This is a genomic window from Curtobacterium sp. MCJR17_020, assembly GCF_003234365.2.
In the GTDB taxonomy this organism is placed as follows: Bacteria; Actinomycetota; Actinomycetes; order Actinomycetales; family Microbacteriaceae; genus Curtobacterium.
Genome location: NZ_CP126260.1, coordinates 3,072,180 through 3,127,409, shown reverse-complemented (window position 1 = coordinate 3,127,409; position 55,230 = coordinate 3,072,180). Strand labels below are relative to the sequence as shown.

61 protein-coding genes and 1 tRNA gene (2 of these 62 running past the window's edge) are annotated in these 55,230 nt (G+C 70.7%); 44 read left to right on the top strand and 18 right to left on the bottom strand.

The genetic code is table 11. The features are described 5' to 3' along the window. The 7 genes from metG to DEJ14_RS14820 all read left to right on the top strand — a co-directional run. Positions 1–107 carry the final stretch of a methionine--tRNA ligase gene (metG, locus tag DEJ14_RS14850; RefSeq protein WP_111084708.1) on the top strand. The gene continues 1,471 nt to the left of window position 1, outside the view, so the window shows 107 of its 1,578 coding nt (coding positions 1,472–1,578); its start codon lies beyond the left edge, outside the window; its stop codon occupies positions 105–107. Continuing rightward, complete coding sequence (locus DEJ14_RS14845; RefSeq protein ID WP_111084707.1) at positions 104–1,012, top strand: TatD family hydrolase; 909 nt, start codon at positions 104–106, stop codon at positions 1,010–1,012. Before metG ends, DEJ14_RS14845 begins: the two co-directional genes overlap by 4 nt. After that, complete coding sequence (gene rsmA / locus DEJ14_RS14840; protein WP_111084706.1) at positions 1,012–1,863, top strand: 16S rRNA (adenine(1518)-N(6)/adenine(1519)-N(6))-dimethyltransferase RsmA; 852 nt, start codon at positions 1,012–1,014, stop codon at positions 1,861–1,863. Before DEJ14_RS14845 ends, rsmA begins: the two co-directional genes overlap by 1 nt. A 91-nt stretch (positions 1,864–1,954) precedes the next feature. Further along, positions 1,955–2,227 (top strand): hypothetical protein, encoded by a 273-nt coding sequence (locus DEJ14_RS14835; protein WP_111084705.1) that lies wholly within the window; start codon positions 1,955–1,957, stop codon positions 2,225–2,227. Between the two features lie 2 nt (positions 2,228–2,229). Beyond that, positions 2,230–2,763: a type II toxin-antitoxin system VapC family toxin gene (locus tag DEJ14_RS14830; protein ID WP_181437457.1), complete on the top strand. Its 534-nt coding sequence runs from the start codon at positions 2,230–2,232 to the stop codon at positions 2,761–2,763. A 37-nt stretch (positions 2,764–2,800) separates the two neighbouring features. Then, the gene (locus tag DEJ14_RS14825) at positions 2,801–3,340 is read left to right on the top strand and encodes a hypothetical protein (protein WP_111084703.1); all 540 of its coding nucleotides are present in this window, start codon (positions 2,801–2,803) and stop codon (positions 3,338–3,340) included. Between the two features lie 52 nt (positions 3,341–3,392). Next, entirely contained in the window at positions 3,393–3,821 is a 429-nt protein-coding gene (locus tag DEJ14_RS14820; protein ID WP_111084702.1) for a hypothetical protein, read from the top strand. 117 nt (positions 3,822–3,938) lie between these two features. On the opposite strand, the gene DEJ14_RS14815 is transcribed toward DEJ14_RS14820, so the two are convergent. Then, positions 3,939–4,679, bottom strand: a complete 741-nt coding sequence (locus tag DEJ14_RS14815) for an SDR family oxidoreductase (protein ID WP_111084776.1) — start codon at positions 4,677–4,679, stop codon at positions 3,939–3,941. 102 nt (positions 4,680–4,781) lie between these two features. Here DEJ14_RS14815 and DEJ14_RS14810 point away from each other — a divergent pair, with 102 nt between their 5' ends. The 5 genes from DEJ14_RS14810 (at position 4,782) to DEJ14_RS14790 (ending at position 10,216) form a co-directional block, all read left to right on the top strand. Beyond that, a complete protein-coding gene (locus tag DEJ14_RS14810) occupies positions 4,782–5,624 on the top strand; it encodes a helix-turn-helix transcriptional regulator (protein ID WP_111084701.1) in 843 nt (280 codons plus the stop codon). 192 nt (positions 5,625–5,816) lie between these two features. After that, a complete protein-coding gene (locus DEJ14_RS14805; RefSeq protein ID WP_111084700.1) occupies positions 5,817–6,806 on the top strand; it encodes an ATP-grasp domain-containing protein in 990 nt (329 codons plus the stop codon). 108 nt (positions 6,807–6,914) lie between these two features. Beyond that, complete coding sequence (locus DEJ14_RS14800; RefSeq protein ID WP_111084699.1) at positions 6,915–7,967, top strand: LLM class flavin-dependent oxidoreductase; 1,053 nt, start codon at positions 6,915–6,917, stop codon at positions 7,965–7,967. Next, positions 7,967–9,274 carry an O-acetylhomoserine aminocarboxypropyltransferase/cysteine synthase family protein gene (locus DEJ14_RS14795; RefSeq protein WP_111084698.1) on the top strand — a complete coding sequence of 436 codons (1,308 nt, stop codon included), beginning with the start codon at positions 7,967–7,969 and terminating at the stop codon, positions 9,272–9,274. Before DEJ14_RS14800 ends, DEJ14_RS14795 begins: the two co-directional genes overlap by 1 nt. A gap of 9 nt (positions 9,275–9,283) precedes the next feature. Then, complete coding sequence (locus DEJ14_RS14790) at positions 9,284–10,216, top strand: 4-(cytidine 5'-diphospho)-2-C-methyl-D-erythritol kinase (protein ID WP_111084697.1); 933 nt, start codon at positions 9,284–9,286, stop codon at positions 10,214–10,216. A gap of 48 nt (positions 10,217–10,264) precedes the next feature. Here the strand turns inward: DEJ14_RS14790 and DEJ14_RS14785 are convergent, their stop codons facing one another. Then, positions 10,265–11,917: a glycosyltransferase family 39 protein gene (locus tag DEJ14_RS14785; RefSeq protein WP_181437456.1), complete on the bottom strand. Its 1,653-nt coding sequence runs from the start codon at positions 11,915–11,917 to the stop codon at positions 10,265–10,267. Between the two features lie 95 nt (positions 11,918–12,012). On the opposite strand from DEJ14_RS14785, the gene DEJ14_RS14780 reads away from it, so the two are divergent. Genes DEJ14_RS14780 through DEJ14_RS14755 form a run of 6 tightly spaced genes read left to right on the top strand, consistent with a single transcriptional unit; the run spans position 12,013 to position 17,283 of the window. Next, complete coding sequence (locus DEJ14_RS14780; RefSeq protein WP_181437455.1) at positions 12,013–13,068, top strand: HesA/MoeB/ThiF family protein; 1,056 nt, start codon at positions 12,013–12,015, stop codon at positions 13,066–13,068. A gap of 53 nt (positions 13,069–13,121) precedes the next feature. Then, entirely contained in the window at positions 13,122–13,538 is a 417-nt protein-coding gene (locus DEJ14_RS14775) for a TOBE domain-containing protein (protein WP_111084694.1), read from the top strand. Next, a complete protein-coding gene (gene modA / locus DEJ14_RS14770) occupies positions 13,535–14,344 on the top strand; it encodes a molybdate ABC transporter substrate-binding protein (protein WP_111084693.1) in 810 nt (269 codons plus the stop codon). The genes DEJ14_RS14775 and modA overlap by 4 nt, the downstream gene beginning before the upstream one ends. 3 nt (positions 14,345–14,347) lie before the next feature. Continuing rightward, on the top strand, positions 14,348–15,148 hold the full coding sequence (locus tag DEJ14_RS14765) for an ABC transporter permease (protein ID WP_111084692.1): 801 nt from the start codon (positions 14,348–14,350) through the stop codon (positions 15,146–15,148). Then, a complete protein-coding gene (locus DEJ14_RS14760; RefSeq protein WP_111084691.1) occupies positions 15,145–16,170 on the top strand; it encodes an ABC transporter ATP-binding protein in 1,026 nt (341 codons plus the stop codon). Before DEJ14_RS14765 ends, DEJ14_RS14760 begins: the two co-directional genes overlap by 4 nt. A 12-nt stretch (positions 16,171–16,182) precedes the next feature. Beyond that, positions 16,183–17,283 carry a calcium:cation antiporter gene (locus DEJ14_RS14755; protein ID WP_111084690.1) on the top strand — a complete coding sequence of 367 codons (1,101 nt, stop codon included), beginning with the start codon at positions 16,183–16,185 and terminating at the stop codon, positions 17,281–17,283. 147 nt (positions 17,284–17,430) lie between these two features. Here the strand turns inward: DEJ14_RS14755 and DEJ14_RS14750 are convergent, their stop codons facing one another. The 3 genes from DEJ14_RS14750 to DEJ14_RS14740 are packed head-to-tail and all read right to left on the bottom strand — an operon-like array spanning position 17,431 to position 20,183. Beyond that, positions 17,431–17,670: a MoaD/ThiS family protein gene (locus DEJ14_RS14750; RefSeq protein WP_111084689.1), complete on the bottom strand. Its 240-nt coding sequence runs from the start codon at positions 17,668–17,670 to the stop codon at positions 17,431–17,433. Between the two features lie 3 nt (positions 17,671–17,673). After that, positions 17,674–18,738 (bottom strand): GTP 3',8-cyclase MoaA, encoded by a 1,065-nt coding sequence (moaA, locus tag DEJ14_RS14745; protein WP_111084688.1) that lies wholly within the window; start codon positions 18,736–18,738, stop codon positions 17,674–17,676. A gap of 5 nt (positions 18,739–18,743) precedes the next feature. Continuing rightward, complete coding sequence (locus DEJ14_RS14740; RefSeq protein ID WP_111084687.1) at positions 18,744–20,183, bottom strand: glycosyltransferase 87 family protein; 1,440 nt, start codon at positions 20,181–20,183, stop codon at positions 18,744–18,746. Positions 20,184–20,204: 21 nt separating this feature from the next. Here DEJ14_RS14740 and DEJ14_RS14735 point away from each other — a divergent pair, with 21 nt between their 5' ends. The 4 genes from DEJ14_RS14735 to pheA are packed head-to-tail and all read left to right on the top strand — an operon-like array spanning position 20,205 to position 23,632. Continuing rightward, positions 20,205–21,587, top strand: a complete 1,383-nt coding sequence (locus DEJ14_RS14735; RefSeq protein ID WP_181437454.1) for a molybdopterin-dependent oxidoreductase — start codon at positions 20,205–20,207, stop codon at positions 21,585–21,587. Beyond that, a complete protein-coding gene (locus DEJ14_RS14730; protein WP_111084686.1) occupies positions 21,584–22,048 on the top strand; it encodes a hypothetical protein in 465 nt (154 codons plus the stop codon). The genes DEJ14_RS14735 and DEJ14_RS14730 overlap by 4 nt, the downstream gene beginning before the upstream one ends. Before the next feature lie 28 nt (positions 22,049–22,076). Then, positions 22,077–22,622, top strand: coding sequence for a MarR family winged helix-turn-helix transcriptional regulator (locus DEJ14_RS14725; RefSeq protein ID WP_111084685.1), 546 nt, complete (start codon positions 22,077–22,079; stop codon positions 22,620–22,622). Between the two features lie 53 nt (positions 22,623–22,675). After that, complete coding sequence (gene pheA, locus DEJ14_RS14720) at positions 22,676–23,632, top strand: prephenate dehydratase (RefSeq protein WP_111084684.1); 957 nt, start codon at positions 22,676–22,678, stop codon at positions 23,630–23,632. Positions 23,633–23,772: 140 nt separating this feature from the next. On the opposite strand, the gene DEJ14_RS14715 is transcribed toward pheA, so the two are convergent. Beyond that, positions 23,773–24,849, bottom strand: a complete 1,077-nt coding sequence (locus DEJ14_RS14715; protein WP_111084683.1) for a diacylglycerol/lipid kinase family protein — start codon at positions 24,847–24,849, stop codon at positions 23,773–23,775. Between the two features lie 72 nt (positions 24,850–24,921). Here DEJ14_RS14715 and serS point away from each other — a divergent pair, with 72 nt between their 5' ends. The 3 genes from serS (at position 24,922) to DEJ14_RS14700 (ending at position 27,365) form a co-directional block, all read left to right on the top strand. After that, complete coding sequence (serS, locus tag DEJ14_RS14710; protein WP_111084682.1) at positions 24,922–26,184, top strand: serine--tRNA ligase; 1,263 nt, start codon at positions 24,922–24,924, stop codon at positions 26,182–26,184. Then, the gene (locus DEJ14_RS14705) at positions 26,181–27,044 is read left to right on the top strand and encodes an HAD-IIB family hydrolase (protein ID WP_111084681.1); all 864 of its coding nucleotides are present in this window, start codon (positions 26,181–26,183) and stop codon (positions 27,042–27,044) included. Before serS ends, DEJ14_RS14705 begins: the two co-directional genes overlap by 4 nt. Positions 27,045–27,277: 233 nt before the next feature. Next, a tRNA-Ser gene (locus DEJ14_RS14700) sits at positions 27,278–27,365 on the top strand. 169 nt (positions 27,366–27,534) lie between these two features. On the opposite strand, the gene DEJ14_RS14695 is transcribed toward DEJ14_RS14700, so the two are convergent. Then, positions 27,535–27,864, bottom strand: a complete 330-nt coding sequence (locus DEJ14_RS14695; RefSeq protein WP_146249709.1) for a hypothetical protein — start codon at positions 27,862–27,864, stop codon at positions 27,535–27,537. Positions 27,865–28,528: 664 nt separating this feature from the next. On the opposite strand from DEJ14_RS14695, the gene DEJ14_RS14690 reads away from it, so the two are divergent. From DEJ14_RS14690 to DEJ14_RS14665, 6 genes are all read left to right on the top strand, one after another. After that, the gene (locus DEJ14_RS14690) at positions 28,529–29,044 is read left to right on the top strand and encodes a hypothetical protein (protein WP_111084678.1); all 516 of its coding nucleotides are present in this window, start codon (positions 28,529–28,531) and stop codon (positions 29,042–29,044) included. A gap of 124 nt (positions 29,045–29,168) precedes the next feature. Continuing rightward, positions 29,169–29,429: a TM2 domain-containing protein gene (locus DEJ14_RS14685; protein WP_220036397.1), complete on the top strand. Its 261-nt coding sequence runs from the start codon at positions 29,169–29,171 to the stop codon at positions 29,427–29,429. 42 nt (positions 29,430–29,471) lie between these two features. Further along, a complete protein-coding gene (locus DEJ14_RS14680) occupies positions 29,472–29,903 on the top strand; it encodes a hypothetical protein (RefSeq protein WP_111084676.1) in 432 nt (143 codons plus the stop codon). Positions 29,904–29,937: 34 nt separating this feature from the next. Further along, positions 29,938–30,786, top strand: coding sequence for a hypothetical protein (locus DEJ14_RS14675; RefSeq protein ID WP_111084675.1), 849 nt, complete (start codon positions 29,938–29,940; stop codon positions 30,784–30,786). A 157-nt stretch (positions 30,787–30,943) separates the two neighbouring features. Beyond that, positions 30,944–31,486 carry a GNAT family N-acetyltransferase gene (locus tag DEJ14_RS14670; protein ID WP_111084674.1) on the top strand — a complete coding sequence of 181 codons (543 nt, stop codon included), beginning with the start codon at positions 30,944–30,946 and terminating at the stop codon, positions 31,484–31,486. Then, positions 31,483–32,046: a GrpB family protein gene (locus DEJ14_RS14665; protein WP_111084673.1), complete on the top strand. Its 564-nt coding sequence runs from the start codon at positions 31,483–31,485 to the stop codon at positions 32,044–32,046. The genes DEJ14_RS14670 and DEJ14_RS14665 overlap by 4 nt, the downstream gene beginning before the upstream one ends. A 42-nt stretch (positions 32,047–32,088) precedes the next feature. Here DEJ14_RS14665 and DEJ14_RS14660 read toward each other — a convergent pair whose 3' ends face one another. Continuing rightward, positions 32,089–32,343, bottom strand: coding sequence for a hypothetical protein (locus tag DEJ14_RS14660; protein ID WP_146249708.1), 255 nt, complete (start codon positions 32,341–32,343; stop codon positions 32,089–32,091). Positions 32,344–32,383: 40 nt separating this feature from the next. Further along, positions 32,384–33,079: an SDR family oxidoreductase gene (locus tag DEJ14_RS14655; RefSeq protein ID WP_111084671.1), complete on the bottom strand. Its 696-nt coding sequence runs from the start codon at positions 33,077–33,079 to the stop codon at positions 32,384–32,386. Between the two features lie 85 nt (positions 33,080–33,164). On the opposite strand from DEJ14_RS14655, the gene DEJ14_RS14650 reads away from it, so the two are divergent. Further along, a complete protein-coding gene (locus DEJ14_RS14650) occupies positions 33,165–33,626 on the top strand; it encodes a winged helix-turn-helix transcriptional regulator (RefSeq protein WP_111084670.1) in 462 nt (153 codons plus the stop codon). Further along, positions 33,623–34,150 (top strand): hypothetical protein, encoded by a 528-nt coding sequence (locus DEJ14_RS14645; RefSeq protein ID WP_181437453.1) that lies wholly within the window; start codon positions 33,623–33,625, stop codon positions 34,148–34,150. Before DEJ14_RS14650 ends, DEJ14_RS14645 begins: the two co-directional genes overlap by 4 nt. Positions 34,151–34,207: 57 nt before the next feature. Here the strand turns inward: DEJ14_RS14645 and DEJ14_RS14640 are convergent, their stop codons facing one another. Together DEJ14_RS14640 and DEJ14_RS14635 are read right to left on the bottom strand one after the other, a co-directional pair. Next, positions 34,208–35,221: a LacI family DNA-binding transcriptional regulator gene (locus DEJ14_RS14640; protein WP_258373211.1), complete on the bottom strand. Its 1,014-nt coding sequence runs from the start codon at positions 35,219–35,221 to the stop codon at positions 34,208–34,210. A gap of 74 nt (positions 35,222–35,295) precedes the next feature. Next, a complete protein-coding gene (locus DEJ14_RS14635) occupies positions 35,296–36,528 on the bottom strand; it encodes a Gfo/Idh/MocA family protein (protein ID WP_502868764.1) in 1,233 nt (410 codons plus the stop codon). 200 nt (positions 36,529–36,728) lie between these two features. Between DEJ14_RS14635 and DEJ14_RS14630 the strand changes: the two genes are divergently transcribed. From DEJ14_RS14630 to DEJ14_RS14615, 4 genes are all read left to right on the top strand, one after another. After that, positions 36,729–37,706 carry a carbohydrate ABC transporter permease gene (locus DEJ14_RS14630; protein ID WP_258373210.1) on the top strand — a complete coding sequence of 326 codons (978 nt, stop codon included), beginning with the start codon at positions 36,729–36,731 and terminating at the stop codon, positions 37,704–37,706. A 15-nt stretch (positions 37,707–37,721) separates the two neighbouring features. Continuing rightward, positions 37,722–38,663, top strand: coding sequence for a carbohydrate ABC transporter permease (locus DEJ14_RS14625; protein WP_111084668.1), 942 nt, complete (start codon positions 37,722–37,724; stop codon positions 38,661–38,663). 25 nt (positions 38,664–38,688) lie between these two features. Beyond that, positions 38,689–40,062, top strand: coding sequence for an ABC transporter substrate-binding protein (locus DEJ14_RS14620; RefSeq protein WP_111084667.1), 1,374 nt, complete (start codon positions 38,689–38,691; stop codon positions 40,060–40,062). Positions 40,063–40,158: 96 nt separating this feature from the next. Then, positions 40,159–40,791 (top strand): ScbR family autoregulator-binding transcription factor, encoded by a 633-nt coding sequence (locus DEJ14_RS14615; protein WP_181437452.1) that lies wholly within the window; start codon positions 40,159–40,161, stop codon positions 40,789–40,791. Here DEJ14_RS14615 and DEJ14_RS14610 read toward each other — a convergent pair. The 5 genes from DEJ14_RS14610 to DEJ14_RS14590 all read right to left on the bottom strand — a co-directional run bounded on the left by DEJ14_RS14610 (position 40,754) and on the right by DEJ14_RS14590 (position 45,489). After that, on the bottom strand, positions 40,754–41,182 hold the full coding sequence (locus DEJ14_RS14610; RefSeq protein WP_111084665.1) for a BLUF domain-containing protein: 429 nt from the start codon (positions 41,180–41,182) through the stop codon (positions 40,754–40,756). The two genes, DEJ14_RS14615 and DEJ14_RS14610, sit on opposite strands and share 38 nt — an antisense overlap. Positions 41,183–41,245: 63 nt before the next feature. After that, entirely contained in the window at positions 41,246–42,391 is a 1,146-nt protein-coding gene (locus DEJ14_RS14605; RefSeq protein ID WP_111084664.1) for an AI-2E family transporter, read from the bottom strand. A 59-nt stretch (positions 42,392–42,450) separates the two neighbouring features. Then, on the bottom strand, positions 42,451–43,656 hold the full coding sequence (locus tag DEJ14_RS14600; RefSeq protein ID WP_111084663.1) for an MFS transporter: 1,206 nt from the start codon (positions 43,654–43,656) through the stop codon (positions 42,451–42,453). Positions 43,657–43,702: 46 nt separating this feature from the next. Then, positions 43,703–44,323 carry a response regulator gene (locus DEJ14_RS14595; RefSeq protein ID WP_111084662.1) on the bottom strand — a complete coding sequence of 207 codons (621 nt, stop codon included), beginning with the start codon at positions 44,321–44,323 and terminating at the stop codon, positions 43,703–43,705. Then, positions 44,320–45,489: a sensor histidine kinase gene (locus tag DEJ14_RS14590; RefSeq protein WP_111084661.1), complete on the bottom strand. Its 1,170-nt coding sequence runs from the start codon at positions 45,487–45,489 to the stop codon at positions 44,320–44,322. The genes DEJ14_RS14595 and DEJ14_RS14590 overlap by 4 nt, the downstream gene beginning before the upstream one ends. Before the next feature lie 150 nt (positions 45,490–45,639). Here DEJ14_RS14590 and DEJ14_RS14585 point away from each other — a divergent pair, with 150 nt between their 5' ends. From DEJ14_RS14585 to DEJ14_RS14565, 5 genes are read left to right on the top strand one after another with little or no spacing between them, the layout of a single operon-like run. Next, positions 45,640–46,758, top strand: coding sequence for an ABC transporter permease (locus DEJ14_RS14585; RefSeq protein WP_111084660.1), 1,119 nt, complete (start codon positions 45,640–45,642; stop codon positions 46,756–46,758). After that, positions 46,755–47,456 (top strand): ABC transporter ATP-binding protein, encoded by a 702-nt coding sequence (locus DEJ14_RS14580; protein ID WP_111084659.1) that lies wholly within the window; start codon positions 46,755–46,757, stop codon positions 47,454–47,456. Before DEJ14_RS14585 ends, DEJ14_RS14580 begins: the two co-directional genes overlap by 4 nt. A 10-nt stretch (positions 47,457–47,466) precedes the next feature. Beyond that, complete coding sequence (locus tag DEJ14_RS14575; protein WP_111084658.1) at positions 47,467–48,189, top strand: MSMEG_4193 family putative phosphomutase; 723 nt, start codon at positions 47,467–47,469, stop codon at positions 48,187–48,189. A 33-nt stretch (positions 48,190–48,222) separates the two neighbouring features. Further along, a complete protein-coding gene (locus DEJ14_RS14570; RefSeq protein WP_111084657.1) occupies positions 48,223–48,750 on the top strand; it encodes a DUF3090 domain-containing protein in 528 nt (175 codons plus the stop codon). Then, a complete protein-coding gene (locus DEJ14_RS14565; RefSeq protein WP_111084656.1) occupies positions 48,747–49,505 on the top strand; it encodes an SCO1664 family protein in 759 nt (252 codons plus the stop codon). Before DEJ14_RS14570 ends, DEJ14_RS14565 begins: the two co-directional genes overlap by 4 nt. Before the next feature lie 339 nt (positions 49,506–49,844). Here DEJ14_RS14565 and DEJ14_RS14560 read toward each other — a convergent pair whose 3' ends face one another. Next, on the bottom strand, positions 49,845–51,845 hold the full coding sequence (locus DEJ14_RS14560) for a vWA domain-containing protein (RefSeq protein WP_111084655.1): 2,001 nt from the start codon (positions 51,843–51,845) through the stop codon (positions 49,845–49,847). Then, on the bottom strand, positions 51,838–53,223 hold the full coding sequence (locus DEJ14_RS14555) for a MoxR family ATPase (protein WP_111084654.1): 1,386 nt from the start codon (positions 53,221–53,223) through the stop codon (positions 51,838–51,840). The genes DEJ14_RS14560 and DEJ14_RS14555 overlap by 8 nt, the downstream gene beginning before the upstream one ends. Positions 53,224–53,426: 203 nt before the next feature. On the opposite strand from DEJ14_RS14555, the gene DEJ14_RS14550 reads away from it, so the two are divergent. Next, positions 53,427–54,881, top strand: coding sequence for an MFS transporter (locus tag DEJ14_RS14550; RefSeq protein ID WP_349775258.1), 1,455 nt, complete (start codon positions 53,427–53,429; stop codon positions 54,879–54,881). Positions 54,882–55,051: 170 nt separating this feature from the next. Continuing rightward, positions 55,052–55,230, top strand: partial view of a GntR family transcriptional regulator gene (locus tag DEJ14_RS14545; RefSeq protein ID WP_146249707.1) — the 5' end (the start) only. It continues 502 nt past the right edge of the window; 179 of the gene's 681 nt are visible here — the first part of the coding sequence; the start codon lies at positions 55,052–55,054; its stop codon lies beyond the right edge, outside the window.

The following is a 55,230-nucleotide window of genomic DNA, read 5'->3' as shown; positions in this document are numbered from 1 at the left end:
AGCAGCGCGTCGATCGTGCTTTCGAGTGGCAGGGTGCTTCGCACGTCGTGGCGCTCGAGAGCGGGCTGTTCCCGCGCATCGAGCAGTCGGAGCAGGTCTCCGCGTGACCGACGCCCACCTCCGCTCCCGCGGCGACGGGGACGGCTCCAAGCGCGACCTGACCTACCCGCCGCTGCCCGAGGCGCTCGTGGTCCCGGTCTACGACAACCACACGCACATGGAGATCGCCGACGGTGGCGACGGGGCGCTCGACTACCGCGAGCACCTCGGCCGTGCCTCCAGCGTCGGCGTCCGCGGTGTCGTGCAGGTCGGTACCGACCTCGCGACCTCGCAGTGGTCCGCGTCGATCGCCGCCCGTGAACCCCGCGTGCTCGCAGCGGTCGCGCTGCACCCGAACGAGGCGCCGTCGCTGCAGGAGCAGGGGCTGCTCGACGAGCACCTCGCCGGCATCGAGCGGCTGGCGGCACTGCCCCGCGTCCGGGCGATCGGTGAGACCGGGCTCGACTTCTTCCGCACCGGTGAGGACGGGCGCGACGCCCAGATCCACTCGTTCGAGGAGCACATCCGCATCGCGAAGGAGCACGGCCTCGCGCTGACCATCCACGACCGCGACGCGCACGACGCCGTGGTCGAGGTGCTCGACCGCGTCGGGGCTCCGGAGCGCACCGTGTTCCACTGCTTCTCCGGCGGACCCGACCTGGCTCGGCTCTGTGCCGAGCGCGGTTGGTACATGTCGTTCGCCGGCACCGTGACGTTCAAGAACGCAGCACTGCTCCGCGAAGCGCTGGTCGTCGCGCCGCGGCACCTGATCATGGTCGAGACGGACGCGCCGTTCCTGACCCCGACGCCGTACCGCGGCCGGCCGAACGCCCCGTACCTGATCCCGATCACCCTACGGTCGATGGCGGAGACCCTCGGCACCGATGCCTCGATGCTCGCCGCGCAGATCGCGTCGAACACCGAGCTCGTCTACGGTGCGTGGGACGCCGAGCCCGTGACGGTGGACGAGTAGTGGGCGCGCTGCTCGGCCCGGCCGAGATCCGGGAGCTCGCCGCCGAACTCGACGTGACCCCGACGAAGAAGCTCGGGCAGAACTTCGTGCACGACGCCAACACCGTCCGGCGCATCGTGTCGGTCGCCGGCGTGACGCCCTCGTCCCGGGTGCTCGAGATCGGGCCGGGCCTCGGCTCCCTGACGCTCGGGCTCACCGAGACCGGGGCGCCCGTCACCGCCGTCGAGATCGACAAGCGGCTCGCGGCGAAGCTGCCGTCGACGGTCAGCGCGCTGCAGCCGACGGCGACGTTGACGGTCGTGCAGCAGGACGCGATGACCGTCGCCGCATCGGACCTCGACACCGAACCGACGCACCTCGTCGCGAACCTGCCCTACAACATCTCGGTACCCGTGCTGCTGCACCTGCTCGCGACCTTCCCGTCGATCGAGCGGTCGCTGGTGATGGTGCAGGCCGAGGTCGGGTACCGTCTCGCGGCGGGCCCGGGCAGCAAGGTCTACGGGTCGCCGAGCGTCAAGGCCGCCTGGTACGGCTCGTGGAGCACGGCCGGGCTCGTCAGCCGCCAGGTGTTCTGGCCCGTCCCGAACGTCGACAGCGTGCTGGTGGCGTTCGACCGGCACGATCCCCCGGGGGACGAGCGGCTGCGGTCGCGGGTCTTCACCCTGGTCGATGCGGCGTTCCAGCAGCGGCGGAAGATGCTGCGGCAGAGCCTGTCCGGTGTGCTCGGTGGCAGCGCCCACGCCTCCGAGGTCCTGACGGCGGCGGGCATCGACCCGACGGCTCGGGGCGAGGCGATCGGTGTCGACGACTTCGTGCGGCTCGGTCGGACGGTCCTGGCGGCTGCGGGGTAATCACCTCACGCCTCGGATCGGCGAAATACGAAATGTTCGGTGCCGTCCGTTCGGTGCTCCTACGGTTGATCACATCGACCAAGGAGACACCATGCAGCCGACCGAACCACGCCGACCGAACCGCCGCGGCCTGACCGAGGAACAGCTCACAGCGGGACGTCGTCGCGCCCTGCTCAGCGCGGATCCCGGTCGGCAGCGGGGGTCGAAGATCTTCACCGACGCCGAGCGGCAAGCGCTGTTCGCTCGGACGCCGCGACCTGAAGGCACGTTCGAAGAACGCCGCGAGCGCCGACGGCGCGCGATCGAGTCGATCGATCCGGACTTCTGGGTCGAGCCGACCGTCTCATTCCACACGCATCCCTGACCGTGTTCGAGCGACTCACGCCCGAGCATTTCGACGAGCACCGGGTCCTCGAGTTCAACGACTGCGCCGCCCGCCCGGACGCGGTCCTCGTCGAGTCGAGCTTCATCCGGAGCGCGCTGCGCCGGACCGATCGTCACAAGGTCGAGGCGGTCGCGTTCCTCGACCACCTCGACCTCGCGGGTACAGAGATGATGTACAGCGCCTACACGGAGTTCGAGGTTCTGCGAGCTGCTCACGGCATGGCCACGGAAGCCGCTCGTCGCCATGTCACAGCATGGCGAGAGTTGTTGCGGTCGACGCAACTGCACTGGGTCGGGGTCGATGCCGTCAGCGATGAGGTCCCAGACCTCATGGAAGAGTTCGGCCTGACCGTCTCGGGTGCATTGCACGTCGCAACAGCTCGGCATTGGGAAGTCGACGGCTTCGTGACGGTCGATCCCGCGTTCGGCGTCGTCGACAAGGAGCGCCTCCCGCTGATCATCGACGCCGAGGGTGCGCAGCTGGCGCGTCGCCTGCGGACCGGTTCCCAGCGCTGATCCGCGACGGCGGTGTCCTCCGGCCTACGATGACGGCATGACCGACGGAACGGTTCGCTCGCACGCGCAGGGGATGGCGCCGGACCGTGTCCTCGCGGCGACGGGCAAGTCACCGGACGAGTGGCACGCGCTGATCGACACGGCGGGCGGAGCCACGATCGGGCACGCTGCGATCGCGTCGTGGATCGTTGGTCAGGGTGTCGAGCCATGGTGGGCGCACGGCATCACCATCGGGTACGAACAGGCTCACGGGCTCCGCATCCCCGGTCAGCGCTCGGATGGCACCTTCGCGGTGTCGGCGTCACGGCAGGTCCCCGGTGAGCGCGAGGCGGTGCTCGATCGGATCGTCCCGGTGTTCACGGCCGCACTCGGGTCCACGCCGACGTCCGAGCGCCGCGGCGGCAAGCGCCCGTCGGCCCGGTGGACCTTCGCCAGCCGCGAATCCGTGCTGCTGAACACCGAGGACGGTCCCAAGCCCGACACCGTCCGCATCTCGGTGCAGCGGGAACGGCTCACCGGCCCCGAGCGGATGCCCGACGCCAAGGCCGAACTGCAGCAACTGCTCGCCGGCCTCTGACGCCGCGAACGGGGGAGCGCGCGCAGGACCCGCGGACCCCTACGATCGGCGGGTGCGTCGCATCACCGTCTCCCAGTGGCTCGCGATCGTCGCCGTGCTCGGCGGGATCGTCATCGAGTGCTTCGCCGTGCCCGCTGTCGTGCGGAACCTGCAGAACGACGCGGCATGGGCGGGAGCGCTGCTCGGGGTTGCGCTTCCCGTGTTCGGGATCACGGTCTGGGCCTTCCGAGACGATCCGAACGATGACGATGACGACGACTTCCGGCCGCCGCCGCGCCTCGATCGTTCGGGTCGGGTGGCCGAGGGAGCGCTGGCCGTGACCGCGTTCACCGCAGCCTGGGCGGTGACACGTCTGCACCACAAACCCCTCGACTCGGCGTTGTACAGCGCGGTGGTCGCATCGGCGCTCCCGCTCGCGAGCCGCGCCCTCGATCGGTTCGCGCGTCGCCGCGGAGAGCAGGCCGACGGCGCCGAAGACTGACGCGCCCCTCGCACCGTGCGAGACACGCCGAGCGTGGTGCGAGGTTCCGTGGTCCGTGCGAGCCAACGTGCCTCGCACCGAATACGGAACCTCGCACCGTTCGAGGCGCCCCGCGTGTCAGTGCGCGCGCGACGCCATCGCCTCGAAGATCTGCTGGTGGGTGCCGTCGCGCTCGGCGAACCGGAGCGGCAGCACGTTCTGCACCAGGATCTCGGGCGAATCGCCCGCGGACAGCAGCTCGATGACCTCGTCGGCGAAGGCGTCGAGCGGCATGCCACCGAAGTCCGCTCCGCCCATCAGGTCGGTCGACACCGCCGGGGGAGCGAGCTCGAGCACCGAAACCGGGGTACCGAGCAGCTGCTGACGGAGTGACTGCGTGTAGGAGTGGATGCCGGCCTTGGTGGCGTTGTACGTCGGCGTCGCGGTGAGCGGGACGAACGCGAGTCCGGACGACACCGTGACGATGGTCGAGGCGGGCTGCGCCAGCAGGTGCGGCAGGAACGCGTCGATGAGGCGGATCGTGCCGACCAGGTTGGTCTGGATGATCTCGAGCGCGTCGTGGATGTGGTCGGAGGAGCGCAGATCCTCGTTGCGCATGATCCCCGACATGGTGACGAGGGTGTCGAGCGACGGGTACGCCTCGAGGACGGAGGCGGCAGCCATCTCGATGGATGCGGCGTCGCTCACGTCGATCTGCACGGTGCCGAAGCCGTGCTCGGCGGCGAGCGAGTCGAGGAGCAACTGGCGACGCCCGCCGATGACGACTGTGCTACCCGCGGCCTGCAGGCGCTGGGCCAGGGCGAGGCCGATGCCGGAGGTTGCGCCGGGGATGAAGACGGTGGAGTTCGTGATGTCCATGTCCACCACCATGCGCCTTCGTCGGCGACCCATCCAGACCTCGGTCATCGGGGGATCGGCGATCCCTGGCACGGCGGCGGGAACCGGACGACAATCGGGACCATGGACCGCGCTGCACTCGCCGACTTCCTCCGCCGTCGCCGCGAACTGCTGCGCCCCGAGGACGTCGGCCTCGGCCAGGGACCACGACGCCGGACCCCTGGTCTCCGGCGCGAAGAAGTCGCCGCGCTCGCGGGCATGTCGGTCGACTACTACACGCGCCTGGAACAGCAGCGTGGGCCGCAGCCGTCGGAGCAGATGATCGCCGCGATCGCCCGGGCGCTCCGGTGCAGCCTCGACGAACGCGACCACCTGTTCCACCTCGCCGGGCAGAACGCCCCGACCCGGTTGCACCGCGCCGACCACGTCGACCCCGCGATCCTGCGGGTGCTCGACCGGCTCGAGGACACCCCCGCGATCGTGGTCAGCCACCTGGGCGAGACGCTGGTCGAGAACCGGCTCGCGGCGGCGCTGCTCGGGTCGTCCGTCAGCCTGCCCGGCAACGAGCGGTACCAGGCGTGGCGGTGGTTCGTGACCGGGGACGAGCTCGCGAAGTACGCGCCGGAGCAACACGAGCGACTGGCCCGGGTCGTGGTGGCGTCGCTGCGGGCGGCGGTGGGGCTGGCCGGACCGGGGGACCGTCGGGCCACCGAGCTGATCGCCGAGCTCGAGACCCGCAGCCCCGAGTTCCGCGAGCTCTGGGCACTGCACGAGGTGACGAGTCGCTGGTCCGACAACAAGACGATCGTGCAGCCGCAGCTCGGCCGGATCACCGTCGACTGCCAGGTCCTGCACACCGACGACCAGGCACAGGCACTGCTGCTCTTCACCGCGCCCCCAGGATCCGAGGACGCGCAGAAGCTCGAGCTCCTCGGCGTCGTCGGCCAGCAGGCATTCGCGGGCTGACGCCCTCGCACGGTGCGAGGGCCGCCGACCGCTGGCGCTGAACGGTGCGAGGTTCCGTACTCGGTGCGATCCTCGACACCTCGCACCGAGTACGGAACCTCGCACCGAACGCCGAACCCACCGACGACCACACGAAGCAACCGCGCGTCACACACTTGGCCGCGTGCGGTATACCGTGCCTAGGGTGGGCGGGTGAGCACTCCCCGCGTGTACGTCATCCACGAGAACCCCGAGTGGTTCCCGCCGCTCGCCGCAGCATTCGAGGCCGAGGGCGTCCCGGTGCAGGAGATCCTGCTGACCGAGGGACAGATCGACCTCGGTGCCGAGCCGGAGCCCGGTGTGTACTGGTCGCGCATGTCGGCGTCGAGCCACACCCGCGGCCACGAGCACAGCAAGGAGTACACCCGCGCGGTCCTCGGCTGGCTCGAACGAGCGGGTCGCCAGGTCGTCGGCGGCAGCCACGTGCTCGAACTCGAGGTCTCCAAGGTCGCCCAGCACGGGCTGCTGCAGAACGCCGGGTTCGACGTGCCGCGCACGACCGCCGTGTTCGGCGCGACGACGCTCAAGCAGGCCGCACGGGACTTCACGAACGGCCAGGACGTCCCGTTCATCACGAAGCACAACCAGGGCGGCAAGGGCCTGGGCGTCCGTCGGTTCGACTCGCTCGCCGAGTTCGACGCCTACGTCGACTCGCCGGAGTTCGAGGCTCCGGTCGACGGCATCACGCTGCTGCAGGAGTTCCTGACCGCCCGTGAGCCCTTCATCACCCGCGTCGAGTTCGTCGGCGGCGAGTTCGTCTACGCCGTCCGCGTCGACACCAGCGCCGGCAGCTTCGAGCTCTGCCCCGCCGACGCGTGCGAGGTCCCGCAGGTCATCGCCGGAGCGGTCTGCGACGTACCGGGCGCCGACCAGCCGAGCGCGTTCAGCGTCCGGACCGAGATCACCGGCGAGCACCCGCTGGTCCAGCAGCTCCGCACGTTCCTCGCCGACCAGCGCGTCACCATCGCGGGCGTCGAGTTCATGGAGACCACGGACGGCCGCACGGTCGTCTACGACATCAACACGAACACGAACTACAACCCCGCGGTCGAGGAGTCCGCGCCGGCCTCCGGCCCGCGCTCCATCGCGCGGTACCTCGGCGGCCTGCTGGAGACGCAGTACGCAGCGCAACTGACCGCCTGAGAGCGCAAGAACCACCGGACTGGAGGCCCGTGGCGGGCCCGCCACGCGCCTCCCGTCCGCTCCGCGCCCCTTGCAGGGCACTCCCCACCTCCCCAAGGAACTCACCCCGTGCGATTCGGATACTGGACCCCGCTCTTCGGCGGCTGGCTGCGCAACGTCGACAACGAGAACATGCCGGTCACCTTCGACTACGTGAAGCGCTTGGCGCAGCGCGCCGAGCGGATCGGCTTCGACCTGACGCTCGTGCCGGAGCTCAACCTCAACGACATCAAGGGCACGGCGGCGCCGTCGCTCGAGGCCTGGTCGCTCGCGGCGGCCATCGCGGCGACGACCGAGCGCCTCGAGATCATGGCGGCGATGCGTCCCGGCTACCACCTGCCCGCGGTGACGGCGAAGCAGGCGGCGACGATCGACGACATCTCGTGCGGCCGCTTCACGTTCAACGTGGTGAGCGCGTGGTGGGCGGAGGAAGCCAAGCAGTACGGCGGCATCTTCTCGGAGCACGACGACCGGTACAAGCGGACGGCGGAGTTCGTCGAGGTCATGAAGGGGATGTGGCGGGAGACGCCGTACTCGTTCTCGGGCGAGTACTACGACATCGAGAACGCGCACCTCGAGCCGAAGCCCCGCGTGACCCCACGCATCTACGCCGGCGGCGAGAGCGAGGCGGGCAAGGCCGCGATCACCGGGTACGCCGACGCCTACGTGACCCACGGCGGTACGGTCGAGGAACTCCGCACGAAGATCGCCGAGATGAAGCAGCGCCGGGTCGACGCCGGACTGCCGCCGTTCGAGGCGTTCGGCATGGCCGCGTACGTCATCGTCCGCGAGACCGAGGAAGAGGCGCAGGCCGAGCTCGCGCGGATCACCGACGTGCAGCACGGCAACGCGTACGAGTCGTACCAGGACTTCATCTCGAAGTCGCAGCTCGAGCACGTCCCCTCGCTCGAGGACTACTCGGTGTCGAACCGCGGCCTGCGCCCCGGGTTCGTCGGCACGCCGGCGCAGGTCGCGGCCCGGATCAAGGAGTTCGAGGACGCCGGGGTGGACACGCTGCTGCTGCAGTTCTCGCCGCAGCTCGAGGAGATGGACCGCTTCGGCGAACAGGTCATCCCGCTCGTCCGCCCGTCGGTGGTCGCGGCGTCCGAGGCGGTCGTCTGATGGGCACGACCGAGGAGGAGTGGGCGTTCGAGACCCGGCAGATCCGCGCGGGCTTCAAGGCCGACCCGGGGTTCGGTGGCAACGTCCCGCCGATCGCCCAGACCGCGGCCTTCGTGTACCCGTCCGGTGAGGACGCGGCGGACCGTTTCATGCTCAACGCCCCGGGGCACACGTACTCGCGCGTGAACAACCCGTCGGCGGCGGCGCTCGAGCGCCGCATCGCGGACCTCGAGGGCGGCGTCGGCGCGCTCGCGCTGGCGTCCGGCCAGGCGGCCACCTTGTTGGCCGTCCTCGGCGTCGCCCGGGCCGGTGACCACGTCGTGTCGAGTGCCTCGCTGTACGGCGCGACGTACACGCTGTTCGCGTCGACGCTGCACGACCTCGGCATCGCGTTCACCTTCGTGCAGGACCCCACGGACCTGGACGAGTGGGCTGCTGCGGTGCGTCCGGAGACGAAGGCGTTCTTCGGCGAGTCGATCCCGAACCCGCGGGGCGACGTCCTGGACTTCGCGGGGGTGGCCGGGGTCGCGCACGACGCCGGCGTCCCGCTCATCGTCGACAACACCATCGCGACGCCGTACCTGGTCCGGCCGATCGAGCACGGCGCCGACATCGTCGTGCACTCGGCGACGAAGTACCTGGCCGGTCACGGTAGCGCCATCGCCGGGCTCATCGTCGACAGCGGCAACTTCGACTGGGCGGCCCACGCCGACAAGTTCCCGCAGCTCGCGACCACCGAGCAGTCCGGGTTCGCGAACACGGACTTCGCGTCGAAGTTCGGGCGGCGCGCGTTCATCCAGCGCACCCGGTCGAAGCTCTCCGCCGACCTCGGTCCGGCGATCGCCCCCTTCAACGCCTTCCTGGTGCTGCAGGGCATCCAGACGCTCTCCCTGCGGATGGAGCGGCACGTGTCGAACGCGGCCGCCGTCGCGTCGTGGCTGGACGCGCACGACCAGGTGCTCGGCGTGCACTACGCGGGACTGCCGTCGTCGCCGTGGCACCACCTGCAGCAGCGGTACGTGCCGAAGGGGCCGTCGGCGGTCCTGGCGTTCGACCTGGACGGCGGGGTCGAGGCCGGACGGCGGTTCGTGGCCGCCCTCGAGCTGTTCGACCACGTGTCGAACATCGGTGACGTCCGGTCGCTCGTCGTGCACCCGGCGTCGACGACCCACGTGCAGATGACGTCGTCGGAACGGGCAGCGGCGGGCGTGGGCGACGGGCTCATCCGGCTGTCGATCGGCCTCGAGCACATCGACGACGTCCTCGCCGACCTGGCGCGGGGCTTCGCGGCAGCCGCAGCGGGATAGGTTGGGGGCATGACCACGTTGGCCGCCCCGACCCGCGTGCGGACGCGCGCCCCCGGCAAGATCAACGTGTTCCTGTCCGTCGGTGCGCTGCAGGACGACGGCTACCACGACGTGGCGACCGCGTACCAGGCCGTGTCGCTGTACGAGGACGTCACGGCCGAGCACGCCGACGACTTCTCGGTGACCTTCACCGGTCCGATCGACACGTCGAACGTGCCGGTCGACGAGTCGAACCTGGCGATCCGTGCGGCCCGGCTGGTGGCCGACGCCGCTGGTCACCGGGGCGGAGTCCGGTTGACGATCGACAAGCAGGTGCCGGTGGCCGGCGGCATGGGCGGGGGCTCTGCGGACGCCGCGGCCACGCTGCTCGCCGTCGACACGCTCTGGGGCACCGCCCTCGGGCGTGAGGAACTGCTCCGGCTCGCCGCGCAGCTCGGCGCGGACGTGCCGTTCGCCTTCGCCGGCGGGACGGCCGTGGGCACCGGGCGCGGCGACGAACTCAGCCCCGCGCTGGCGAAGGGCGAGTTCCACTGGGTCCTCGCGCTGAGCGACGACGGGCTGTCGACCCCCGCGGTGTACCGTGCGCTCGACGAGCACCGGGAGCGCTACCGCGCCGACATCGCACCGGCACCGTCCCACCCCGTGGTGGAGTCGAACGTGCTGCAGGCGCTGCGTGCCGGCGACCCCGACCTGCTCGCCGACTGCGTCCACAACGACCTGCAGGCCCCGGCCATGCGGCTGCAGCCCGGACTCGCGTCGACCCTCGAACTCGGCGAGAAGGCCGGAGCGCTCGCGGGTCTGGTGTCGGGCAGCGGCCCGACGGTGGCGTTCCTGGTCGGTGACCGTGACGCCGCGCTCGAACTGCAGGTCGAGCTCAGCGCCGCCGGCCTGGTCGCGCTCCGCGCCACCGGTCCGGTACACGGCGCCCGCCTCGTGCACTGACCGTACGACAGACGCTGACCGTACGACAGATGCCGACCGTACTGACGGTCAGCGGCTGTACTTCCACAGGATGACCGTGTCCGTGTGCCAGTACCGCACGACGTGGAAGCCCTGGTCCTTGAGCGTCTCGGAGACCTCGGGGCGGATGTTCCGCGACTTGGCGCCGACGAACCAGACGGTGTCGATGTCGGCCAGGCGGGCCGGCACGGTCGTGGCGATGTCGCCGTTCACGTTCCAGAGCTGACCGCGCTGCGCACCCGTGCTCGCCACCGCCAGGTCCCGCATGCCGCTGAAGGCCTCGGGGTAGGCATCGGCGATGACCTGCGCCGACGCGGTCGGGTGCTCCCACACGCTGCCGTAGATCACTCCTTCGTCCGAGTCGGTGGTCACGTTCCGCTCGCGTTCGATGATCGCCGCCGCGTTCGCCCAGTGCGAGGACTGCTTGGCGTGCGGCAGTCGCACGATCGTCGAGGTCGGCACGGACACCAGGAGCATCGCGACGACCGCGCCGGCGATCCAGCGCCGCGAACGGAGGGCCGTGATCGCGAGTCCGATCAGGAGCGCGACGAACGGCAGGCTCAGGCTGGCGTACTTGGGGGAGTACAGGTGCTCACCGGCGGCGGTCGCGGCGACCAGCAGCGCGGTGGGCACGATCGTCAGGGGCACGGCGACCCGGACGGCCTGCATGCGGAGGACGTCGCGGGCGGCCCGCGACGGGCGTCGGGCCGCGCGCACCGCCAGCACGACGGCGACGATCATGAGCAGCCACCCGAGGGCGGCGTACGGGTAGACGACCCCGAACCACGCGGTCGCGAACACCTGGCGCAGGGTGGCCCACCCGATGCCGGTGATCCAGCCGACCTGCTTGGCCTGCCCGGCGGCGAGTCCGATGAACGGCAGGACGACCACAGCTGCGGCGGAGGCGGCGACGGCCCAGCGGACGACGACGGCGCGGTCCACCATCGCCGAGGGCACCGTGCCGCTGCGATCGGTCACCGTGGCCTGCCGTCGGGCCGCCCGGTCGGCGACGCCGGTCCACACGAGCACGACGCCGTGCGCCACGACGGCGAGGGACAGGTACACGTTGAACAGGACGGCCACGGCCGCCAGCACGCCGTAGGCGACCCACCACCGCGTCGCGTGGTGCCGCACCCGGGTGCGACGGACCGCGGTCAGGCCGACGAGTGTGAGCAGCGCGGCGAGGGTGGTGACCGTCGCGTACGGGCGGCCCTCGGTGCCGGCCCAGGCGACGCGGGGCAGCAGCAGGAAGACCAGACCGGAGACGACCCCGAGCCGGACACCGCCGAGCCGCCGACCGAGCGCCACCACGAGCGCGGCGGCGATCCCGATCGCCAGGGCACTCGGGAAGCGGAGTGTGAACGGCGAGTAGCCGACCAGCGCGAGCCAGACGTGCAAGAGCGCGTAGTACAGGCCGTGCACGGCGTCGACGTTCTGCAGTTCCGCCCAGAGCGCGGGCCAACTGCGCTGCGCGCTCGTCAGGGTGGCGGCTTCGTCGTACCAGACCGACGGCACCCAGGTGAAGGCGGCAGCGACGACCACACCGACCACACCGACGGTGATCTCCGGCGCACGCACCAGGGTCCGCACGGTCGACAGGGCGAGTGCCCGGAGCCGTGCGCGCGTCGACGTGTCCGACGTCGTGCGTCGGACCGTGACGGTGCCGGTGCGGGGAGAACTCACGCCCGCGACCGTACCGAGCGGCACTGAGCATCCGCCGCGTCCACCCGCTGAGCATTCACATGCAGGGATTCGGCGCGACCGGCCAGAATGACGGGATGGACCCCCTCGTCGCCCCCGTCGCAGCGCTCTCCCCGTGGCGGACACGGCTCGGCTCGCGGACCGCTGCCCTGTCCGACGTCGGCGCCGTCGGGCTCCGGCGGCTGGCCGCTTCACGCGTCCTGGTGGTCGGCGCCGGTGGGCTCGGCGCGCCCGTCGTCGCGTACCTCGCCGGGGTCGGACGGCTCACGGTGGTCGACCCCGACGTCGTCGACGCCTCGAACCTCGCGCGCCAGACGCTCTTCACCGCTGCCGACGTCGGATCGTCGAAGGCCGGGGTCGCCGTCGCCCGGGCCCGCGCCGTCGACCCGGAACTCGACGCCGTCGCCGTGGTCGGGTCCTTCACCCCGGAGCTCGTCGCCGGGCACGACGTGGTCGTCGACGCGGCGGACTCCGTCCTGGTCACCCGAGCGGTCTCGGACGCCTGCGCCGACGCCGGCGTGCCGTTCGTCTGGGGCACGGTGCTCGGTCACGACGGCCAGGTCAGCGTGTTCCGCGACGCCGGACCGGACGGCGTCGACTTCCACGACCTGCACCCCGAGGCCCTGCCCGACGAGGGCTCCTGCGCCCTGGACGGCGTCGTGCCGGCACTGTGCGGCGCCGTCGGAGCGGTGATGGCCGGACAGGTGCTGGCCCTGGTCACCGGCACCGGCGAACCGCTGCTCGGACGGGTCCTGACCGTCGACGCACGCCGCTGGCGGTGGAGCGAGAGCCCCGTCCGGCGCGGACCGGCATCACACCGACCCGTCGTGGTCGCTCCCGCTCGGACCGACCGCATCGCCCCGTCAGCGCTCGCCGCGCGCCTGGCCGACCCGGCGGACCCGGTGGTCGTCGTCGACGTGCGCACCGACGCCGAACGGGCGGACGGGGTGGTCGCCGGAGCCGTCACGGACGACACCGATGCGGCGGACGTGGTCGTCTACTGCGCCCGTGGTCCGCGTGCGGACGCGTGGGCTGCCGCACAACCGGCCTGGAGGCACGTGGCGGTCCTCGACGGCGGGTTCGAGGCCTGGCGCCGCGAAGGGTTGCCCGTGGCGAACGGGCTGATGCCCTGATCCGACACTGATCGGGTCCAGAGCGCCGCTTCCGCGGCTAGGATCGTCGTATCATGACGCAACTGCGGATCCGCGATGCTGCTGCCTTCCTCGGGGTGAGTGACGACACCGTGCGTCGACTCGTCGACGGGGGCACCTTCGACCGGGCCACCGACGACGCCGGTCGCGCCGTCGTCGACGGTCGGCAGGTGGCCGAGTACGCCCGGGCGCGGAGCACCGAGCTGGCCGCCCCGGACACCGGCGTGAAGAGCTCGGCACGGAACCGCTTCGTCGGCATCGTCACCGACCTGGTCGTCGACACCGTGATGGCGCAGGTCGAACTGCAGTGCGGCCCGCACCGCGTGGTCTCGCTCATGAGCGCCGAGGCGGTGCGCGACCTCGGGCTCGAGGTCGGGTCCGTCGCCGTGGCGTCCGTCAAGGCCACGATGGTCACCGTCGAGGCGCCCACCCACCAGGAGGACCCCCGATGACCCGACGTCCTCGCTCGCTGCTCGTGCCCCTCGCCGTCGTCGCGGCGCTCGGCCTGGCGTCGTGTTCCACCGCCGACGCTCCGGCCGGGTCGTCGTCGCCGTCATCGTCGTCGAGCGCGGACGCAGGCGTGTCGGGCTCGATCACGGTGTTCGCGGCGGCGTCGCTCCAGAAGACCTTCACCACGCTCGGCAAGGACTTCGAGCTCGCGAACCCCGGCGCCTCGATCGAGTTCTCGTTCGCGGGGTCGAGTGACCTCGTCACCCAGATCCAGAACGGTGCCCCCGCCGACGTGTTCGCGTCCGCCGACGAGGCGAACATGGCGAAGCTGTCCGCGACCGACCTGGCGAGCGGGTCACCGGAGGACTTCGCGACGAACGTCCTCGAGATCGCCGTCGCGCCGGGCAACCCGAAGGGCATCACGAGCCTCGACGACCTGACCGGCTCCGACGTCCAGCTCGTCACGTGCGCCGCCCCGGTGCCGTGCGGTGCCGCGACGGCGAAGGTCGAGTCCGCCTCGGGCGTCGACCTGCAGCCCGTCAGCGAGGAGCAGTCCGTCACCGACGTGCTCGGCAAGGTCGAGTCCGGTCAGGCCGACGCCGGGCTGGTCTACGTGACCGACGTGCAGGGCGCCGACGGCAAGGTCGACGGTGTCCCGTTCGACGAGTCGAGCAAGGCCGTCAACACGTACCCGGTCGGCGTGCTCAAGGCGTCCGAGGACCCGGAGCTCGCGCAGGCGTTCTCCGACTACGTCCGGTCCGCCACGGGCCAGAAGGTGCTCACCGCCGCCGGGTTCGGGAAGCCGTGACCCGTGGCCTCGCGGGCTGACGGACGGCCACCGGTCGCCTGGTGGCTCCCGCTGCCCGCGGTGCTGGGCGGCCTGTTTGTCGTCGTCCCCGTGCTCGCGATGCTCGGTCGGGTCGACTGGTCGTCGTTCGTCGCCCTCGTCAGCTCGACGGCGTCGCTCACGGCCCTCGGGCTCAGCCTCGGCACCGCGCTGACCGCCACGGCCGTCGCGTTCGTGCTCGGGTACCCGCTCGCCGTGCTGTTCGCCCGGTCCCGGTCACGGTGGGTGGGCGTTGCCCGCGCCGTCGTGCTGCTGCCGCTCGTGCTGCCGCCCGTCGTCGGCGGGCTCGCGCTGCTGGCGGCGTTCGGTCGCCTCGGGGTGGTCGGGGCGTTCCTCGACGACCACGGGCTGCACATCGCGTTCACCACCACGGCGGTCGTCATCGCGCAGACGTTCGTCGCCATGCCGTTCCTGGTCTCCTCGATCGAGGGCGCGCTCCGCGTCGAGGGGGACCGGTACGAGCGGGTCGCCGCCACCCTCGGCGCCGGTCCCACCCGGACGTTCCTCACCGTCACGACCCCGAGGGTCCTGCCCGGCATCGTCTCCGGCCTGGTGCTCTGCTTCGCGCGAGCGCTCGGCGAGTTCGGTGCGACCCTGACGTTCGCGGGCAGCCTGCAGGGGGTCACCCGGACCCTGCCGCTGGAGATCTACCTGCAGCGCGAGGTCGACCCGGACACCGCTGTCGCACTGGCGGTCGTGCTCGTCGTGGTCGCCGTCGTGGTCATCGGCGCCTCGTCGCTCCGGACCCGGGGCGTGGCAGCGTGACCGGGGTCACCGCGCGGATCGTCGTCGGGCGACGCGGGGTCGACGTCGCCCTCGAGGTGGCGACGGGGGAGTGCGTGGCCGTCATCGGGCCGAACGGCGCGGGCAAGTCCACCGTGGTCGAGGCCCTCGCCGGCCTGCTGCCGATCGACGCCGGCCAGGTGGTCCTCGGCGGCACCGTCGTGTCGGACCGGCGGCGGACCGTCCCCGCCCACCGCCGCCGCGTCGGACTCGTCGCCCAACGGCCGGACCTGTTCCCGTTCCTCGACGTGGTCGGCAACGTGGCGTTCGGCCCGCGGGCAGCCGGCGTCCGACGAGCCGCGGCCCGTGCCCGCGCGCTCCGTGCCCTGGCGGCCGTCGGCATCGACGACCTGGCAGGACGGAGCCCCGACGCGCTGTCCGGCGGGCAGGCCCAGCGCGTCGCGATCGCCCGGGCGCTCGCCACCGACCCGGCGGTCCTGCTGCTCGACGAACCGACGTCGGCGCTCGACGTCGCCGCGCGCGACGAGGTCCGTGCAGCCCTCCGCACCGCGATCGCCGGGCGCCCGAGCGTCCTGGTGACCCACGACCCGGTCGAGGTCGTCGCCCTGGCCGACCGGGTCGTCGTCGTCGAGCACGGCCGGGTCGTCGAGGACGGCACCCCAGCGGAAGTGCTCGGACGGCCCACGAGTGCCTTCGCGGCGGCGTTCTCCGGACTCGCGCTGGTGCGCGGGACCGCCACCGCGGGTGGGATCGCGACCGACGGCGGGGGCGAGCTGGCGTCCGGGACGCACGCCGTGCCTCCCGGTCGGCCCGCCCTGGGCGCCTTCCACCCGACGGCCGCCGTGCTCACGCGGGACGGCGCCGGACCGGAGCGCACCGTCACGTCGCTCGAACCGCGGGACGGTCTGGTGCGGGTGCGCTCCGGCGACCTGGTCGCGGACCTGACCCTGGCGCGCGTCACGGCACTCGGGATCGGACCCGGCGACGCGGTCCACGTCGACGTCCCGGCGTCCGAGCTGGCGGTGTACGCGCCACGCGGTTGAGACAATGGACGGATGACCTCCTGGTTCCCCAAGGCGTGGCCCGTGGCCATCCCGATCCTGGCGGCCGTCGTGCTCGCGTTCTCGTACGGCCGCTACGGACTCGGCACCGTGGTCGTGGCGATCGTCGCGGTCGTGCTCGCCGCCACCGTGCTCGCGGCGGTGCACCACGCCGAGGTCGTCGCGCACCGGGTCGGGGAACCCTTCGGCTCACTCGTGCTCGCCGTCGCGGTCACGATCATCGAGGTCGCGCTGATCATCTCGCTGTCGAGCTCCGGCGGTGCCCAGGCCGAGACCCTGGCGCGCGACACGGTGTTCTCGGCCGTGATGATCACGATGAACGGGTTGGTCGGCCTCGCGATCCTGATCGGGACGCTCCGGCACAACACCGTGCGCTTCAACCAGGAGGGCGCGAGCGCCGCGACGATGACGGTGGCCGCGCTCGCCGTGCTGACCCTGGTGCTGCCCACGTTCACCACCGGCACCGACGACGCGTCCTTCACCGGGACGCAGCTCGTCTTCGTGGCCGTGGCGTCGATCGTGCTCTACGGCCTGTTCGTCGTGACGCAGACCGTGGCCCACCGCGACTTCTTCCTGCCGGTCAACCGTGCCGGCGGGGTGCTCGTCGAGTCCGAGGACGCCCATGCCGCACGCCCGTCCGGTCGCACCACCCTGGTGTCGCTCGGGCTGCTGGTCGTCGCCCTGGTCGCCGTGGTCGGGCTCGCCAAGGTGGAGTCGCCCGCGATCGAGGCCGGCGTGGCCGCGGTCGGCTTCCCGCCGTCGTTCGTCGGCGTCGTGATCGCGCTGCTCATCCTGCTGCCCGAGGGCATCGCGGCGTCGAAGGCCGCCGCCCGCAACCGGATCCAGACGAGCCTGAACCTGGCGATGGGGTCGGCGATGGCGTCGATCGGTCTGACGATCCCCTCCATCGCGGTGGCGTCGCTGTTCATGTCGGGCACGCTGCTGCTCGGGCTCGGGTCGTCGCAGATCGTGCTGCTCGCGCTGACGATCGTCGCCGCGGTGCTCACCGTGCTGCCGGGTCGAGCGACGCGACTGCAGGGCGGGGTGCACCTGGTGATCTTCGCCGCGTTCATCGTGCTGTCCGTCTCGCCGTAGGGGCCGCGGTAGCGGCGGCGCGGCGCGGCGCGGCGGCCGGGCGGCGTACCTGGCCGGATCGGGCGTACCTGGTCGGAAGTTCTGCCCCGGTGTGCCCGGAAACACCAGGCATCGCGGGCGTTCTGGGAAGGAACGAGCGGGGGCCGCTCAGCCGCCGGCGAAGGGGGGCATGACGTCGACGACCGCGACTCCATCGAGCGCGGTGGCTCGGTCGCGGGTCGTCACGCCGTCGACCAGGTACGAGCACCGCTCCTGCAGCGCACTCCAGCGCGATGGGTCGGTGGCGGTGACCTCGCGCAGCGCCTCGTCGAGCGTGCCGGCCGCGGTGGTGAGCGTGTCCGCGCCGACCGCCGCCCGGGCAGCGGCGAAGAACCGGATCGTGGTCACCGCTCAGCCGCCGATCGCGCTCATGCCGCGCGTCGGGTGCACGAGCTCGTCGCTGTCGTCGCCGTGGTCGCGCGGCTTCGCCCACATCGCCCGGCGCCACAGCTCGGCCACCTCGTCGTCGGAGACCCCCGCGCGCATCGGGCCGAGCACGTCGGTCTCGGCGTCGGAGAACAGGCAGCTCCGGACGTTGCCGTCGGCGGTCAACCGGGTGCGGGTGCAGTCGGCGCAGAAGGACTCGGTGATGCTCGCGATGATCCCGACGGTGCCGAGCAGCACGCCGATGCCCGACGCAGCGGCGTGGTCACGTGCGTGCACCCGGTACCGCTCAGCCGGGGCGCCGTCACGCGGGGCCTCGTCCGGCGTCAGCACGAACGACGACGCCAGCATCGCCCGGGTCTCGGCAGCGGTCACCATCTCGGTGCGGTCCCAGGCGTGGTCGGGGTCCAGCGGCATCTGCTCGATGAACCGCAGCTCGTAACCGCGGTCGAGGCACCAGCGCAGCAGCTCGGGCGCGGCCTCGTCGTTGATCCCGCGCAGCAGCACCGCGTTGACCTTGATGTCGAGGCCGGCGTCGTGGGCGGCGGACAGCCCGGCGATGACCTTGTCGAGGAACGGGCGGCGGGTCACGGTGGTGAACACGTCCGGGTCGACGGTGTCGAGCGACACGTTCACGCGCCGCAGCCCGGCGTCGTACAGGGCCTGAGCGCGGTGGGCGAGACCGATGGCGTTCGTGGTGAGCGACAGTTCCGGGGTGTCGGGCAGCGCGGCGCACCGGGCGATCACGTCGACCAGGTCGTGCCGGAGCATCGGCTCGCCGCCGGTGAACCGCACCTTGCGCACGCCGAACCGCGACGCCCCGATCCGCACCAGCCGCTCGATCTCGGCGGCGGTCATCAGGGCGTCGTCGGGGGCGAAGGGCAGCCCGGCGGCCGGCATGCAGTAGGTGCAGCGCAGGTTGCACCGTTCGGTCAGCGACACCCGCAGGTCGATCGCACGGCGCCCGAAGCGGTCGACGAGCCCGGCGGACGCCGGGTCCACGGTCGTGCCGAGCAGGGTCGCGGGTGCCATGCGGCTCAGCGTACGTGTTCGACGCGCCGGAACGACAGCCGTTCCCACCAGCGCCGCCAGTCCGACCGGCTCGTGCGCAGGAGCGTGACCACCACGATGACGGCCACGGCGGCGAGCAGCCACCACCGGTAGGCGTCCGTCGACGGCCACACCCCGCGCAGCGCGATGGCGAGCCCGATCGACAGCCACTCCCACCGGCCCGACAGCACCACGAACGGGATGAGCAGCAGCGCGTACCAGGGGTAGCGCGGGGTCACGGCCAGGAACGTCACGCCGATCATCAGGACCTCGCCGGACCACGGCCGCGACGGGTCGGACAGCCGCCACGCGACGAAGGCGGCGAGCAGCACGGCGAGCCCGACCACCACGGTCGCGGCGTCGCCCCGGAACACCAGCGAGACCAGGGCGAAGCGCGAGCCGTCCTCGTAGCCCTCCTCGCTCAGGTAGCCGGGCAGGTACCCGAGCACGTCGAGCCCCGTCGTCAGCACGTACGGCACGTAGAGCAGCCCGAACACGGCGATCCCGACCGGGATCGCCCACCAGGAACGCCACCGGCCGAGCAACGGCGGGTACACGATCGCAGGGATGAGTTTGGTGGCCGTGGCCGCTCCGAGCGCGATCCCGCCCCAGATCGGTCGACCGAACGCGACGAGGACGGCACCCGCGGTCGCGAGCGCCGCGCCGAGGGCATCGACGTGCGAGTTCGTCACGGCCTCCGACGCCACGAGCGGCGACCAGGCCCAGAGCGCCGCCCACCAGGTCGGACGGCCGGTCTTCCGCAGCACCACGACGAGGGCGACGCTCACGACCAGCGAGAGGAGCAGGCCCGCCACCTGGAACGGCATGTACTGCGCGGTCGCCGGCACGAACGCACGGACCGCGGCGAACCAGAGCTGCGCCATCGGCGGGTAGATCGTCGTCACGTCCGGCCGGTTGATCGCGGTGCAGTGGCCGTCCGCGCCGTCGCCCAGGCCGCGGAACCGGGGCTTGATGTCGTCGCACGTGCCGTTCACCTTGTCCGGGAACAGCCAATCCGGCCGCAGGCCGGACAAAGCCGTGGACTGGGGGGTGTGCGCGTACGGTGAGACTCCGGCATGCTGGACGATGCCGTCCCACGCGTACCTCGCCGAGTCGGTGCTCGTGCTCGGGGGGCCGGCCAGTGCCGCGAGACCGACCACCACCGCCCCGACCATGACCACGGCGGTCATCCACCGGGCGGGCACGAACCGCAGCGCGAGCACGGCGATCACGAACACCGTCCAAGCGATCAGCGTCCACGCAACGAATGACGAACGAGTGTCGGATCGGAGGAACCCCAGATGCGTGACGCCGAAGGCGATGACGCCCGCGAGGGCCAGTACCCCGACGACCGCGCCCACGACGGCGAGGCGGGCACCGGGTCCGACGGCGGAGGACGGTCGGACGGCACGCAGTCGGTCGCTCATGGTCCGTCGAGGCTAGCGGGCGTGCGGCACCTGCTGTTCGAGGCGCGGGCTGCTCTGGCATCGCCGAACCGGAACGCGCGTTCCGCGGTGGTGCTCGGACGACTGCTCGGCATCGCCTTCGTGGTCTGCTTCGGCACCGGGATCTACAGTCACCTGCTGCAGGAGCCCCTCGGCTGGATGCGGTTCCCGACCCGGCCGACGCAGCTCTACCAGTTCACGCAGGGCCTGCACATCACCACCGGCATCGCGATCATCCCGCTGCTGCTGGCGAAGCTCAACACGGTCATGCCCGCGCTGGTGCAGGTCCCGCCGGTGCGCGGCGTGCTGCACCTGTTCGAGCGGCTGTCGATCGCCGTGCTCGTGTCGGCGTCGATCATCCAGGTCACGACCGGCCTGCTCAACACGTACCAGTGGTACCCGTGGCCGTTCCCGTTCCGCCAGGTGCACAACGCGATGGCGTACGTGATCATCGGGTCACTGATCATCCACATCGCGTCGAAGCTGCCGGTGATCGCCCGCTACTGGCGGAAGCGCGACTCCTACGACGAGCAAGGCCGGTTCATCGCGGACCCCGCGTCCGGCAGTGAGTTGCTCCCACCCGTCCGGGAGGCCCGGGGTGCGTCCGCCCCGCCGGCTGCGGTTGCCGAGACGGCCGGTTCCACGGCCCCCGGCCTGCTCGGCCGCGTGTTCCGCTGGATCGACGGCGTCGACGCGGTCGACGCAGCCCCGGACGAACCGGTGGCCGACGTGCCGGAGCCGACCCGAGCCTCCCGGTCGGTCGACGAGCAAGCACAGGGTCGACGCCAGCGGATCGCACGACGCGGGTTCTTCGGCGGTGTGACGGCCGCGGTCGTCGGCGTCGTCGCCCTGACGGCGGGGCAGTCCTCGAAGCTCGCCGAACCGTTCAACGTGTTCGGCGCGCGCCAGCGCGGTCTCGGCTCGAACGGGCTGCCGGTCAACCGCACCGCCCGCGCGGCGGGTGTGCTCGCCAGCGCGACCGCCGCGGACTGGACGCTGACCGTCGTCGGACCCGACGTGACCCGGACCTTCGTGCGCGCGGAACTCGTCGCCCTCGGCACCACCGAGGTGGATCTGCCGATCTCGTGCGTCGAGGGGTGGAGCCAGATGGGCAGCTGGAAGGGCGTGCGGATGCGCGACCTGCTCGGTGCCGTGCAGGCCGGACCCGGATCGCACGTGCGCGTCACGAGCCTGGAACGGCACGGCGGCTACCGGATCATGGACATGGGGCCGGAGTACGCCGAGGACCCGACCACGCTCGTGGCGCTCGAGCTGAACGGTGCGACGCTCGACCTGGACCACGGGTTCCCGGCGCGGATCATCGCTCCGGGGCGACCGGGCGTGCTGCAGACCAAGTGGATCGAGAAGATCGAGGTGCTGCGGTGAAGGCCGCGCGGATCGTGCTCGTCGTGCTCGGCGTGCTGGTCATCGCGTTCGGGGCGTACGTCCTCGTGACGTCGGTGTCCCCGAAGCGCATCGGCGGGTTGGCCGCCTGGCTGCTCGGTGCGGTCATCCTGCACGACGCGATCCTGTCGCCGTTCGTCGTCGGCGCCGGACTGCTCCTGCGCCGGGCGGGGCGGACGCTCCGGGCCTGGGTGCTCGTGGTGGTGCAGACGGCGATCGTGCTCGGCAGCGTGCTGGCCCTGGTGGTGCTGCCCGAGATCGCGGCGAAGCGGCACGGGCAGAAGAACCCGACGGTCCTGCCGTTCGACTACGGCACGCGGTTGCTGATCGTCGAGGGCGTGCTGCTGCTCGTGGTGGTGGCGGTGCTCGTCGTCGGGGTGGTCCGTGCGCGGCGGACGCGTTCCGGTGGTGCGCGCGCCGACGGTGCGCGCCCCACTGGTTAAACCGACAACCATTCGGTAGGATGCAGACATGACCGACGAGACCCCGTGGCTCACCCGCGAGCAGCTGCGCGCGTGGATGAAGCTCGTGGCCGTCATGGAACTCCTGCCGGCGGCGCTCGACCAGCAGCTGCAGCGTGACGCGGACCTGACGCACTTCGACTACATGGTCATCGCGATGCTCTCCGAGACCGACAGCCGCACGCTGCGGATGTCGGCCCTGGCCTCAGCGACGAACGCCTCGCTGCCCCGGCTGTCGCACGTGGTGTCCCGGCTCGAGAAGCGCGGACTCGTGACGCGCTGCCCCTCGACCTCGGACCGCCGGGCGACCGACGTCCGGCTCACCGACGCCGGGTACGCCACGATCGTCGAGGCCGCTCCGGACCACGTCCGCACCGCACGCCACGTCGTGATCGACGCCCTGAGCGACGAGCAGGTCATCCAGCTCGACGGCATCGCGGCCGCACTGCTGACACGGCTCGATCCCGAGGGGCGGTTCGCTGCCCTGACGTACCCGCGAGACGACGACGACACCGCGATCTGCGAGGCCCGGCTGACCGGCGCCAGCACCGACTGAACGGCGCTGTGCGCCCGGGGCTGCAGGCTCGGTCGTTGCAATAGGCTCGGCCCATGACCGACCCCGCCGCGCCGTCCGACACGTACTCCTACCTCGGACCCGCCGGCACCTTCACCGAGGCGGCCCTCAAACTCGTCGAGGCCGCCGCCGGCAAGCCCTGGCGGAGCGTCAACAACGTCGGTGAAGCGCTCGACGACGTCATGTCCGGCCGCTCGGTCGGCGCGGTCATCGCGATCGAGAACAGCGTCGACGGCGGCGTCAGCGCGACGCAGGACGCCCTCGCCCGGATCCCCGGTGTGCGGATCGTGGGGGAGTACCTGGTCCCGGTCGACTTCGTGCTCGTCGCGCGCCCCGGCACCGTGCTCGCCGACGTCCGCACCGTGAACGCCCACCCGGTGGCGTACGCGCAGACCCACAACTGGCTCGAGGCGAACCTGCCCGGTCACGGCCACATCCCGGCGTCGTCGAACGTCGCCGCCGCCCTGGCCCTGCTCGAGGCGAACCCCACCGCCGACGCCGCCGTCGCACCGCCCGGCATCACCGACCACCACGACGTCGTCGTGCTCGCTTCGTCGATCGGCGACAACGCCTCGGCCGTCACCCGCTTCGTGCTCGTGTCGAAGACGCTGGCGCTGCCCGAGCCGACCGGTGCCGACAAGACGAGCGTCATCGTTGAGCTGCCCGCCGACCACCCCGGCGCCCTGGTCGACATGCTCGAGCAGTTCGCCACGCGGGGCATCAACTTGGGGCTGCTGTCATCGCGGCCGATCGGTGACGAGCTCGGCCGCTACCGGTTCGTCATCGACCTGGACGGCCACGTGCAGGACGAGCGCGTGGCCGACGCCCTGCTCGGTCTGCGGCGGTTCAGCCCGCGCGTGACGTTCCTCGGGTCGTACCCGCGAGCCGATGGCGCGCAGCCCGAGGTGCCGGCGCGCTACTCGGACGCCGCGTTCGTCGAGGCGCGGGACTGGCTGCGCGCCATCGTGTCCGGCGAGCCCGACGCGGGCTGACGGTTGCTGATCGGCCGGTGCTGCCGCTCGGCCGCTGCTGCCCGCTGCTGCTGCTCGGTGCGAGGTTGATCACTCCGTGCGCCCGAACAACCCCGCACCGAGTGAGCAACCGCGCGCCGGCCGCGCTGCCCGCGCACCGCTCAGCGCTTGCGGCCGCGCACCCAGCTCGGCTTCGGCTCCACCGTCGGCACCTTGACGGTCAGCGAACCGGGGTCGATCCGCGCACGGAACGCCGTGATCGCGCCCACCGGGTCCCCGTCGATCTCGAACTCGTCGGGCTTCTCGAGCCGCAGCGTGAACTCCTCGCCGCGCATGTAGCGCAGCGGACGTTCCTGCTTCGCTGCCGTCGTGATGCGTCGACCGATCAGGGTCTCGGAGAGGGCCGAGCGCCGGAACCAGCGCAGGATCCCGTTCTCCCAGAACACGCGGGCACCGATCCGCACCCAGCCGAAGAAGCCGCGGGGGCGCATGACGACGATGTCGAACACGCCGTCGTCGATCTCGGCGTCGGGCAGCAGCATCGCGTTCGCCTGCAACATGCCGCAGTTGCCGACGATGACCGAGTGCGCACGCACCGAACCGTTGCGAGCCGACTCGTCGAGCCGGTACTTGAACTCGAAGCCGTCGGTGTCCCGCACGGAGCGCAGCAGCGAGTCGAGGTAGGCGAGCCACCCGACGCGCTTCTTCAGCTCGGGGCGGGTGTTCGCGATCATCCGGGCGTCGAGCCCGAGGCCCGCCATCACGACGAAGCCGAACTGCTCGCGGGCACCGTCGGGCCGCTCGATGCCGATCAGTCCGAAGTCGATCGCCCGCTCGTGGCCGGAGAAGATCGTGTGCGCGCTGCTCGCCAGGTCGTCGAGGGGGAGCTTCATGTTGCGGGCGAGCAGGTTGCCCGTCCCGCTCGGCAGCAGCGCGAGCGAGGCACCGGAGCCGTGCACGACCTCGGCGACCGCGCGCACGGTGCCGTCACCACCCGCGGCGGCGACGACGTCGGCTCCCGCCTCGAGCGCTGCACGGGCCATGCCCCCGCCCGGGTCTTCCTCGGTGGTCTCGAACCACAGCGTCTCGGCCCAGCCGGCCTCCTGCTGGTGCTGTTCCACGGTGGCCTTGAGGGTCGGCAGGTGGACCTTGACCGGGTTGTAGACCACGGCAGCCGTCCGGTGCTCGGTGGGGAGGGCGTCCTGGTCCGCGGGCGCGGTCTCCGAAGGGGTCGACATGGGATCAACGGTACCGATCGGACGCTGCGAGCGGCGGGTTCCTCCCCATGTCGCCGCCTCTAGGATGGAGCGGTGATCGATCCCCAGCTGCTTCGTGACAACCCGGACGTCATCAAGGCCTCGCAGGAGTCCCGCCGCGCATCCGTCGCCGTGGTCGACGAGGCCGTCGCCGCCGACGCCGCCCGACGCAGCGCGATCACCGCGTTCGAGTCGCTCCGCGCCGAGCAGAACGCCTTCGGCAAGACCGTCGCCAAGGCCCCGAAGGACGAGAAGGCTGCGCTCGTGCAGCAGGCCCAGGCGCTCTCGGCCCAGGTGAAGGAAGCCCAGGCGACCGTCACCGCGGCCGAGGACACCTTCAACTCGGTCGTCCGCGCCATCCCGAACGTCGTCCTGCCCGGCGTCCCCGCCGGTGGCGAAGAGGACTTCGTCACCCTCCGCACCGTCGGCACGAAGCCCGAGTTCGACTTCGAGCCGAAGGACCACGCCGACCTCGGCGAGCACCTCGGCATCATCGACATCCCCCGCGGTGTGAAGGTCTCCGGCTCGCGCTTCTACTTCCTGCGCGGCCTCGGTGCCCGGCTCGAGATCGCGCTCATGTCGCTCGGCCTCGACCGTGCCATCGCCGCCGGCTTCGAGCCGCTCATCACCCCGACGCTCGTCCGCCCCGAGACGATGGCGGGTACCGGCTTCCTCGGCGAGCACGCGGCCGAGGTCTACCGGCTCGAGGCCGACGACCTGTACCTGACCGGCACGAGCGAGGTCGCCCTCGCCGGCTTCCACGCCGACGAGATCCTCGACATCGAGAACACCGCGCACCGCTACGCCGGCTGGTCGACCTGCTACCGGCGCGAAGCCGGCTCGGCGGGCAAGGACAACCGCGGCATCCTGCGCGTGCACCAGTTCAACAAGCTCGAGATGTTCGCCTACGTCCACCCGGACCAGGCCGAGGCCGAGCACGAGAAGCTGGTGTCGTACCAGGAGCAGATGCTGCAGGACCTCGGGCTGCACTACCGCGTGATCGACGTCGCCGCGGGTGACCTCGGCACGAGCGCGGCGAAGAAGTACGACATCGAGGCCTGGGTCCCGACGCAGGGCACCTTCCGCGAGCTCACCTCGACGTCGAACTGCACGACGTTCCAGGCCCGTCGCCTCGACATCCGGTACCGCACCGAGAGCGGCAAGACGGCCCCGGTCGCCACCCTGAACGGCACCCTCGCGACCACCCGCTGGATCGTGGCGATCCTCGAGACCCACCAGCAGGCCGACGGCTCCGTCGTCGTGCCCGAGGTGCTGCGCCCCTACCTCGGTGGCGTCGAGGTGATCGAACCCCGATGAGCGCGCAGGGGCGGTTCGTGGACGGTGCGGCGCAGGGCGCGGGCGCCGGTGCTCCCGCCCGCACGAAGCGGTGGCTGGTCGCCCTCGACATCGACGGCACCACCATGCGCGAGGACGGGGTCGTCACCGAGGCCGTCGTCGCCGCCGTGCGCGCTGCCGAGGCCGCCGGGCACGAGGTCATGCTGTCGACCGGCCGCAGCGAGGGCATGACGGTCCCGCTGCTGGAGACCCTGGGCATCGAGCCGAAGTACCTCGTCTGCGCCAACGGCGCCCTGACCCTGGCCCGTCGTCCGGACGGGTCCTACGAGCGTGTCCACGTCGAGCACTTCGACCCGAGCGACGTCCTGCAGACCATCCGTGGTGCCCTGGAGAACGCGGCTTTCGGCGTCGAGGACGAGACCGGCCACTTCCGGTTGTCCGAGAACTTCCCCGCCGACACCATGACCAACGCCGGCGAGCTGGTGCCGTTCGAGCAGCTGCTCACGGTCGAGGCCACCCGCGTCGTCGTGATCTCGCCGGAGCACGGGCTCGAGGAGTTCCTGCAGATCGTCGAGGACATGGGGCTGCACAAGGTCTCGTACACGGTCGGGTGGACCGCGTGGCTCGACATCGCACCAGAGGGCGTGACGAAGGCCACCGCGATGGAACGCGTGCGCGAGTGGCTCGACATCCCGCGGTCGCGCGTCTTCGCCGCGGGCGACGGCCGCAACGACATCGACATGCTGCGGTGGGCCTCGACCTCCGGTCGTGGCGTCGTGATGGGCCAGGCGCCGGACGACGTCGTGGACGCCGGCAACGAACTCACCGGTGGCGTGTCCGACGACGGCCTGGCAGCGGCGCTCGACTCCCTGCCGCGCTGACCCCGGTGCGGGCTCGGCGCCTCGCACGGTGCTTCGGCGTCGCGCCGGGTGTTCGCGTGGTGCGAGGTTCCGCACTTGGTGCGAGGCTTGAATGCCCGCACTGATTCGGCAACCTCGCACCATTCGGGCGCGGGCGCGCGGGACCTCGCACGGTGCGAGGGGCGGCGCGTGCGTCGAGTGGCCCGGTAGACTTCCCACGACGCGGTCACGTCTCGCCACGTGGTCGCGTCACTGGAGGGTTGTCCGAGCGGCCGATGGAGCCTGTCTTGAAAACAGGTGGGCAGAGATGTCTCGTGGGTTCGAATCCCACACCCTCCGCCACAACCGAGGTCCGTTGATCCGCAGCACCAGGCGGATCTAGCACCCGACCGACATGAGCCACGCGTACATCGCCGACCAGCTCGTGCGGTTCCTCTCACCGATGTGAGTCAGCAACGACAAGACCCCCTCGGGTTCCTTCGGGAGCTCGAGGGGGCCTGTGTTGTGGCGGTCAGGCGGGGACGTGTCCTGTTTCGCTCTGCCGTTCGACGTCTTGACGGGCAAGTCGGTAGTGGTCTTCCCAGCCCGGGGTTCCCTTGCCGGCCATGTGAAGTGCAGTGCGGGCGGCAGAGATCGCTCCCGTCATGGCGTCGGCTTCGTCGGTCGCCTCAAGGATCATCGTGAAGGTGAGCGCTCGCTTCGCGATGTCGAGTTCGAGGTCGGGGTCGATGACGCCCTCAACTTCAAAGAGGGCATCGGCGATCTCGGTGAAGTCGTCCTCAAGCTGGTCCGCTGCGATGTCGGGTGCAACGCACTCGATGCGGAGGAAGAACATGTTCATTGGGTGGCCTCCTGTGTCCAGCAGTCTAGGCGGGCAAGGTTGTGCGTCAGATTAGTGAGGTAGTTCGGGTCTGAAGGCGTGAGATGCACGGTCTTCAGGTGCAAGCCGCAAGGGCACTTGCCCTTGAAGTACTTCCTACCCTTCGTGAACTTCCAGTGATGGTCGTCCTCCGCAGAGCGGAGGAACTTCTCGACGTCTTTGTCGGGATGGCGGGGTCGGCCGTCCGGCATACAGATCCTTCCCCCGGGCGCGTTGTGGCCACCATAACAGCCCTCCGGATGCTTCCTCTTCCCCGTGTCCGGGGCGCGCCGAACCGCGGGTGCCGCCGGGATCCTGGCTCAGCGCGGGGGCAGAGATCGGCTGCACCGCGTCGCGCCACGCCCACGCGCACTCCGCCGCCTGCGAGAACCCCCACTCGACGAGGACCGCTCGCTCCGTGTACGCGATAACGCGTGACTCGACCTCGATACAGCGGTCGGGGAACGTCACCCAGGCGAGGACAGGGTCGGGATCTGCGAGGTCGTAGACGGGGCCACCGTAGGCCGCCTCGGGCAGGCTGAGCGATGGTCCGAGAGACCACCGGTCTCGACGTCTCCGGCCCATGCGGACATGATGTCGGGCACGGCCGACACGAAGGCATTCGCGCTGGCCATACGCTCGGCGCATGAACCCGATCAGCGACATCGTGATCCCCGTCGCGGCGATCCTCGTACCGACAGCGATCGCGATCTGGCTCGCTCGTTCGGAACGGAAGAGCGCGGAGCGGAGCCGGTACCTGGAACGTCGAACGGCCGCAGCCGAACCGATCATCCTGTCCCTCGCGCAGTTCATCTCCCTGGATCCAGTGCATGAACCGATACAGGCGCATCTCCGGGAATTGCGGGGTCGCATCGCGGTGTACCGCACGACGCTTGACACTGAGGACGCCCTGTCCGGGGATTGGCTGGCGCTGCAGCACGAGCGAGGGATGCTCCTGTGGTGGTCAGCCATGCAGACCATGGACGGGAGCACGGACCGTTCCGAGGCGTTCATCCTTGGCGCCTTCAGTGAAGGGCGGACCTGGGCGAACGCAACGATGCAGACCCTCTCCGGATGGCTTGCGGGTCACATCAGCGACGACGTCTTGAAACGCCAAGGCGCCGCCCTGATGAAGCACGAGGGCGAAACGTCGGAGGCGTAGGGGCTCGGCACGTTCCGGATGTAGCCTCGCGTGCCCCTGTTGGGGGCGTGGAGACGAGACGATGCAGCCTGTACGTTCCCGGAGGTGGGGATCGCTCACCAGTGACCCGACCAGGAGAACCGACATGACTAGCACCGCTCCCGCACCCCAGCAGGCTTACGCCAACGCTCGCCCGCAGAAGCACATCGGCACCGCGTACAAGTGGATCTTCTTCTTCGGCATCGTTGGTGCGCACCGCTACTACATGGGCAAGATCGGCACCGGCATCCTCTACACGTTCACCGGAGGCCTCTTCGGCATCGGTGTCCTCGTCGACGTCTTCACCCTCGACGGTCAGGTCATCGACGTCAACGAGAAGAACTCGGTCACACCGACGCTCCGCTGACTCGCCTCCGATGCCGTCGGTGCCTCCGACTAGGTTCCGAGCATGAGCTACGCAGTGGAGCACGACAACAACCGTGACGGCCAAGCAGACGGCCCCTATCGGACTGGCGTGTACAAGACAGTCGCCGACGCCAAGGCTGCTGGCGACCGGCTGGCGGCGAAGGAAGGGCTAGCGAACATCGTGGTCCGCGACGAGGGCGACAATGTGAGCATCTTCGCCGGCAACGTGGTCTCCGAGCTCATCGACGGCGAGTGGCGCGATCGCGGCATCTTCGACGTCCAGAACTGGTGGCCGAAGCTCGATGAGCGCACCCGTACATGGCTCCTCGAGCACGCTGAGGAGCGCATCCCGACTGAAGTGCTCCATCGTGTCGTTGCAGCAGGGGGCATCGTGCCCGGAACCTCTTGGGAGGGCCAGGACTACGAATTCCGTCTCCCCGAAGCTGCGGTCGCTTGGATCACGGCGCATCGCTAGCGTCCGAGCCGTAACTGCTGCAACGATGCCTGGCATGGCGGAGCTGGGCGAACTGCAGCGCGGGCAGCGGTGGGCGTACCGGATCGCGCGGTCGTCCGCCACGTTCCACGAAGCTGCAGTCGTGAAGGTCGGCGACAAGAAGGTGCAGGTGGAGCTCGTCGCTGACCGCTGGGAGGGCAAGCGAGAGTGGGTCTCGCCGGCTCGCCTCGAGGTGAGGTGGGACCTGCGTCACGAGCACATCGCCGAAGAACGGAAGATGCTCGCCCTCCGTCGTGCGTCGCCCGCCAAGGATGAGAGGTCGGCAGCCGATGAAGTGCTGTTCCTGCTCGTGCCGCTCGACATCGCCGAGTACACCGCGGACACTTCCGGCACCACGACGGTCCACAAAGTCGGACGTCTGGCCGATCTGGTCGGGCTGCCAGTGTCGGACCTCGTCGCGGCGCCGGCCAACGAGCACGAGGCTGACCTGCTCGTGCCATGGCAGACGACCGTGGCAATCGCACGGGCTGCAGCGGCCCGCTACCCCCACCGGGTCCTGCGCGAGATCGAGAAGGCAGAGCAGCAGCTCAACGACGACTTGATCGACGGAACGGTCATCACGGGGCTCGACGGCGAAGACCATCACCTCTCGCCGGACGATGTCCGAGCTCGGTTCGAGAAGCGCGAACGACCACGCCTCGATCGGCTACGGTCGATCGTCGGTGCCAAGCGCACGGCGGACCTCCTGGAGCGGCGAGATCTGTTGGACAGGCTCCGGCGGTCCACCAGCGTCGCTCGTCGTGTCCTCGACGTTCTGCAGCCGACCCAGAAGCGGCTTGTCGCAAAGCTGCGCGAAGAGCTCGACGCCGCGGCCGACGGTGTCAACTTCGAGCCAGGGGAGTGACTGTGGGTCGTGCCCACAATTTGCCCACATCTGCCCGTGATTGGAGCGCATGCTCGTGATTCAGCGACACCCGAAGTCGGCCAATAACCGGCAAAGCGTGGATGAGACCGGGCGACCTCGCCGTTCCGGGGCGGGTTCGAATCCCACACCCTCCGCCATGGACACCCGGTTGCGCCTGCTCCGCGTCGACGACGCGGCGACGCTCGCCGCCGTCATCACCGCGAGCGCCGACCACCTGCGACCGTGGGAGCCGTCCCGGGCACCGGCGTACTTCACCGAGCAGGGCCAGCACGACGTCATCGTGCAGTCGCTCGCTGCGGAGCGCGCCGGCACCGCGGTCCCGTTCGTGATCGAGTCGACCGACGGTGAACTCCTCGGGCGCATCACGCTGAGCGGCGTCACCCGCGGAGCCCTGCAGTCCTGCGCGATGGGGTACTGGATCCGCGCCGACCGGCTGCGTCAGGGTCACGCCTCCCGCGCCGTCGCCGCTGCTGCCGCCCACGCGTTCGACGTCCTCCGACTCCACCGGGTGCAGGCCGAGACCCTTCCGGAGAACGTGGGCTCGCAGCGTGCGCTCGAGTCCGCGGGGTTCACCCGCTACGGGTTCGCGCCGGAGTACATCACGATCAACGGAGCGTGGCGCGACCACGTCATGTTCCAGCTCCTCGCACCACCGCCTGCCACGCGGCGCCCTCGATGATCGAGGTCGTCGAACACCAGCCGTCGTGGCCCGAGCGGTTCGCGATGTTGCGGGACGCGTACGCCGCGGCCCTCGACGACGCCGGCGCTCGGTACCGCAGCATCGAACACGTCGGCAGCACCTCGGTGCCCGGACTGGCGGCGAAGCCCGTGATCGACGTCGACATCGTGGTCGACGCCAGCGACGTCGCGGCGGCGGTCGCTGCGCTGGCCACGATCGGCTTCGAGCCTCGCGGAGACCTCGGCGTCCCCGACCGGCAGGCCTTCCGGACACCCGAGCGCTTCGCCCCGAGCAACACCTACGTCGCCACCGCTGGATCGCTCTCGCTCCGGAACCACCTCGCCGTCCGCGACGTGCTGCGCGCCGACCCGGCCCTGCGCGAAGAGTACGCCGCCGTGAAGCGCCGGGCGGCCGCCGAGGCCGAGGACATCGACGACTACATCGAGCGCAAGAGCGGCGTGCTCAGTCGTGTCCTGGCTGCCGCAGGCATCTCCGTCGAGGAGCGCGCCGCGATCACCGAAGTGAACCGCGACATCACCGGCAGAGGCGCCCGCGGCTGACCGTTCTGGTTCGCGAACCTCGCGGTTCCCGAACCAGGAGCGTCAACGTTCCTGGTCCTCGACGCCGTCGTGCTCCCGCTCCCACTCGTCCTTCCGCGCCACCGCTTGGTCGAGCTGTTGATTCCGCACTGTTCGCTCCGCAGCGGTCTGACCGACGTAGCCACCCACGGCGAGCAGAGCCGAGCCGACACCGAGCAGGACCTTCGTCAACTCGCCGCCCGAGGTCGTCAGCAGCCAGAGTGCGAGCGCGCCGAAGCCGACGATCGGGAGCCGGAGGGCGGACGCCAGGAACTGCACGTCCTCCACCGTACGGCGCGCGACGCGCTCTCGACGTCAATCAGGCGCTGGCGAGCGCCGGGTACAGCGCCGTCAACGGTGCGCTGAGCCCGGCCCGCACGTCACGGCTGACCTGGTCCGCCAGCACCTCGTGCTCGCCGGCCTCGACGGCGTCCCAGATGAGCCGGACGATGTCGGCCGGGTCGGACTTCTCGACGTCGAGCCCCGCGGTCATGCCGGTGTCGGTGTAGCCGAGGTGTGCGCCGACGACCTGGGTGCCCTGGGGTGCGAGCTCGAGGCGGAGCGAGTTCGTGATCGACCAGAACGCCGCCTTCGACGCCGAGTACGCACCGGCCAGGGCGACCCAGCTCAGGGCCGAGTGCACGTCGATCAGCGCGCCGCCGCCGATCGTGGGAGCGAAGGCCTTCGCGACACGGAGCGCGCCGAAGACGTTCGTCGCGAAGATGCGCTCGACCTCCGCGACCGAGGTGTCGACGAGCGGGTCGGCACCGGCGATCCCGGCGTTGTTCACGACGATCGTGGTGTCCGCGGCGGCACGGGCAGCGGCGTCGACGCTCTCCTGGCTCGTGACGTCGAGGGCGAGCGGCACGATGCGCGCGTCGTCCCAGGTGCGCGGGGTGCGGGCGGTCGCGTAGACCTTGGCGGCGCCGCGGTCCAGGGCCTGCTGGACGAACTCGGCGCCGAGGCCGCCGTTCGCTCCGGTGACGAGGACGATGGCGTTGGTGAGGTTGGTCATGTGAGGCTCCAGACGAGAGAAGTTGAGTACGGAAACCGAACCTAGCACGTTGTGTCCGGAAATCGAACCCAGCTAGGATGAACGCATGCTCGGCATCCTCGGCGGCGACGAGCGCTGCCCCATCGCACGGTCCCTCGACGTCCTCGGCGAGAAGTGGACGCTCATGATCGTGCGTGACGCCCTCGCCGGTTCCACGCGCTTCAGTCAGTTCCAGCAGAGCCTCGGCGTTCCGCGCGAAGTCCTGACCGCGCGACTGTCCTCCCTCGTCGACGGGGGAGTGCTCGAGCGCACGACCTACAAGCCGGAGGGTGCCCGGGCGCGCGAGGAGTACGTGCTCACCGACGCCGGCCGCGACCTCTCGCTGGTGTTGCTGGCGCTCGGCGGGTGGGCCGACCGGTACCGGCCGTCCGAGCTGACGTCGGACCTGCGCTTCGTCGACACCGAGTCCGGCGAACCGGTCGAAGCGGTCGCGGTGACGCAGGAGTCCCAGCAGCGTGTGCCGCTCCAGCGGCTCACCGCCGTGACGGAGCGTGCGTCCGACACGTGACGCAGTCGTGTGCGGTGCCGATAGCGATCGATGTGGGACAACAAGACCGAACCGACACCTCGCCCGAGCAGGATCGATGGAAGCACTTCATGCCGAAGCGGACCAACGGGCGCGTGCCGACCGAGGCGGACGTAACTGCGTACTTACGCGCAGCGAAGGACGCGGATCTGCGGCAAAAGGTCCTCGGGGAACTGCGAGATCGGTCGCAGCTCGGTCCAGGCCTGTTCTTGCAGCTGCTCGGAGCGGGGACAGCGATGTTCGCCATCTTGGCGGCGACCGCATCATCGGTCATCTCATCGATCGCGGCATCGGATTCCGACACCGCTTTCGGGTTCAGCCTCGTGTTCTACGTCGTGATCGTCACCGCGACGGTGATCTTCTTCGTCGTCTGTTTCCTCAGCGCCATCGTTCGGCAGCTGAAGTCACGGGTCGCTGCCGTCTGGCTGGCCGCTTACGAGGAGGCGGAACGCCGGCCGTGGTGGAAGCGATCACGAGGCGGCGTGAAGGTGAACACGGCCAGCTGACGGACGGGAGGCCCTTGGCGGGCCCGCCCCGCGCCTCCCGTCCGTCTGGTGGGTGCGTCAGCGACGCACGTCGCATCCGCAACTCGCGCCCAGGACCAACTCGGCGGGCACGAGGTCGCGGTGCCACTGGTTGTCCGCGTCGAGCCCGAGCACGCGGTCGACGGCGGCGGTCGCCATCGTCTCGATCGGCTGCCGGACCGTCGTGAGCTGCGGGTTCGTGTAGTCCGCCTCGGCACCGCCGTCGAACGACACGATCGCGACGTCCTCTGGTGCCCGCAGGCCGAGTTCCCACAGTGCCCGCAGCACACCGACGGCCTGCATGTCCGAGCTGACGAAGACGGCCCGGGGTCCCGTCCCGTCCGCGAACATGCGGAGGCCGGCCTCGTACCCACCCCGTCGGGTGAAGTCGCAGCGCACGATCGGGCCGTCCGGCAGTCCGGCGTCGCGCAGGGCCCGCATCCAGCCCTGTTCGCGGAGTTCCATCGAGCCGGCGTGCCCCATCACCAGGCCGATCGACCCGTAGCCGTGCTCGACCAGGTGCCGGGTGCCGTCGTACGCGCCGCGCAGGGCGTCGACGCCGATGCTCGCGTAGTCGGGGACCTCGAAGAAGGTGTTGAGCAGGACGAGCGGGATGCCCGGGTCGGAGACGTTGGACAGGTCCGGGTGGGTCATGATGCTCGTCAGGATTATGCCGTCGACCTGGCGGGCGGACAGGCTGCGGAGCCGTTCGCGCTCCTGGGTGCCGTCACCGTCGCTGTTGGCGAGCAGGACGTCGTAGCCGCGGGCGGCCGCGGCGTGGGTGACCTCGACGGCGAGCTCCGACCAGAACGGGTTGTCGAGCTCGGGCACGATGAGCCCGAGCATCTTCGACGACCCGGTGCGCAGGGCCTGGGCGCTGGCGTTCGGGCGGTACCCGAGGACCCGGATGGCGTCGCGGACCCGGGCGGCGGTGGCGGCCGCGACGGGGCGGGGGCCGTCGTGCACGACGTAGCTGACGACCGAGGTGCTCACGCCGGCGTACCGGGCGACGTCGGCGCGGGTGACCGCCCTCGGGGTCGTCGGGACGGTCACGGGTGCCACCTTCGTCGGGTCGGAAGTCGCGTTCGGGTGCCGGTCCGTGCGGACCGACACCCGAACACCACTTGCTATTCGCTGGCGATACTAGACGAGGGCGCCGCCGAGGTCGTCTCCGGGGCGTCCCCGAAGTCCGGCACCTCGAGGCGTGCGCCGCCCTGCAAGGCCGACTGGTGGGCGATGATGCCGGGCAGCGTGAAGCGCGCGGCGGTCCAGGCGTTCACCGGCGGCAGCGTCCGGTCGACGACGGCGCGGACGAAGTCGTCGGCCAGGAACTGGTGGCTGCCCTCGTGCCCGGTCGGCACGCCGGCGTACTCGGCGGGCAGGCGGTCGGTGTCGTGCACTTCGGCGTACCCGGACACGAACGCGTCGCGCAGCGAGGGGTCGACGCCGGCGAGACGCGGGTCGTCGAGGTCCATCGTCGCCTGCGTGTTGATCTTGTCGCTGATGTCGTGCGAGTCCTCCTTGTCCTGCCAGACGCTGGTCTTCGCGAGCTGCTCGAAGCTGGCTTCGGTGCCGAAGTAGCGGAAGCGGGACTCGCGGATGTGCGACGGGTAGCCGACACGGCGCATCTCGTTGATGCGCATGACGCCGCCGTTGTCGAGCTCGAACAGGGCGGTGGCGTTCGAGAAGTCGTTGTCGAACTGGCTGACGTCCTTGTCGAAGACGCCGTCGCCCCGGTCGTCCTTGACGCCGATGCAGCTGACGCTGACCGCGTGGCCCGGGATGGCGCCGAGGACGCCGCCGACCGAGTGGGTCGGGTACAGCATGGGCGGGTAGCTGGCGGTGCGCTTCCAGTCCTCGCCACCGCTGAACTGGTACGCGGCGTAGAACCCGAGGTCCATGTCGTGGACGTAGTCGCCCTCGGAGTAGAAGACCCGGCCGAAGGCGCCGTCGGCGACCTGCTTGCGGGCGAACACCGTCGCGGGGTTGTAGTAGCTCGTCTCGCCCATCATGTAGGTGAGCCCGGTTTCACGGACGGCCTCGATGATGTCGCGGATCTCGTCGACCGAGATCGCCATCGGCACCGCCGAGTAGACGTGCTTGCCGGCGCGGAGCGCCTTGACGACGAGCGGACCGTGCGTCCAGCGCTGCGTGAAGATCGCGACGGCGTCGACGTCCGAGGCGAGCACGGCGTCGAAGTCGGCGAACGTGCCGTCGAGGTGCTGCGACTCGACGAGCTCCGACGCGCGGTCGTCGACGAGGTCGGTCACGAAGACGCGGTCGACGTCCGGGTGGAGCTTGAACAGCTTGGCGAACTGGGGGGCGAACTGGCCCGCGCCGACCATTCCGACAGAGATCATCAGTGACCTTTCCAGGGTGAGGGATGCGTCGCCGGGCAGGTCGCGCCGATGCGATCGACCGCCATCCTGACACGATTGTCTACACGTGACAACCCCGGATTCGGAGCGTGAAAAAGCCTCTTGCCACCCGGTGTCACCACGTGTAGATTCCCGGCTCGCGGACTGCTGCACGTCAGTCCACCGCAGACGAAGGAGTCGCGATGGCCACCGAGAGCCCTGTGTCGTCACCCTTGACGACCGCCAGCACGAGACGGAGGAGTCGGGCAGCCGACCTCCCGCTCGCCCGTACCACCGTCCCACGCCGCCGCCGTCCCCGGAACGACCTGTGGCTCGCGCTGCTCTTCATCGCCCCGGCCGCGATCGGCTTCGTGGTGTTCCTCGCCTGGCCGACCGTGCGGGGCATCTACCTGAGCTTCACGTCCTACAACCTGCTCACCGAACCGGAGTTCACCGGGCTGCAGAACTACGCGCGGCTCATGCAGGACTCGATCTTCTGGCACTCGATGGTCGTCACCATCGAGTACGTGCTCATCAACATCGTCATCCAGACGGTCGTCGCACTCTTCATCGCCGTGATGATGCACCGCCTGACGAAGTCGACCTTCGTACGCGGCATCGTCCTCGCGCCCTACCTGGTGTCGAACGTCGTCGCGGCGCTCGTCTGGCTGTGGATCCTCGACACGCAGCTCGGCATCGGCAACGAGATGCTCGCGGCCCTCGGCCTGGACCGCATCCCGTTCCTGCAGAGCGACGTCTGGGGCATCCCGTCGATCGCGCTCATCAACGTGTGGCGGCACGTCGGCTACACGGCGCTCCTGATCTTCGCCGGCCTGCAGTCGTTGCCCGAGACGGTGTACGAAGCCGGCCGCATCGACGGTGCGAGCGAGTGGAAGATGTTCTGGCGCATCACGGTGCCGCTGCTCCGCCCGATCCTGTCGCTGGTGCTCATCATCACCGTGATCGGGTCGTTCCAGGTGTTCGACACCGTCGCCGTCACCACGCAAGGCGGCCCCGCGAACGCCACGAACGTCGTGCAGAACTACATCTACAACCTGGCGTTCGGCCGGTTCCAGTTCGGCTACGCGTCCGCGGTCTCGGTCGCGCTCCTCATCGTCCTCAGCATCATCACGATCATCCAGTACCGCCTCACCCGCTCGGGTGAGTCGGACCTGGACTGAACGGAGCGCCGCACCATGACCACGACCCTCACCCGTTCCGTCACCACGAAGCGTCCGCCCCGACTCGGAGCAGGCCACCGTCGCCGTCCGTCGGTCGGCCGCGTCCTCGCCTGGGTCGCGATGATCATCGTCATCGTCGTCACCCTGTTCCCGTTCTACTGGATCCTGCGCACCGCCCTGTCGTCCAACGGTGCGATCAACTCCGACCCGACGTCACTGCTGCCCGTCGGGTTCAGCCTGGGCGGGTTCGAGCGGGTCCTCGGCCTGCAGTCCACCGAGGAGGCCCTGGCCCAGGGCGGCTCCGGCGCTGCCCTGAACTTCTGGCGGTACCTGCTCAACTCGGTGATCGTGTCGACGCTCGTCACGGTCGGCCAGGTGTTCTTCTCGGCCGCTGCCGCGTACGCCTTCGCCCGACTGCGCTGGCCCGGACGCGACAAGGTCTTCGGGGTGTTCCTCGCCGGCCTGATGGTGCCCGCGATCTTCACGCTGCTGCCGAACTTCACGCTCATCAAGCAGCTCGGGCTCGTCGACAACCTGCTCGGCATCGCGTTGCCGACGATGTTCATGACCCCGTTCGCGGTGTTCTTCCTGCGGCAGTTCTTCCTCGGCATCTCGAAGGAGGTCGAGGAGGCCGCACTGATCGACGGCGCGGGCAAGGTCCGGGTGTTCTTCCGGCTCGTCATCCCGATGGCCGCTGCACCGATCGCGACGCTCGCCGTGCTGACGTACATCACGAGCTGGAACGACTACTTCTGGCCGCTCATGGTGTCGTACACCGACAGCTCGCGGGTGCTCACCGTCGCACTCGGCGTCTTCAAGTCGCAGTCCCCGCAGTCCGGCACCGACTGGGCCGGGCTCATGTCCGCGACCCTCGTGGCGGCGCTCCCGATGATCGTGCTGTTCGGCGTCTTCGCCAAGCGGATCGTCAACTCCATCGGCTTCTCCGGGATCAAGTAGCCCCGGCTCGGACAGGACCACCACCATGACGAACAACCTCTCCCGCCGCGCCCTCTTCGCCGGTGGGGCATCCGCCCTCGCCCTCGGTGCGCTCGCCGCCTGCTCGTCCCCGAGCCGCGGGACCGCGTCCACGAGCGGCGCCCGCACCGTGAGCTACTGGCTCTGGGACTCCAACCAGCTGCCCGCCTACCAGCAGGTCGCGAAGGCCTTCCACCGCGAGAATCCCGACATCACGGTGCAGATCACCCAGCTCGGGTGGGCCGACTACTGGACCAAGCTGACGGCCGGGTTCATCGCCGGCACCGCGCCGGACGTCTTCACCGACCACCTGACGAAGTTCCCGCAGTTCTCCGACCTCGACGTGCTCTACAAGCTCGACGAGCTCGACGCGACGAAGTCCATCAGCGACGACGACTACCAGTCCGGCCTCGCCGAACTGTGGAAGGGCCAGGACGGGCACCGCTACGGCTCGCCGAAGGACTGGGACACCATCGGGATGTTCTACGACCGGAAGGCGATGCAGCAGGCCGGCGTCTCCGACGACGAGCTCGCCACGCTCGAGTGGAACCCCGACGACGGCGGCTCGTTCGAGCGGATGCTCGCGCACCTGACCATCGACTCCAAGGGTCGGCGGGGTGACGAGCCCGGGTTCGACAAGGAGGACGTCGAGGTCTACGGCATCTCGTCGAACGGGTCCGGCGGCGACGGCTTCGGCCAGACGCAGTGGTCGCCCTTCACCGGGTCGACCGACTGGTTCTACACGAACGAGAACCCGTGGGGCGACAAGTTCCGCTACGACGAGAAGACCGTGCAGGACACCCTCGCCTGGTACTACCGCCTGGCCGACAAGGGCTACATGGCGAAGTACGGCGTCTTCTCGACGACGACCGGTCCGGACGTGCAGCTCGGCGCGGGCAAGTGCGCGCTGTCCTTCAACGGCTCGTGGATGATCGGCACGTACCTGAACATGAAGGACCTCGACATCGCCGTCGCGCCGACGCCGATCGGGCCGACGGGCAAGCGGGCGTCGATGTTCAACGGGCTCGGCGACTCGATCACGAAGCAGGCGAAGGACCCGGAGGCGGCGGCGAAGTGGGTCGCGTTCCTCGGCAGCGACACCGCGCAGGAGATCGTCGGCCGCGCGGGCGTGGTGTTCCCGGCCCGTCCCGCCGGTACCGAGGCGGCGGTCGCGTCGTTCCGGAAGCGCGGGCTGGACGTGTCGGCCTTCACCCGGCAGGTCGAGGAGAAGACCACGTTCCTGTTCCCCGTCACCCGCAACCCGGCGGACGTGCAGGCGCTGCTGCAGCCGGCCTTCGACAACGTCTACGCGAACGGCAAGCCGATCTCGACGTTGACCGGCATCAACGAGCAGGTCAACAACCTGCTGGCGCTCACCTGAGCGCGCGGGTCGCCTGACGCGGTCTGACGCGACCAGGACCGGACGGGAGGCGCGGTGCGGACCCGCCCCGCGCCTCCAGACCGTCAGACTGGTCACGTGGAACGACGTGAGCAGATCCTGGTGGCCGCTGCGGAGGAGTTCGACCGCGTCGGCTTCGCCGCCGCGACGATCGCGGCCATCGCCCGCGGGGCGGGCGTCTCGCAGGGGGCGCTGCACTTCCACTTCCCGACCAAGCTGGCCCTCGCGCTCGGCGTGATCGACGAGCAGAACGTCCGGACCTTCGACGTCGTGAGCCACACCGAGCAGTCACCAGCAGCTGCCCTGGTCGGCGCCTCACGAGCCATCGCGGACCTGCTGCGGACCGACCCGATCGTGCGGGCGGGCATCCGGTTGTCACTCGAGCGCGGCGAGTTCCACGCGGCGACGGTCAGCTTCTACGAGCAGTGGATCGGCGGGATCGTCGACGTGTTCCGGCTCGCGATCGCGAGCGGCGAGCTCCGCACCGACCTGACCGCGGAGCAGCTCGGTGCCACCGTCGTGCCGTACTTCACGGGCGTGCAACTGGTGTCCGACGTCCGCACCGGGCGAGCCGACCTGTTCCCCGCGGTCGAGACGATGTGGCGGGTGGTCCTGACGGCCACGGCGGACCCGGCGCACCGCGACCGGTTGCTGGGGGTCGTCGACGACGCGTTCAGCGGTCGTGGAGTTCGCGGTCGCGGAACCACTTGAGCAGCCACGCGGCGCTCGTGCGGTCGAACGACCGCGGGAAGTCGGTCTCGCCGGACAGGAACGGACTGAAGCCCGGCTCCGCGTGGACGTCCGCGTCGTCGAGCGAGCGGTAGGCCATCGACCAGCCGTCGAAGCGTCGTCGCTCGATGTCCTCGCGGATGAGCGACTTGACCTCGCCGTGCCGCGGATCACGGCTGATGGCGGCGAACCGGTCGTCGACGCTCCACGCGGGGCCCTCGAGCAACTGCATGAAGCGGCCGCCCTTCACGACGAGCAGCCCGGAGACGCCGAGCGCCTCGTTGCGGAGCCGTGAGCCGTCCAGCAGCGTCGCGAGGTCGCCGTCGTCGAAGGGGACGACGGCGCGACTCATGTAGACGATGGAGACGAGCACGGGTCCATCTTCGTGCGACGGGCCCGGTTGCGCGAAACGGATGTCCGCAGAACGCCCCGGGGTTCAGTCGGCGGGGAGTTCGTGGGCCGTGACGTCCTCGTTGCGCTTCTTGCGCCACGGACGCGCGGGGGTGTTCGGGCCGTCCCAGACCAGGATCGCGCCCCACGCGGCGGCGAGCAGCGGCACCGAGATGATGGCACCGGTGATGCCCGCCAGGACGGTGCCCGCGGTCAGGCCGATCAGGATGACCAGACCGTGCAGCTTGAGGGTGCGTCCCATCAGCACCGGCTGGAGCAGGTTGCCCTCGAGCTGGTTCACCAGGATCACGATCCCGACGACGATGAGCGCCTGGACCGGACCGAGTGCGACGAGCGCGACCAGGGCGGCGAGGATGCCGGCTGCCGTCGCACCGACGATCGGGATGAAGGCCGTGATGAACACGACGACGGCCAGGGGGAGTGCCAGCGGGACGCCGACGATCGCGATGCCGACACCGATGCCGATGGCGTCGACAGCGGCGACCGTGGCGGTACCGCGCACGTACCCGCCGAGGGTCGAGACCACGCGGTCGCCCACCCGACGTGCACGCTCGTAGCGCTCACCGGTGAACGGACGGAGCAGGAACTCCCAGATGCTCGGGCCGTCCTTGAGGAAGAAGAACAGCACCACGATCATCAGCACGAGACCGGTCAGGAAGTTCGCGGTGGCCGAGGCACCGGCCAGGGCACCGGAGCCGAACTGCGCACTCGTGATGAAGTCGGTGACGGTCGCAACGGCGTCGTCGACCTGCTTGTCCGAGATCGAGATCGGTAGGTTCTTCGCGAAGTCCTGCAACTGCTGGAACCCGTCGACGGCCGACTTCTGCAGCTGCGACCACTGGTTCTCGACGGCGACGACGATCAGCCAGCCGATCAGCCCGAGGATGACGAGCACGCCGAGGAGCACGGACAGGGTCGCCAGCACCGACGGCACCTTGTGCTTGCGGAGCCAGGACACGACCGGGTGCATGGCCGAAGCGATGATGAGCGCGAGGAGCACCGGGATGGTGACGACGCTCAGCACGCTGCCGGCGTAGACGACGCCGGCGACGACCACCACGACGATGATCACCTGCAGGCACCGCGTCGCCAGGCGGCCCGTCGAGTCGGACCACGCCGCCTGGATCTTCGAGGGGGTGGTCGGCTGGGGGCTGTCGCGGAAGAACGGCATGGGATCGACCGTACCGATCCGCGGGGCGGCGCGCCCGGACCCGCGCCCGGCGTCTCGGATCAGGTGGGGACGGTCCGCCGCAGGTCGGCGTCACGGGCGGCGGGCGCGACGACGAAGGCGGCGACGAGCAGCACGAGGGGCACCAGCATCGCCGCCTGCAGCCCGAGGTGCTCGCCGACGAAGCCGAGCAGGGGTGGTCCGACCAGGAACGCGATGTAGCCGGCGGTGGCCACGACCGACACGCGGCGGTCCCCGTCGGTCGGGTGGTCACCCGCTGCCGAGATCGCGAGCGGGAACCCGAGGGCGATGCCGAGTCCCCAGACGGCCGCGGCGATCGCCGTGACGACCGGACTCGGCGAGACCACCACGAGCAGGACCCCGATCCCGCCGACCGCGGCGCAGAGCCGGACGACCGGGCCCCGCCCGAGCCGCGTGACGAGCGGGGTACCGGCCGATCGACCGATGAGCATGGCGAGCGCGAACCCGGTGAAGACCAGCGAGCCGACCGCTTCCGGAGCGTCGTGGTCGGTCGTCATCAGGAGCGGGAGCCAGTCGCTGGCGGCACCCTCGGCGAAGGCCATCGCGAGCGTGATCACCGCGATGAGGGCGAGCTGCACGGTGATGACGGAGCGGCGGGTCGCCGTGGTGACGCGAGACGCGCCGGCGGCGTCTGCGGTGTCGGCTCCCTCCGTCTGCACTCCGGCACGCGGGAGGGGCTGCAGGTTGAGGGCAGCGAACGCCGCGAGTGCCGCCATCACCGCAGCCCCCACCAGCAGGTGCACGACCACCGGTGTCCGGGCAGCCGTCATCGCGATGCCGACGACCCCGCCGACGACGGTCCCCAGGCTGAAGCAGGCGTGCAGCACGGGCACCACCGGGCGGCCGATGCGCCGTTCGACCGCGGCGGCCTCGACGTTGAGCCCGATCTCGGCGACCCCGGACCCGAACCCGATCAGGAACAGCCCCGCCCAGACACCCGCCGGCGCCTGCGCCGGGGCGAGCAGGGCGACGAGGACCATCCCGACGACGGGCAGTGCACCACCGAGCAGGATCAACGGTCGTGTCCCGAGCCGTCGGACGAGCGCACCGGCACCGAGGATCCCGATCATCGACCCGATCGACAGCCCGAGGAGCACGAGCCCCATCGCCTCGATCGACGCCCCGAGTTCGTCGCGGATGGCGGGCGTCCTGGTCACCCACGTGGCGATGCCGAAGCCGGTCATCGTCGACGTGGCGAACAGGGCCCCTCGAGGGTGCCGGGTCATGTGACCATCTGAGCGGTCCGCCGACAGCCCGTCAAGGGTGCGGTCGTCAGCGGAGCATGCCGAGGGCGCGGGCCTCGGAGACCGCGGCCGTGCGCGAGGACACCCCGAGCTTCGAGAACACGTGCACCAGGTGCGACTTCACGGTGGCGTCGCTGATGTGCAGGCGCGCGGCGACGGCGCCGTTCGACGCCCCCTCGGCGACGAGGCGCAGCACCTCGAGCTCCCGCGCCGACAGGCTCACCGACGGGGCGCGCATCCGCGCCATGAGCCGACCCGCGATCGTCGGCGCGAGGGCGCTCTGACCGGACGCGGCGGCGCGGACGGCCGCGACGAGGTCGTGCGGGGGTGCGTCCTTGAGCAGGTACCCGCTCGCGCCGGCCTCGACCGCACCGAGGATGTCCCCGTCGGAGTCGTAGTTCGTCAGCACGAGCACGTAGGGCGCGGCGTCGAGCGCGCGGATCCGTCGCGTCGCGTCCGCCCCGGTGAGGTCCTGCCCGAACTGCAGGTCCATGAGGACGAGTTCCGGCGAGAGCCGGGCGGCGAGGTCCACGGCCTCGTCTGGTGTGGACGCCTCACCCGCGACGACGATGCCGTCCGTGCCGTCGAGGAGTGCTCGGAGCCCGGCGCGGACCACCGGGTGGTCGTCGGCGATGAGGATGCGGATCACCGGACCTCCAGGGTCGCGACGAGCGTCGTCCCGCGGCCAGGAGCCGAGTCGATCTCGAGCCGGCCGCCGAACTGCTCGACGCGCTCTTCGGTGGCACGCAACCCGAACGAGTCGGTCGTGCCCGACCGGTCGTGGACGGCGACCGGGTCGAAACCGACGCCGTCGTCCGCGATGGTGAGCCGGGCCTCCTGACCGTCCACGGTGAGTGACAGTCGGACGTGGGTGGCCGCGGCGTGCTGCACCACGTTGGCGACGGCGCCCTGGGCGATGCGGAGCAGCGCGGTCTGGACGTCCATCGGCAACGCGGCCTCCGCGACGTCGACCGTGACGTCGAGGCCGTCGCGCGACCACTGGGAGCCGGCCAACCGTTCCAGAGCTGCTCCGAGTCCGCGTTCGAGCGCCGGTGGTGCGAGTTCGCGGATGAACCGGCGGGTGTCGGCGAGGCCCTCGGCAGCGGTCTCACGGGCGAGCCGGATGTGCTCCGTCCCCGGACGCTCCCCGTCCGCGCGCTCGGCCGCGTGCAGCAGCATCTGGATGCTCGACAACCCCTGCGCGACCGTGTCGTGGATCTCACGGGCCAACCGGGCCCGCTCGGCGAGGACGCCTTGCTCGCGTTCGGTGACGGCCAACCGGTCGCGCGTGGCGAGGAGCTCGGCGACCAGGGCCTCGCGTTCGACTGCCTCGCGCGCGAGCGCCCGGTACCCCAGTCCGATGAGCAGTGCGACACCCGCTCCGACGAGCGGACCGACCACACCACCGACGGTGAAGCCGCCGTGCAGTCCGAGGGCGACGACGGCGACGAGGGTCGCAGCGATGACGGCCACCGGTCCGACGATGCGCGGCAGGACGTGCAGGTACAGGAAGAAGAGCGGGAAGACGAGGTAGGCGGCCTCGGGGACGCCGACGAGCAGGGCGATCCAGACGAGGGTCAGGGCGATGAGCCAGACCGCACCGGCGACCGTCCGACGGCGGCCGTCGCCGCGCGCCACGACCGCCCTGAGCAGGTACACGCCCGCGAACACCGCAGCCAGGGCAAACCGCACCCACGTGCCGGGGCCACCGTCCACGAGGACCCGCACGACGACCAGGGTGAGCAGCGCGGCCGACAGCACGTGCAGGCCGGTCCGCAGACCGACGAAGACCGGGGTGAGGGTGCTGTGCGCCATGTGCTCCCCAGCGTACGGAGGCACCGGCCTGCGGGGATCAACCGAAAGTTCGATCGGAGGACCGAACCCTCCGGCGATGCCGGGTGGGAATGCCGCGGCGAGGCTGGGAGTCGTGGTCGCGGAAGGTCCGTGACCAGGGAAGGGAACCCCGTGTTCGTCGCTTGGCGCGATCTCCGGTTCGCCCGTGGCCGGTTCGTCCTCATCGGCTCCGTCGTGGCACTCATCACCCTGCTCGTCGGGTTCCTCGCCGGGCTCACCGGCGGGCTCGCGTCGCAGAACGTCTCCGCGGTGCTCGACCTGCCCGGCGACCGCCTGGTCCTGCAGCAGCCGTCCACCGGGCAGCCGTCGTTCGGCGACTCCACCATCGGGCAGCGGGCCGTGGACGGCTGGCAGGCGGCCCCCGGGGTCGACGACGTGGTGCCGGTGGGCATCGTCCAGGGCCGGGCGACGGCACCTGGCGCGGGGTCCGGCGCTGCGGGGTCGGGCGCTGCGGCGTCGGGCGCGGCCGTCGGCGTCGCGCTGGTCGGGCTGCCGACGGGAGCACGGTCGACCCCCGTCACCGATCTCGCCCCCGGTCGCGACGACCAGGTCGGGCTGTCGTCGGGTGCTGCGGCCGACCTCGGCGTGCAGGTCGGCGACCGCATCACCGTCACCGGGACGGACTACCGCGTCGCCGTCGTCGGCGGTGACGCCTGGTACAGCCACACGCCGGTGCTCGCCATGACCCCGGAGGCGTGGGCCGCGGCCGACCGGCGGCTCGGCGGCGACGGCGCGCCGACCGTCCTGGCCGTCAGCGGCAGCCCGGACTGGGACGCCGTCGGAGCGTCCACCGGCACGTCCGCCGCGTCGCCACTCGCGTCGCTGACCGCCCTCGAGACCTTCCGGTCCGAGATCGGGTCGCTCGGCCTGATGATCGTCATGCTCTTCGGGGTGTCCGCGCTCGTCGTCGGGGCGTTCTTCACGGTCTGGACAATGCAGCGAGCCGGCGACGTCGCCGTGCTCAAGGCCCTCGGCGCGAGCACCGGATCACTCGTCCGCGATGCGCTCGGACAGGCGCTCGTCGTGCTCGTCCTGGGGATCGGCGTCGGGATGCTGGCCGTCGTCGGACTCGGCGCGCTCGCCGGCGGTGCACTGCCGTTCCTGCTCAGCCCGGTCACCACGGTCGTGCCGGCCGCCGCGATGGCCGTCCTCGGACTCGCCGGCGCCGCCGTCGCGCTCCGTACCGTCACCTCCGCCGACCCCCTCACCGCACTCGGGAGCAACCGATGATCACCCTCGACGACGTCACCCTGACCTTCCCCGACGGCGACCGGCGGATCACCGCGGTCGACCACGTGTCCGTCGTCGCCCGGCCGGGCGTCGTGACCGGCATCACCGGCCCCTCCGGATCGGGCAAGTCGTCGCTGCTCGCCGTCGCCGCGACGCTCATCCGGCCGGACTCCGGTCGGGTGCTCATCGGCGACGTCGACGCGGCCGCGCTGTCCCGGGACGAAGCCACCGCCCTGCGGCGTGCGCACATCGGGATCGTGTTCCAGCAGTCGAACCTGCTGCCGTCGCTGACCGCACGGGAGCAGGTGCTCGTGATGGCGCATCTCGGTGGCCGGCACCCCGCCGGAGGTCGTCGCGCGGGAGGGCTCCGGGACCGGGCCGACGACCTGCTGGACGCGGTGGGGCTGTCCGACCACCTGGACAAGCGGCCGGCGCAGCTGTCCGGCGGGCAGCGGCAGCGCGTCGCGATCGCCCGGGCACTCGTGCACGAACCGGACGTCCTGCTCGTGGACGAACCGACGAGTGCGCTGGACCAGGAGCGCGGCGCGGCGATCATGGAGCTCATCGCACGACTGACACGCGAGCGGGACACCGCGACGATGCTGGTCACCCACGACCTCGTGCACCGCGGGACCCTCGACGAACTCGTCACGGTGGTGGACGGTCGGCTGGCCGGGGCGCCGGTGATCGCCGCCTAGGATCGGGCACATGGCGACCGTCCTCCTCGTCCGACACGGACGCACCACCGCGAACGCCACGGGCGTGCTCGCCGGACGCACCGCCGGCGTGCGACTCGACGCCGTCGGCCGGAAGCAGGCCGACCGCACCGCGGAGCGCATCGCTGCCGTGCCGGTCGTCGCCGTCGTATCGAGTCCGCTCGAGCGGTGCCGGCAGACGGCCCGGGCGATCCTGGAGCGACAGCCGGGCGACCCCGCGTCGGCCATCGAGCGGGCGATCACCGAGGCGGACTACGGCGAATGGCAGGGGCGGAAGCTCGCCGACCTGGCGAAGGAGCCGCTCTGGCGGACGGTGCAGGCGAACCCGAGCGCCGTGGTGTTCCCCGGCGGCGAGTCCATGCAGACCATGCAGTCCCGGGCGGTGTCGGCCGTCCGGCGCATCGACGCCGAGGTCGAGGCGGAACACGGGCCCGGAGCGGTCTGGGTCGCGGTGAGCCACGGCGACATCATCAAGTCCGTCCTGGCCGACGCGTTCGGCATGCACCTCGACCTGTTCCAGCGCATCGGCGTCGGGCCGGCGTCGGTGTCGGTCGTGCGGTACGGCGAGCACCGGCCCGAGGTGGTCGCGACGAACACCGAGTCCGGCGATCTGTCGTGGCTCGCGACCGCTCCTGCGCCCGGCGGGGACGCAGCGGTCGGCGGCGGGGCCGGACATCCGGAGGCCCCGTCCGAGGCAGGCCCTGCCAGACCCTGAACGGGCGCAGGCCCGCACTCCTACAATGCGGGTATGCCCTCCATCGTCCACGGCTTCGACTGGCCGGACCGCCTCGTCGTCGGCACCATCGGCCGTCCGGGCGAGCGCACCTTCTACCTGCAGGCCCGCTCCGGCAAGCGTGTCACCAGTGTCACCCTCGAGAAGGAGCAGACCGCCGTGCTCGCCGAGAAGATCGACGAGCTGCTGGACGAGGTCGCCACGGTTGAGGCGAACCGCTTCAGCGTGCCGGACACCGCTCCCGCGGAACTCCGCGACCCCGAGCCGCTCGACCAGCCGGTGGAGCCCGAGTTCCGTGCCGGTGCCCTGAGCCTGGGCTTCGACCCGTCGACGGCGCAGGTGGTCATCGAGGCGTACCCGATCGACGACGACGTCGAGATCGTGTCCGAGGAGAGCGAGGACGGCCTCGAGATCGAGGCGGTGGTCGAGATCCCCGAACCCGACGAGCTCTTCCAGGTCAAGATCCCGGTCGGCACCGCACGCGCGTTCGTCGAGCGCACCCGCGAGATCGTCGCCGCTGGCCGTCCGCCCGGCGACGCATGAGCGACGGCTCACTGAGCATCACGGCGCGGATCCGTGAGGCCTCGAACGCGACGTTCCTGGCCGAGCTGGACGGCGAGGCGGTCGTCTACAAGCCGATCGAGGGGGAACGCCCGCTCTGGGACTTCCCGGACGGCACGCTCGCCGGCCGAGAGGTCGCGGCGCACCTGGTGTCCGAGGCGTTCGGCTGGGGCATCGTGCCTCCGACATGGCTCGGTGACGGCCCGTTCGGCCCCGGCATGGTGCAGCGCTGGCAGACCGTCGACCCCGACCAGGACCCCGTCGACCTGGTCACCCCCGAGACCGCCGAGGCGGACGGTTCACCGTGGCTGCCCGTGCTCGAGGCGATCGACGAGCACGACCAGCCGGTGACGCTCGTGCACGAGGACTCCGAGGCATTGCGCCGCATGGCCGTCTTCGACGTCGTCGTGAACAACGCCGACCGCAAGGGCGGCCACGTGCTGGCGATGCCCGACGGACACCGGTTCGGTGTCGACCACGGGCTGGCCTTCCACGTCGAGCACAAGCTCCGCACGGTGCTGTGGGGGTGGATCGGCGAGCCGCTCGGGCCGGACGAACTCGAGGGGCTCGACCGGGTGTCGGAAGCGCTCCGCGGTGCCCTGGGCGACGAACTCGCCGAACACCTGACGCCGGAAGAGGTCGACACGGTGCGCGCGCGGTGTGCGGCGCTGCGGGCCGTCGGTATCTTCCCGCCGCCGCCGGGCCACGGCCCCGCGGTGCCGTGGCCGTTGTTCTGACGCACCCGTCGTGAGCCGGCGGCCCGGCCTGCCGTGGCGAATCCGGTCCGGGACGGTGGGGCCCGTCGGGTCCGGACCCCACCGACCGGTCCGCGTCCGTGATCCGTGGACGCGGAGACCCGTGGCGTCCGGTGGCGTGCGCCGTTGCACGCCGGGACCCCGCGGGAGTCGACCGGTCGAGAACGGATCAGGTGCACTCGGCCGACCGCTTCCGGCACGCCGACGAGGTCGGCGCGGGAAGAACGATCACGGCGGCCGGGGTCCGGGGCAACTGTGGTGGCGCTCAGCATACGACCGTGGGACCCCGCGCAACAGCCCCTGTCGGGATCGACCCGGCGACTAGTCGAACAACGACTGCCCGCCGCGGCGCGACCCCAGGTAGGACCCCACGACGGCGACGCCGAGGTCGTCGTTCTCCGGAGCCACGACCGAGCCGTCCACCCGCTTCGCCATCGCGTCGATGAACCGTGCCAGCCCCGGGTCGTCGCCGAGGCGGAAGAACGTCGTCTGGGCGCCGAGACGACCGGCGTTCTCGAGCTCCCGAACGGTCAGTGCGATCGTCACGGGGTCCGGTGGGTAGTCGAACCACACCTGTCCGTTCGGCTCGAGGTGCGACGTCGGTTCCCCGTCGGTGACGATGAGCAGCACGGGTTGGGCGGTCGGGTGCTTCCGGAAGTGCCGGTTGGCGAGGAGCAGCGCGTGGTGCAGGTTCGTGCCCTTGTCCCACATCGCGTCGAGACCCACGAGCTGCTCGATGTCGACGACCTCGGCCTCGCGTCCGAACGCGATCAGTTGCAGGTCGTCGCCGCGGAACCGCGTCGAGACGAGCGTGTGCAGCGCCAGGGCCGTGCGCTTCATCGGCACCCAGCGGTCCTCCATCGCCATCGAGAACGACGTGTCGACGAGCAGCGCCACGCAGGCCTGTGTGCGGGACTCGGTCTCCTGCACCTCGACGTCGTCGATGGTCAGGCGGACGCCCGGGCCCACCCGCCCGTCGGCCGCGGTCCGGGTCAGCGCGTTCGTGATCGACCGGGTGACGTCCCACGGCTCGGTGTCGCCGTACGCCCACTGCCGGGTCGCGCCCGAGGGCTCGCCGGCCGCGCCGGACTGCCGGATGTCGCGGGCACCCTGTCGGCCGGACATCCGCTCGGCGACGTCACGGAGCAGGCTCTTGCCGAGCTGCCGCATGGCCTTCGGGGTGAGCCGGAGCTGCCCGTCCGCTCCGCGGCGCATCGCCCCGGAGTTCCGCAGGGCCTTCTCGAGCTGCTGCAGGGTCCTGGCGTCCACGGCGGCCTCGGCGCCGAGCTGCCGGGTCAGGGCGTCGAGGTCCAGGTCGTCGAGCTCGGAGCCGGGTCCGGACTGGGCGAGTTGGTCAGCGAGGGCGTCGAGGTCGGCGATGTCCTGGAAGACCCCGGTGCCGTCGCCGAGCCCGAGCCCCTGGTCGCCCTCCATGCGCTCGGATCCGCCCCAGTCCTCGCCGGGCCTCAGGGACCGCAGGTTGCCGTCGAGCTGGGACAGCTGCCCCATCAGGTCGGGGGAGCCGAAGGCCTGCTGGGCGAGGGCGTCGAGTTCGTCGCGCTGCTCCTCGGTCATCGAGTTCCGCATGCGCTGGGCGGCGGCGGCCCGTGCCGCGAGGTCGTCGAGCAGCTCGTCGACGTTCGCGGGGCTCGACGGGAAGTACTGCCCGTGCTGCGCCATGAAGTCGTCGAACTGTTGCTGGGTGTCCTCGCCGCGGGCGTGCGCCTCGAGCAGGGCGTTGAGGTCCTGCATCATCGCGCTGACCGCCGCACGGTCCTCGTCCGTGGCACCCTCGAGCGCCTGCTTCATGCCCGCGAAGCGCTGGTCGAGCACCTCGCGACCGAGCAGGTCCTTGATCTCGTCGTACTTCTGCCGGGCCTCGCGGCTCGTCCAGTCGTACCCGCCGAGCTCCTGCACCGCGGCGGCCGGCGACGGGGACAGGCTGTCGAGCTGCACCTCGGCCAGGGCGCGGTCGCCGTCGTCGAGCTCGACGTTGCGGGCGAGTTCGCCGCGTTCGACGCGGAGCGCCTGGTCGAGCAGTTCGCGGACCTGCTGCAGGGTGCCGTCGAGGTTGTTCTTCGCGGTGAGTTCGCGGCGCCGTTCCGCGACCTTGCGCGCGAGGTCGTCGAGTCCGCGCTGCGTCCGGCCGCCTCGGCGCAGGAACTCCCGCATGGCACGCTCCGGTGAGGTGCCGGCCATCACGTCCTGCCCGATGGCGTCGAGCGCTTCGGCGAGGTCGGCGGGCGGGGCGAGCGGATCCGGTCCGTCGGTGTACGCCCCGTACCGGGTGTCCCGCGTCAGTCGTCGGTTCTGCCTAGCCATAGACGGCTTCGCCCCCGCCGGACTCCTTGCTGATGCGGCGGGCGAGGAAGAGCCCCTCGAGCGCGAGTTCGATCGCACCCGCGCGCTCGCCGTCGTTCGTGGCACCGAGGCGTTCGCAGACCTGGTCGTACAGGTCGGACTCGCCGATCGACGGCAGCCCCTCGAGGAACGCTCGTGCGCCGACCTGTTCGCCCGTCGTCACCATCGTCCCGCCGTCGAGCGCCTCGACGAGCACCCCGAAGTCGAGCCCGCGGAACCGGGCGCGCACCGTCTCGGCCGTGGCGGTCCGCAGCAGGTGCTCGAGGACCTCGTCCGCGCGGTCCTCTTCGCCGTTCTCGAACTCGATCTTGCCGCCGAGCACGTCGACCGCCGTCTCGAGGTCGATCGGTCGCGCGACGGCCTCCGGCTCGCCCTGGCGTGCTGCACGGTGCACGGCCGCCGCGGCGACCGTCTCGGCGCCGGCGATCGCGAACCGGGCGCTGACACCGCTGCGCTGGTCGACCGCGCTCGAACCGCGCAGGGCACGGGTGAAGCGGGCGAGGATCTCGACGATCGCGTCCGGCACCTCGGCGGTGAGCTGCGCCTCCTGCCGGATGACCGCGATCTCGTCCTCGAGTTCGATCGGGTAGTGGGTGCGGATCTCCGCGCCGAAGCGGTCCTTCAGCGGCGTGATGATCCGGCCACGGTTCGTGTAGTCCTCCGGGTTCGCGCTGGCCACCACGAGCACGTCGAGGGGGAGTCGGAGCACGTAGCCACGGATCTGGACGTCGCGTTCCTCCATCACGTTGAGCATCGCGACCTGGATGCGTTCGGCCAGGTCGGGCAGCTCGTTGATCGCGACGATGCCGCGGTGGCCCCGGGGGACGAGTCCGAAGTGGATGGTCTCCGGGTCGCCCAGGCTGCGTCCTTCGGCGACCTTCATCGGGTCGACGTCGCCGATCAGGTCGGCGACGCTCGTGTCCGGCGTCGCGAGCTTCTCGACGTAGCGGTCGTCGCGGTGCCGCCACGAGATCGGCAGGGCGTCACCGAGGTCTTCGGCTCGGCGGGCGCTCGCGGTGGTGATGGGCTCGTAGGGGTGCTCGCCGAGCTCGGAGCCGGTGATCACCGGGGTCCACTCGTCGAGCAGGCCCTGCAGGGTGCGGAGCAGGCGGGTCTTGCCCTGGCCGCGCTCGCCGAGCAGGACGACGTCGTGTCCGGCGATCAGGGCACGTTCGAGTTGCGGGATCACGGTCGTCTCGAAGCCGTGCAGGCCGGGCCAGGGGTCGTCTCCCGCGCGCAGCGCGGTGAGCAGGTTGTCGCGGATCTCGGCGCGGACCGTCTTCTGGACGTGGCCAGAAGTGCGGAGCTCGCCGACCGTGCGGATGTCGGGTCGGGTCACGTTCTGGACGTTACGCCGTTGCGGACGGGAGGCGCGGTGCCAGCTGGCAGCGCGCCTCCCGTCCGCTTGTGGGTTTCCATAGCCACCGCAATGATTGGGGCTCCGGCATCGGAGCCGGATTCGATAGGGGGATCCGGCTCCGAGCCGGCCCCGTCGTACCGAATGTGAACCATCTCGCCGATCTCGGCGTAGGTTCCCCTCTCGTGAGCAGCACGAACGGGGCGATCAAGAGCCTGGTCCCCGCCAGGATGGACAGACTGCCGTGGACACGGTTCCACTGGAGTGTCGTCGTCGGACTCGGGGTCTCCTGGATCCTGGACGGTCTGGAGATCCAGATCGTCTCCAACGCGGGCTTCCAGGCCGATCTGGACCTGTCGACGCAACAGGTGACCTCCCTCGGCACCATCTACCTGGTCGGCCAGGTGGTCGGAGCGCTGGTGTTCGGACGCATGTCCGACCGGCTCGGACGGCGCAAGCTCTTCATCCTGACGCTCGCGATCTACCTGATCGGCTCGGGCGTCGCCGGTCTCGCCCAGGACTTCTGGTTCCTGGCCGCGTTCCGGTTCGTCGCCGGCCTCGGCATCGGCGGCGAGTACGCGGCGATCAACTCGGCGATCGACGAACTGATCCCGGCGAAGTACCGCGGTCACGTCGACATCGCCATCAACGGCACCTACTGGGGCGGCGCCGCGCTCGGTGCGTTCGCGAACATCTACCTGCTCGACACGGCCAACTTCTCGGAGAGCATCGGCTGGCGCATCGGCTTCTTCCTCGGCCCGGTGCTCGGCATCGCGATCATCTTCCTGCGGCGGCACATCCCCGAGAGTCCGCGCTGGCTCATGACCCACGGGCGCGAGGAAGAGGCCGAAGCGACCGTCACCCAGATCGAAGAGGCGGTCGAGAAGTCCACCGGCAAGCGGCTGCCGGACGTCGACGAGTCGAAGGCCATGACCGTCACGCCGACCGACCGCGTCGGGTTCCTGACCATCGCGCGCGTGCTGCTCAAGCAGTACCCGACGCGCACCCTGGTCGGGGCGTCGATGATGATCACGCAGGCGTTCCTCTACAACGCGATCTTCTTCACCTACGCGCTCGTCCTGACGAACTTCTTCGGCCTGAAGACCGCGCAGACGTCGATCTACTTCTTCCCGTTCGCGATCGGGAACCTGCTCGGACCGATCATCCTCGGTCGGTTCTTCGACACGTGGGGCCGTCGGCAGATGATCTTCCTGACGTACCTGGTGTCCGGGCTCGTCCTGGCCACCTCGGCGTTCCTGTTCCGTGCCGACGCGATCTCGGCAACGGTGCAGGTGGCCTTCTGGTGCGTGTCGTTCTTCTTCGCCTCCGCAGGCGCCTCGAGCGCGTACCTGACGGTGAGCGAGATCTTCCCCCTCGAGCTGCGGTCGCAGGCGATCTCGTACTTCTTCGCCCTCGCGCAGGTCTTCGGTGCGGTCGCACCGCTGATCTACGGTGCCTTCATCGGCGACGGGTCGTCGCGGGAGCCGCTCTTCTGGGGGTACCTGCTCGGGTCCGCGGTGATGATCGGCGGTGGGGTGATAGCCCTGGTCTTCGGGGTCGATGCCGCGCGGAAGGGGCTCGAGGACGTCACCCAGCCACTGTCCGTCCTCACCGGGGACGCGGAGCAGCAGCGGCGCTGAACAGCGACGGTAGCCATGCAACATTCCGTATTCAGAGTGTTTAGCGCGGCCGCCGTCGGGGTGTCAGCGTGCTGGCATGGCACTCCTCCACAGCGCGACACCCACCAGGACGATCCACGACGGTGCCGGTGCGGCCGTCCAGGGCGACCGCCGTGCGTGAGGCTGGCGCGATGGAGCAGTCACCGATGCGTGTCGGCCGGGGCGACCGCGATCCCCACGGCCTCCGGCGCAGTCTGCTGCGCGACGCGGTCTTCCTCCGCTTGCTCGACAACGTGCTGCGCGGCGAGTACCGCCGCGGGCAGCGCCTGCGCCTCGACACCATCGCCGAGGACATGCGGGTCTCCCGCAC

What these genes read in the sequence shown, in the direction of transcription:
- DEJ14_RS14835 (WP_111084705.1), top strand. Translation starts at nt 1,955, where the DNA reads ATGCAGCCGACCGAACCACGCCGACCGAACCGCCGCGGCCTGACCGAG.
- DEJ14_RS14825 (WP_111084703.1), top strand. Translation starts at nt 2,801, where the DNA reads ATGACCGACGGAACGGTTCGCTCGCACGCGCAGGGGATGGCGCCGGAC.
- DEJ14_RS14815 (WP_111084776.1), bottom strand. Translation starts at nt 4,679, where the DNA reads ATGGACATCACGAACTCCACCGTCTTCATCCCCGGCGCAACCTCCGGC.
- DEJ14_RS14810 (WP_111084701.1), top strand. Translation starts at nt 4,782, where the DNA reads ATGGACCGCGCTGCACTCGCCGACTTCCTCCGCCGTCGCCGCGAACTG.
- DEJ14_RS14795 (WP_111084698.1), top strand. Translation starts at nt 7,967, where the DNA reads ATGGGCACGACCGAGGAGGAGTGGGCGTTCGAGACCCGGCAGATCCGC.
- DEJ14_RS14790 (WP_111084697.1), top strand. Translation starts at nt 9,284, where the DNA reads ATGACCACGTTGGCCGCCCCGACCCGCGTGCGGACGCGCGCCCCCGGC.
- DEJ14_RS14780 (WP_181437455.1), top strand. Translation starts at nt 12,013, where the DNA reads ATGGACCCCCTCGTCGCCCCCGTCGCAGCGCTCTCCCCGTGGCGGACA.
- DEJ14_RS14775 (WP_111084694.1), top strand. Translation starts at nt 13,122, where the DNA reads ATGACGCAACTGCGGATCCGCGATGCTGCTGCCTTCCTCGGGGTGAGT.
- modA (WP_111084693.1), top strand. Translation starts at nt 13,535, where the DNA reads ATGACCCGACGTCCTCGCTCGCTGCTCGTGCCCCTCGCCGTCGTCGCG.
- DEJ14_RS14755 (WP_111084690.1), top strand. Translation starts at nt 16,183, where the DNA reads ATGACCTCCTGGTTCCCCAAGGCGTGGCCCGTGGCCATCCCGATCCTG.
- moaA (WP_111084688.1), bottom strand. Translation starts at nt 18,738, where the DNA reads ATGGCACCCGCGACCCTGCTCGGCACGACCGTGGACCCGGCGTCCGCC.
- DEJ14_RS14740 (WP_111084687.1), bottom strand. Translation starts at nt 20,183, where the DNA reads ATGAGCGACCGACTGCGTGCCGTCCGACCGTCCTCCGCCGTCGGACCC.
- DEJ14_RS14725 (WP_111084685.1), top strand. Translation starts at nt 22,077, where the DNA reads ATGACCGACGAGACCCCGTGGCTCACCCGCGAGCAGCTGCGCGCGTGG.
- pheA (WP_111084684.1), top strand. Translation starts at nt 22,676, where the DNA reads ATGACCGACCCCGCCGCGCCGTCCGACACGTACTCCTACCTCGGACCC.
- DEJ14_RS14715 (WP_111084683.1), bottom strand. Translation starts at nt 24,849, where the DNA reads ATGTCGACCCCTTCGGAGACCGCGCCCGCGGACCAGGACGCCCTCCCC.
- DEJ14_RS14705 (WP_111084681.1), top strand. Translation starts at nt 26,181, where the DNA reads ATGAGCGCGCAGGGGCGGTTCGTGGACGGTGCGGCGCAGGGCGCGGGC.
- DEJ14_RS14695 (WP_146249709.1), bottom strand. Translation starts at nt 27,864, where the DNA reads ATGAACATGTTCTTCCTCCGCATCGAGTGCGTTGCACCCGACATCGCA.
- DEJ14_RS14690 (WP_111084678.1), top strand. Translation starts at nt 28,529, where the DNA reads ATGAACCCGATCAGCGACATCGTGATCCCCGTCGCGGCGATCCTCGTA.
- DEJ14_RS14685 (WP_220036397.1), top strand. Translation starts at nt 29,169, where the DNA reads ATGACTAGCACCGCTCCCGCACCCCAGCAGGCTTACGCCAACGCTCGC.
- DEJ14_RS14680 (WP_111084676.1), top strand. Translation starts at nt 29,472, where the DNA reads ATGAGCTACGCAGTGGAGCACGACAACAACCGTGACGGCCAAGCAGAC.
- DEJ14_RS14675 (WP_111084675.1), top strand. Translation starts at nt 29,938, where the DNA reads ATGGCGGAGCTGGGCGAACTGCAGCGCGGGCAGCGGTGGGCGTACCGG.
- DEJ14_RS14670 (WP_111084674.1), top strand. Translation starts at nt 30,944, where the DNA reads ATGGACACCCGGTTGCGCCTGCTCCGCGTCGACGACGCGGCGACGCTC.
- DEJ14_RS14665 (WP_111084673.1), top strand. Translation starts at nt 31,483, where the DNA reads ATGATCGAGGTCGTCGAACACCAGCCGTCGTGGCCCGAGCGGTTCGCG.
- DEJ14_RS14655 (WP_111084671.1), bottom strand. Translation starts at nt 33,079, where the DNA reads ATGACCAACCTCACCAACGCCATCGTCCTCGTCACCGGAGCGAACGGC.
- DEJ14_RS14650 (WP_111084670.1), top strand. Translation starts at nt 33,165, where the DNA reads ATGCTCGGCATCCTCGGCGGCGACGAGCGCTGCCCCATCGCACGGTCC.
- DEJ14_RS14635 (WP_502868764.1), bottom strand. Translation starts at nt 36,528, where the DNA reads ATGATCTCTGTCGGAATGGTCGGCGCGGGCCAGTTCGCCCCCCAGTTC.
- DEJ14_RS14630 (WP_258373210.1), top strand. Translation starts at nt 36,729, where the DNA reads ATGGCCACCGAGAGCCCTGTGTCGTCACCCTTGACGACCGCCAGCACG.
- DEJ14_RS14625 (WP_111084668.1), top strand. Translation starts at nt 37,722, where the DNA reads ATGACCACGACCCTCACCCGTTCCGTCACCACGAAGCGTCCGCCCCGA.
- DEJ14_RS14620 (WP_111084667.1), top strand. Translation starts at nt 38,689, where the DNA reads ATGACGAACAACCTCTCCCGCCGCGCCCTCTTCGCCGGTGGGGCATCC.
- DEJ14_RS14605 (WP_111084664.1), bottom strand. Translation starts at nt 42,391, where the DNA reads ATGCCGTTCTTCCGCGACAGCCCCCAGCCGACCACCCCCTCGAAGATC.
- DEJ14_RS14600 (WP_111084663.1), bottom strand. Translation starts at nt 43,656, where the DNA reads ATGACCCGGCACCCTCGAGGGGCCCTGTTCGCCACGTCGACGATGACC.
- DEJ14_RS14590 (WP_111084661.1), bottom strand. Translation starts at nt 45,489, where the DNA reads ATGGCGCACAGCACCCTCACCCCGGTCTTCGTCGGTCTGCGGACCGGC.
- DEJ14_RS14580 (WP_111084659.1), top strand. Translation starts at nt 46,755, where the DNA reads ATGATCACCCTCGACGACGTCACCCTGACCTTCCCCGACGGCGACCGG.
- DEJ14_RS14575 (WP_111084658.1), top strand. Translation starts at nt 47,467, where the DNA reads ATGGCGACCGTCCTCCTCGTCCGACACGGACGCACCACCGCGAACGCC.
- DEJ14_RS14570 (WP_111084657.1), top strand. Translation starts at nt 48,223, where the DNA reads ATGCCCTCCATCGTCCACGGCTTCGACTGGCCGGACCGCCTCGTCGTC.
- DEJ14_RS14565 (WP_111084656.1), top strand. Translation starts at nt 48,747, where the DNA reads ATGAGCGACGGCTCACTGAGCATCACGGCGCGGATCCGTGAGGCCTCG.
- DEJ14_RS14560 (WP_111084655.1), bottom strand. Translation starts at nt 51,845, where the DNA reads ATGGCTAGGCAGAACCGACGACTGACGCGGGACACCCGGTACGGGGCG.